Annotated in this window: 55 protein-coding genes and 2 pseudogenes (2 of these 57 only partly in view); 29 read left to right on the top strand and 28 right to left on the bottom strand. The window is 68.6% G+C overall.

All coding sequences use genetic code 11. The features are described 5' to 3' along the window. From ACFVVK_RS12160 to ACFVVK_RS12135, 6 genes are all read left to right on the top strand, one after another. On the top strand, positions 1–311 hold the 3' end of the coding sequence (locus ACFVVK_RS12160) for a 2-hydroxycarboxylate transporter family protein (protein ID WP_390266804.1). The gene continues 1,123 nt to the left of window position 1, outside the view; 311 of the gene's 1,434 nt are visible here — the last part of the coding sequence; its start codon lies off the left edge, out of view; it ends in the stop codon at positions 309–311. Positions 312–385: 74 nt separating this feature from the next. Next, complete coding sequence (locus ACFVVK_RS12155; protein ID WP_390266801.1) at positions 386–949, top strand: gamma carbonic anhydrase family protein; 564 nt, start codon at positions 386–388, stop codon at positions 947–949. Positions 950–956: 7 nt separating this feature from the next. Further along, positions 957–2,645: a thiamine pyrophosphate-binding protein gene (locus tag ACFVVK_RS12150; protein WP_390266798.1), complete on the top strand. Its 1,689-nt coding sequence runs from the start codon at positions 957–959 to the stop codon at positions 2,643–2,645. 22 nt (positions 2,646–2,667) lie between these two features. Then, positions 2,668–3,321 carry an IclR family transcriptional regulator gene (locus ACFVVK_RS12145; RefSeq protein WP_390266795.1) on the top strand — a complete coding sequence of 218 codons (654 nt, stop codon included), beginning with the start codon at positions 2,668–2,670 and terminating at the stop codon, positions 3,319–3,321. A 114-nt stretch (positions 3,322–3,435) separates the two neighbouring features. Next, positions 3,436–4,461, top strand: a complete 1,026-nt coding sequence (locus ACFVVK_RS12140) for a universal stress protein (RefSeq protein ID WP_390266792.1) — start codon at positions 3,436–3,438, stop codon at positions 4,459–4,461. A 60-nt stretch (positions 4,462–4,521) separates the two neighbouring features. Next, complete coding sequence (locus ACFVVK_RS12135) at positions 4,522–5,529, top strand: zinc-dependent alcohol dehydrogenase family protein (protein ID WP_390266789.1); 1,008 nt, start codon at positions 4,522–4,524, stop codon at positions 5,527–5,529. A gap of 71 nt (positions 5,530–5,600) precedes the next feature. Here the strand turns inward: ACFVVK_RS12135 and ACFVVK_RS12130 are convergent, their stop codons facing one another. From ACFVVK_RS12130 to ACFVVK_RS12105, 6 genes are all read right to left on the bottom strand, one after another. After that, the gene (locus ACFVVK_RS12130) at positions 5,601–5,819 is read right to left on the bottom strand and encodes a three-helix bundle dimerization domain-containing protein (protein ID WP_390266787.1); all 219 of its coding nucleotides are present in this window, start codon (positions 5,817–5,819) and stop codon (positions 5,601–5,603) included. Between the two features lie 55 nt (positions 5,820–5,874). Continuing rightward, positions 5,875–6,669 carry a glycosyltransferase gene (locus tag ACFVVK_RS12125; RefSeq protein ID WP_390266784.1) on the bottom strand — a complete coding sequence of 265 codons (795 nt, stop codon included), beginning with the start codon at positions 6,667–6,669 and terminating at the stop codon, positions 5,875–5,877. 5 nt (positions 6,670–6,674) lie between these two features. Beyond that, positions 6,675–8,180: a PIG-L family deacetylase gene (locus ACFVVK_RS12120; RefSeq protein WP_390266781.1), complete on the bottom strand. Its 1,506-nt coding sequence runs from the start codon at positions 8,178–8,180 to the stop codon at positions 6,675–6,677. Next, positions 8,174–9,307, bottom strand: a complete 1,134-nt coding sequence (locus tag ACFVVK_RS12115; protein ID WP_390266778.1) for an acyl-CoA dehydrogenase family protein — start codon at positions 9,305–9,307, stop codon at positions 8,174–8,176. The genes ACFVVK_RS12120 and ACFVVK_RS12115 overlap by 7 nt, the downstream gene beginning before the upstream one ends. A 182-nt stretch (positions 9,308–9,489) precedes the next feature. Continuing rightward, positions 9,490–10,167 (bottom strand): O-methyltransferase, encoded by a 678-nt coding sequence (locus ACFVVK_RS12110; RefSeq protein WP_390266775.1) that lies wholly within the window; start codon positions 10,165–10,167, stop codon positions 9,490–9,492. Positions 10,168–10,221: 54 nt separating this feature from the next. Continuing rightward, positions 10,222–10,569 (bottom strand): MTH1187 family thiamine-binding protein, encoded by a 348-nt coding sequence (locus ACFVVK_RS12105; protein ID WP_390266772.1) that lies wholly within the window; start codon positions 10,567–10,569, stop codon positions 10,222–10,224. 175 nt (positions 10,570–10,744) lie between these two features. Between ACFVVK_RS12105 and ACFVVK_RS12100 the strand changes: the two genes are divergently transcribed. Continuing rightward, entirely contained in the window at positions 10,745–11,377 is a 633-nt protein-coding gene (locus ACFVVK_RS12100) for a TetR/AcrR family transcriptional regulator (RefSeq protein WP_390266769.1), read from the top strand. A gap of 65 nt (positions 11,378–11,442) precedes the next feature. Here ACFVVK_RS12100 and ACFVVK_RS12095 read toward each other — a convergent pair whose 3' ends face one another. The 5 genes from ACFVVK_RS12095 to ACFVVK_RS12075 all read right to left on the bottom strand — a co-directional run bounded on the left by ACFVVK_RS12095 (position 11,443) and on the right by ACFVVK_RS12075 (position 14,314). After that, a complete protein-coding gene (locus ACFVVK_RS12095) occupies positions 11,443–11,634 on the bottom strand; it encodes a hypothetical protein (RefSeq protein ID WP_390266766.1) in 192 nt (63 codons plus the stop codon). Positions 11,635–11,750: 116 nt separating this feature from the next. Continuing rightward, complete coding sequence (locus ACFVVK_RS12090; RefSeq protein ID WP_390266763.1) at positions 11,751–12,062, bottom strand: AzlD domain-containing protein; 312 nt, start codon at positions 12,060–12,062, stop codon at positions 11,751–11,753. Continuing rightward, on the bottom strand, positions 12,059–12,847 hold the full coding sequence (locus tag ACFVVK_RS12085) for an AzlC family ABC transporter permease (protein WP_390266760.1): 789 nt from the start codon (positions 12,845–12,847) through the stop codon (positions 12,059–12,061). The genes ACFVVK_RS12090 and ACFVVK_RS12085 overlap by 4 nt, the downstream gene beginning before the upstream one ends. Next, positions 12,844–13,290: a hypothetical protein gene (locus ACFVVK_RS12080; protein WP_390266757.1), complete on the bottom strand. Its 447-nt coding sequence runs from the start codon at positions 13,288–13,290 to the stop codon at positions 12,844–12,846. Before ACFVVK_RS12080 ends, ACFVVK_RS12085 begins: the two co-directional genes overlap by 4 nt. A 124-nt stretch (positions 13,291–13,414) precedes the next feature. After that, positions 13,415–14,314, bottom strand: a complete 900-nt coding sequence (locus tag ACFVVK_RS12075) for a glycerophosphodiester phosphodiesterase (protein ID WP_390266754.1) — start codon at positions 14,312–14,314, stop codon at positions 13,415–13,417. Positions 14,315–14,364: 50 nt separating this feature from the next. Between ACFVVK_RS12075 and ACFVVK_RS12070 the strand changes: the two genes are divergently transcribed. Continuing rightward, positions 14,365–15,702 carry a DUF445 domain-containing protein gene (locus ACFVVK_RS12070; protein WP_390266751.1) on the top strand — a complete coding sequence of 446 codons (1,338 nt, stop codon included), beginning with the start codon at positions 14,365–14,367 and terminating at the stop codon, positions 15,700–15,702. A 21-nt stretch (positions 15,703–15,723) separates the two neighbouring features. On the opposite strand, the gene ACFVVK_RS12065 is transcribed toward ACFVVK_RS12070, so the two are convergent. Both ACFVVK_RS12065 and ACFVVK_RS12060 read right to left on the bottom strand, forming a co-directional pair. Beyond that, a complete protein-coding gene (locus ACFVVK_RS12065) occupies positions 15,724–16,473 on the bottom strand; it encodes a LamB/YcsF family protein (RefSeq protein WP_390266749.1) in 750 nt (249 codons plus the stop codon). Continuing rightward, positions 16,464–17,294 (bottom strand): hypothetical protein, encoded by an 831-nt coding sequence (locus tag ACFVVK_RS12060; RefSeq protein ID WP_390266747.1) that lies wholly within the window; start codon positions 17,292–17,294, stop codon positions 16,464–16,466. The genes ACFVVK_RS12065 and ACFVVK_RS12060 overlap by 10 nt, the downstream gene beginning before the upstream one ends. Positions 17,295–17,423: 129 nt before the next feature. Here ACFVVK_RS12060 and ACFVVK_RS12055 point away from each other — a divergent pair. The 5 genes and pseudogenes from ACFVVK_RS12055 to ACFVVK_RS12035 all read left to right on the top strand — a co-directional run bounded on the left by ACFVVK_RS12055 (position 17,424) and on the right by ACFVVK_RS12035 (position 22,318). Next, positions 17,424–18,570: pseudogene (locus tag ACFVVK_RS12055) on the top strand (MFS transporter). 173 nt (positions 18,571–18,743) lie between these two features. Then, positions 18,744–19,691, top strand: a complete 948-nt coding sequence (locus ACFVVK_RS12050) for an ABC transporter ATP-binding protein (protein ID WP_390266745.1) — start codon at positions 18,744–18,746, stop codon at positions 19,689–19,691. A 1-nt stretch (position 19,692) separates the two neighbouring features. Beyond that, positions 19,693–20,550, top strand: coding sequence for an ABC transporter permease (locus ACFVVK_RS12045; RefSeq protein ID WP_390266743.1), 858 nt, complete (start codon positions 19,693–19,695; stop codon positions 20,548–20,550). A gap of 26 nt (positions 20,551–20,576) precedes the next feature. Next, positions 20,577–21,713: a sensor histidine kinase gene (locus ACFVVK_RS12040; RefSeq protein ID WP_390266741.1), complete on the top strand. Its 1,137-nt coding sequence runs from the start codon at positions 20,577–20,579 to the stop codon at positions 21,711–21,713. Then, positions 21,710–22,318, top strand: a complete 609-nt coding sequence (locus tag ACFVVK_RS12035; protein WP_390266739.1) for a response regulator — start codon at positions 21,710–21,712, stop codon at positions 22,316–22,318. The genes ACFVVK_RS12040 and ACFVVK_RS12035 overlap by 4 nt, the downstream gene beginning before the upstream one ends. 69 nt (positions 22,319–22,387) lie before the next feature. Here the strand turns inward: ACFVVK_RS12035 and ACFVVK_RS12030 are convergent, their stop codons facing one another. From ACFVVK_RS12030 to ACFVVK_RS12015, 4 genes are all read right to left on the bottom strand, one after another. After that, on the bottom strand, positions 22,388–24,718 hold the full coding sequence (locus ACFVVK_RS12030; protein WP_390266737.1) for a glycoside hydrolase family 65 protein: 2,331 nt from the start codon (positions 24,716–24,718) through the stop codon (positions 22,388–22,390). Positions 24,719–24,774: 56 nt separating this feature from the next. Beyond that, positions 24,775–25,518 carry an HAD family hydrolase gene (locus tag ACFVVK_RS12025; RefSeq protein WP_390266735.1) on the bottom strand — a complete coding sequence of 248 codons (744 nt, stop codon included), beginning with the start codon at positions 25,516–25,518 and terminating at the stop codon, positions 24,775–24,777. A gap of 186 nt (positions 25,519–25,704) precedes the next feature. Further along, a complete protein-coding gene (locus ACFVVK_RS12020; RefSeq protein WP_390266733.1) occupies positions 25,705–26,715 on the bottom strand; it encodes a LacI family DNA-binding transcriptional regulator in 1,011 nt (336 codons plus the stop codon). Positions 26,716–26,977: 262 nt separating this feature from the next. Next, positions 26,978–27,595, bottom strand: a complete 618-nt coding sequence (locus ACFVVK_RS12015) for an alpha/beta hydrolase (protein WP_390266731.1) — start codon at positions 27,593–27,595, stop codon at positions 26,978–26,980. 321 nt (positions 27,596–27,916) lie between these two features. On the opposite strand from ACFVVK_RS12015, the gene ACFVVK_RS12010 reads away from it, so the two are divergent. The 6 genes from ACFVVK_RS12010 (at position 27,917) to ACFVVK_RS11985 (ending at position 33,870) form a co-directional block, all read left to right on the top strand. Beyond that, the gene (locus ACFVVK_RS12010; RefSeq protein WP_390266729.1) at positions 27,917–28,174 is read left to right on the top strand and encodes a DUF6458 family protein; all 258 of its coding nucleotides are present in this window, start codon (positions 27,917–27,919) and stop codon (positions 28,172–28,174) included. Between the two features lie 825 nt (positions 28,175–28,999). Then, on the top strand, positions 29,000–29,812 hold the full coding sequence (locus ACFVVK_RS12005) for a DeoR/GlpR family DNA-binding transcription regulator (protein WP_390266727.1): 813 nt from the start codon (positions 29,000–29,002) through the stop codon (positions 29,810–29,812). Further along, positions 29,809–30,795, top strand: coding sequence for a 1-phosphofructokinase family hexose kinase (locus tag ACFVVK_RS12000; RefSeq protein ID WP_390266725.1), 987 nt, complete (start codon positions 29,809–29,811; stop codon positions 30,793–30,795). The genes ACFVVK_RS12005 and ACFVVK_RS12000 overlap by 4 nt, the downstream gene beginning before the upstream one ends. Before the next feature lie 2 nt (positions 30,796–30,797). Next, positions 30,798–32,876 (top strand): fructose-specific PTS transporter subunit EIIC, encoded by a 2,079-nt coding sequence (locus ACFVVK_RS11995; RefSeq protein ID WP_390266723.1) that lies wholly within the window; start codon positions 30,798–30,800, stop codon positions 32,874–32,876. A gap of 72 nt (positions 32,877–32,948) precedes the next feature. After that, entirely contained in the window at positions 32,949–33,230 is a 282-nt protein-coding gene (locus tag ACFVVK_RS11990) for an HPr family phosphocarrier protein (RefSeq protein ID WP_390266721.1), read from the top strand. Between the two features lie 352 nt (positions 33,231–33,582). Further along, complete coding sequence (locus tag ACFVVK_RS11985; protein WP_390266719.1) at positions 33,583–33,870, top strand: Rho termination factor N-terminal domain-containing protein; 288 nt, start codon at positions 33,583–33,585, stop codon at positions 33,868–33,870. A gap of 35 nt (positions 33,871–33,905) precedes the next feature. On the opposite strand, the gene ACFVVK_RS11980 is transcribed toward ACFVVK_RS11985, so the two are convergent. Beyond that, positions 33,906–34,994, bottom strand: a complete 1,089-nt coding sequence (locus ACFVVK_RS11980) for a Ku protein (RefSeq protein ID WP_390266717.1) — start codon at positions 34,992–34,994, stop codon at positions 33,906–33,908. 109 nt (positions 34,995–35,103) lie between these two features. Between ACFVVK_RS11980 and ACFVVK_RS11975 the strand changes: the two genes are divergently transcribed. Continuing rightward, complete coding sequence (locus tag ACFVVK_RS11975; protein ID WP_390266845.1) at positions 35,104–37,623, top strand: ATP-dependent DNA ligase; 2,520 nt, start codon at positions 35,104–35,106, stop codon at positions 37,621–37,623. A gap of 13 nt (positions 37,624–37,636) precedes the next feature. Here ACFVVK_RS11975 and ACFVVK_RS11970 read toward each other — a convergent pair whose 3' ends face one another. Next, a complete protein-coding gene (locus ACFVVK_RS11970; protein ID WP_390266715.1) occupies positions 37,637–37,891 on the bottom strand; it encodes a hypothetical protein in 255 nt (84 codons plus the stop codon). Positions 37,892–38,300: 409 nt separating this feature from the next. On the opposite strand from ACFVVK_RS11970, the gene ACFVVK_RS11965 reads away from it, so the two are divergent. After that, positions 38,301–39,902 carry an MFS transporter gene (locus ACFVVK_RS11965; protein WP_390266713.1) on the top strand — a complete coding sequence of 534 codons (1,602 nt, stop codon included), beginning with the start codon at positions 38,301–38,303 and terminating at the stop codon, positions 39,900–39,902. A gap of 168 nt (positions 39,903–40,070) precedes the next feature. Beyond that, the gene (locus ACFVVK_RS11960) at positions 40,071–40,499 is read left to right on the top strand and encodes a hypothetical protein (RefSeq protein WP_390266711.1); all 429 of its coding nucleotides are present in this window, start codon (positions 40,071–40,073) and stop codon (positions 40,497–40,499) included. Between the two features lie 101 nt (positions 40,500–40,600). Here ACFVVK_RS11960 and ACFVVK_RS11955 read toward each other — a convergent pair whose 3' ends face one another. The 8 genes from ACFVVK_RS11955 to ACFVVK_RS11920 all read right to left on the bottom strand — a co-directional run bounded on the left by ACFVVK_RS11955 (position 40,601) and on the right by ACFVVK_RS11920 (position 49,095). After that, complete coding sequence (locus ACFVVK_RS11955) at positions 40,601–41,395, bottom strand: SDR family NAD(P)-dependent oxidoreductase (protein ID WP_390266709.1); 795 nt, start codon at positions 41,393–41,395, stop codon at positions 40,601–40,603. A 25-nt stretch (positions 41,396–41,420) separates the two neighbouring features. Continuing rightward, positions 41,421–42,140 (bottom strand): hypothetical protein, encoded by a 720-nt coding sequence (locus tag ACFVVK_RS11950; protein ID WP_390266707.1) that lies wholly within the window; start codon positions 42,138–42,140, stop codon positions 41,421–41,423. Positions 42,141–42,275: 135 nt separating this feature from the next. After that, entirely contained in the window at positions 42,276–42,620 is a 345-nt protein-coding gene (locus ACFVVK_RS11945; RefSeq protein WP_390266705.1) for a GNAT family N-acetyltransferase, read from the bottom strand. Next, positions 42,617–43,957 carry an acyltransferase gene (locus ACFVVK_RS11940; RefSeq protein ID WP_390266703.1) on the bottom strand — a complete coding sequence of 447 codons (1,341 nt, stop codon included), beginning with the start codon at positions 43,955–43,957 and terminating at the stop codon, positions 42,617–42,619. The genes ACFVVK_RS11945 and ACFVVK_RS11940 overlap by 4 nt, the downstream gene beginning before the upstream one ends. Positions 43,958–44,098: 141 nt before the next feature. Next, on the bottom strand, positions 44,099–44,980 hold the full coding sequence (locus tag ACFVVK_RS11935) for a class II fructose-bisphosphate aldolase (RefSeq protein ID WP_390266701.1): 882 nt from the start codon (positions 44,978–44,980) through the stop codon (positions 44,099–44,101). Then, complete coding sequence (locus ACFVVK_RS11930) at positions 44,980–46,446, bottom strand: GntP family transporter (RefSeq protein WP_390266699.1); 1,467 nt, start codon at positions 46,444–46,446, stop codon at positions 44,980–44,982. Before ACFVVK_RS11930 ends, ACFVVK_RS11935 begins: the two co-directional genes overlap by 1 nt. A 118-nt stretch (positions 46,447–46,564) precedes the next feature. Further along, a complete protein-coding gene (locus tag ACFVVK_RS11925; protein ID WP_390266697.1) occupies positions 46,565–47,464 on the bottom strand; it encodes an NAD(P)-dependent oxidoreductase in 900 nt (299 codons plus the stop codon). Between the two features lie 134 nt (positions 47,465–47,598). Beyond that, the gene (locus ACFVVK_RS11920) at positions 47,599–49,095 is read right to left on the bottom strand and encodes a four-carbon acid sugar kinase family protein (RefSeq protein WP_390266695.1); all 1,497 of its coding nucleotides are present in this window, start codon (positions 49,093–49,095) and stop codon (positions 47,599–47,601) included. 217 nt (positions 49,096–49,312) lie between these two features. Here ACFVVK_RS11920 and ACFVVK_RS11915 point away from each other — a divergent pair, with 217 nt between their 5' ends. The 6 genes from ACFVVK_RS11915 to ACFVVK_RS11890 all read left to right on the top strand — a co-directional run bounded on the left by ACFVVK_RS11915 (position 49,313) and on the right by ACFVVK_RS11890 (position 53,369). Further along, positions 49,313–50,023, top strand: coding sequence for a FadR/GntR family transcriptional regulator (locus ACFVVK_RS11915; protein ID WP_390266693.1), 711 nt, complete (start codon positions 49,313–49,315; stop codon positions 50,021–50,023). Between the two features lie 232 nt (positions 50,024–50,255). After that, entirely contained in the window at positions 50,256–51,038 is a 783-nt protein-coding gene (locus tag ACFVVK_RS11910; RefSeq protein WP_390266691.1) for an SGNH/GDSL hydrolase family protein, read from the top strand. 52 nt (positions 51,039–51,090) lie between these two features. Continuing rightward, the gene (locus ACFVVK_RS11905; RefSeq protein ID WP_090954457.1) at positions 51,091–51,300 is read left to right on the top strand and encodes a dodecin; all 210 of its coding nucleotides are present in this window, start codon (positions 51,091–51,093) and stop codon (positions 51,298–51,300) included. A gap of 93 nt (positions 51,301–51,393) precedes the next feature. Next, on the top strand, positions 51,394–52,365 hold the full coding sequence (locus tag ACFVVK_RS11900; RefSeq protein WP_390266689.1) for an aldo/keto reductase: 972 nt from the start codon (positions 51,394–51,396) through the stop codon (positions 52,363–52,365). 221 nt (positions 52,366–52,586) lie between these two features. After that, complete coding sequence (locus tag ACFVVK_RS11895; RefSeq protein WP_390266687.1) at positions 52,587–52,850, top strand: GlsB/YeaQ/YmgE family stress response membrane protein; 264 nt, start codon at positions 52,587–52,589, stop codon at positions 52,848–52,850. Positions 52,851–53,012: 162 nt separating this feature from the next. Next, positions 53,013–53,369, top strand: coding sequence for a YtxH domain-containing protein (locus ACFVVK_RS11890; RefSeq protein ID WP_390266685.1), 357 nt, complete (start codon positions 53,013–53,015; stop codon positions 53,367–53,369). 46 nt (positions 53,370–53,415) lie between these two features. On the opposite strand, the gene ACFVVK_RS11885 is transcribed toward ACFVVK_RS11890, so the two are convergent. After that, positions 53,416–54,261, bottom strand: coding sequence for a putative protein N(5)-glutamine methyltransferase (locus ACFVVK_RS11885; protein ID WP_390266683.1), 846 nt, complete (start codon positions 54,259–54,261; stop codon positions 53,416–53,418). A 209-nt stretch (positions 54,262–54,470) separates the two neighbouring features. Between ACFVVK_RS11885 and ACFVVK_RS11880 the strand changes: the two are divergent. Further along, a pseudogene (locus tag ACFVVK_RS11880) lies at positions 54,471–55,423 on the top strand (lactonase family protein) (it continues 132 nt past the right edge of the window).

Raw genomic sequence — 55,423 nt, 5'->3', positions numbered from 1 at the left:
GCATCACCTACATCGACATGACACAGGTCTTCGCTTCCCTGAGCAATCCCCTGTTCATCCTGCTCACCATCTGCACCGTCATCATCGCAACGCTGACCTCCGGGTTCCTCGGATGGCTCGTGAAGTTCAACTTCGTGGAAGCATCCATCACGCCCGGCCTGGTCATGGCCGACACCGGAGGCAGCGGCGACGTCTCCGTCCTGAGCGCGGCCAACCGCATGCACCTCATGCCGTTCGCGGCCCTCACCAACCGCCTCGGCGGAGCGCTCGTCCTGTTCGTGACGTCACTGATCGTCCCGTTCCTTAGCTAACAACAGCAGGGAAGAACGGCGGTGCCCGCACAGCTGCGGGCACCGCCGTCGCAACCCACCAACGAAGGACCATCTTGAGCAACAACATCCTGGCCCTTGACGGCCGCACTCCATCCATAGCCGATGACGCCTGGGTGGCTCCCACGGCCACCGTCGTCGGACCAGCAACTGTTGGCGCCGGCACGGGCATCTTCTATGGGGCGGTCCTTCGGGCAGACATGGAAGACATCCTGATCGGCGAGGGCAGCAATATCCAGGACACCGCTGTTGTGCACGCGGACCCCGGCTACCCCGCGCGCATCGGCAGTGGCGTGAGCGTGGGACACGGGGCTGTGCTGCACGGCTGCACAGTGGGCGAAGGTGCACTCATCGGCATGAATGCGACAGTCCTAAACGGCGCCGTCATCGGGGCCGGTTCCCTGGTCGCGGCCAATGCACTGGTCCTCGAGGGCACCGAGGTGCCGCCGGGCTTCCTCGTGGCAGGGGTTCCCGCCAAGGTGCGCCGCCCGCTAACGCCGGAGGAAATAGAGCACTGCCGGCAGAACGCCGCCACCTACGTCGCACTCAGCCGAAAGCACCGCGACGCGGCATCGCGGGTCCTTTCCGTTTACCCCCTCCTTTCAACTCTAGGAACATGAGAACGCCATGACGACTACCAGCACCGAAATTCCGACAGGCGAGGCATCTGCGCTTCCGGACGAGGGCCACGTTTCCGCGATAGTCGCCGACGTTGTGGCAGAGCGGGCGGCCCATCTGTTCGGCCTGATGGGCAATGGCAACGTCCACCTGATCAGTAGGCTGACCCGCCGCGGGTTCCCCTTCACCTCCGCCCGCCACGAATCCGCCACCGTCGCGATGGCGGACGCGTACTACCGGGCAACCGGGGACGTGGCAGCCGCGACCACCACCTACGGTGCTGGCTTCACCAACGCCTACACCACACTCGCTGAGGCCCGCATGGCCCGTATCCCGCTGGTCCTGGTCGCAGGAGATGCACCCTCAAGCGGTCCGCGGCCGTTCGACATCGACCAAGCCAAGGCAAGCGAAGCAGCCGGCGTGGTCACCCTCGTGGCCGGACCAGACAACGCCGCCGCCGCCGCCCACCGCGCCTTCGACCTCGCGCTGCAAACCGTACAGCCCGTGGTGCTCGCCATTCCCTACGATCTGGCCACGGCGCCGCCCGCTGAGACGGAACCGCTCGAACCGTTGCCCGTGAAGGCGGCCTGGCACGCAAAACCTGGCGAACTGGACCGGGTAGCCGGCCTGCTCGCCGCAGCCCAGCGACCCCTGATCCTGGCCGGACGCGGCGTGCTGCTTGCCGATGCAACCGCTTCCCTGGGCGCCGTGGGCGACCGGCTCGGCGCCCTCTTCATGACCTCGGTCATGGCAGCCAACGCCTTCAACAGCCCCTGGGACCTGGGCATCGCCGGCGGCTTCACCCGCCGCCACCGCCTCGACGTTGCGCGGCAGGCGGACGTCGTCCTGGTGGTGGGGGCCAGCCAGAACATCTTCCAGACACGCTACGGAACCCTGTTCCCGGAAGGCACCACGATCATCCGGGTCGACAACGAACCGGACACCGGCCACCGAGCAGCTGCGGAGTACGTCCGGGCGGACATCCGCCCGTTCATCGAAGGCCTTCTCGAACGCCTCCCCCGCGCAGCATCGACGTGGCGTGACAACGTCCCCGAAGTGTCGAGCACGGACTTCCGTTCATCACATCCCAGCGAAGACCCCGTCGAATTCGGCCCCGACGGCCGCCTCAACCCGCGCGCCGTCGTCGCTGCCCTGGACCAGATCCTCCCGGCTGAACGTTCCGTGGTCATGGACGGCGGCCACTTCATTGGCTGGGCACCGATGTACCTTTCCGTCCCGGACCCGCACGCCATGATCCTCGTCGGCACCGCCTTCCAGTCCATCGGGATGGGCTTCGGGTCCGCCGCCGGAGTCTCTGTGGCCCGCCCCGAGCGCACCACGGTGCTGGTCAGCGGCGACGGCGGCGGGCTGATGGGCCTGGCCGATTTTGAGACATTCCTCCGGGCCACGCGCAAGGGCGTGGTGGTGGTCCTCAACGACTCCGCCTACGGCGCCGAACTGCACCAGTACGCCGTGAAGGGGCTGCACGACCAGGCGATGCTCATCGACGAAGTGGGCTTCGCCGCCGTCGGCCGCGCCCTTGGCGCCGACGGGACCAAGGCACACACCCTGGCCGACCTAAGGCAACTTCAGGACTGGCTCGCCACCCACGACGAGGGCGTCTTCGTGCTGGACGTGGCCATCTCGCAGAAGGTTGTGGCCGAATACATGACGGAGTCCGTGGCCGCCAAGGGCTAAGCGGGCATCATAGGCTGTCCACATGCCGTCTACTGACACCAACGGAAGCAACCGCACGCTCGAACGTGCCGCCGCCATCCTCGATGCCGTGGGCCGGTCCGCCGTTTCAGCAAGCGAGCTGTCACGGCGGACCGGCCTCTCGCTGTCGACGGCGCACCGCCTGGCCCTGCAAATGGCCGACTACGGGTTCCTCCGGCGTGCCGAAAGCGGAGCTTTCAGGCTGGGTGACCGGTTCGTCCGCTCCTCACTTGAGAACGCCGGTGCACCCGTCCTTCAGGAACTGCGGGACCGCACCAACGAAACGGCGCAGCTGTGGGTGCGGCGGGGTGATGAGCGCGTTTGCCTCGTGAGTGTCGACAGCCGTCACGAACTCCGCGCCACCCTGCCTCCCGGTTCCAGGCTTCCCCTGCCCCAGGGATCGAGCGGCCGTCTCCTTGCAGGTGACGAGGACGCCCTCGACGATCTGGCGTCAACCGGCTGGATCGAATCAGCCGGGGCCCGCACCCCTGGATTGGGTTCCGTCAGCGCACCTGTCCGCACCGACGAGGGAATCATCGCAGCCGTGTGCCTGGCCATGCCGCTGGCCCGGGTTTCGGACTCCCCCGGCGCAGACTTCGGAGCCTTGGTGGTGCAGGCAGCCGAGAGGATCGCCCAAGCAGTGGAAAAACCAAAGTAGGTCCACAGCCGACTAATCGCGGGACCAAAGTCCCTAGCGCACCGTTGGCCGCGGCGTTCTACTGGGGGCACCTGCGCGCTGGGGAGGGGCACGGCCGCTAATCCGGGAGGAAGCATGTCGGCACCCGCAGTGCAAGACCCCACAGTGCAGGGACGCGGCACGGTGGCAGTTGGCTATGACGGGTCCGAGACCGCCCGGCAGGCCGTCACCTGGGCGGTCACATACGCCGCGGAGGCCGGACTTAACCTCCGGGTGGTCCACGCGTGGGTGTGGCCCGTCTTCACCAAGAACCTGGGCCCGGTCAAAGGCGTGGCAGGCAGCGGGCTGCGGCACTCTGCCGAGACCATCCTGGCCGAGGGCGTCGAACTGGCACGCAGCGCCGCCGCGGCGGCGCCGGGTACTGGCGCGGCCGGTGTCGACCGTTCCGCCGGATTATCGTCCGGGGAGGCTGGGCCGCGGCCGGCCGCGGAAGACGGAGCGCCCCGGTTCCTTACCGGCGACAGCGGCCCAAGCGATATCGCAACACGCACTGCCGGGTCCGGCGTCCCGGGCAGACCCTCGGTGGAGGGCGTCATGGGAACCGGTCTTCCGGCGCCCGTGTTGCGCGAAGCCAGCCGAGACGCACGGCTGCTGGTGGTGGGAAGCCGCGGAATCGGAGCCGTACTGGGGCCGCTGGCCGGCTCGGTCTGCCTGGAACTCGCCGGCTCCGCGCCCTGCCCGCTGATGGCCGTGCGGCGCCCGCGCAGCCCGGGCAGGCCCGTGTTGGTAGGCGTTGATGCCTCCCCCCGGAGCCCGGCAACCCTGGCCGACGCCGTCCGGCTCGCCAAAGTCCTCCGCGCCCCGCTGCAGCTTGTCCATGTGGACCCATCGGGTCGGGCCACGGAAGAGCACGGCCGCCATGCCCCGCTCCACGGCCAGGAGCTGTTGGACCACGCCGTCAGCCAAGCCCGGATGTCCGCTCCAGACCTGGAAATCTCCGGCCTCCTGCGCAAGGGCCATGCCGCGTCCCGGGAGTTGCTCGCTGCCGCGGCCGAGGCCGACGCGTTGGTGCTCGGCACCCACAACCCTGCCGCGGGCCCCGGCAACACGGTGTCCGCCGTGCTGCACAAGGCACGCTGCAACATCCTGGTCAGCCGCTGAGCTGTCGCACGGAACCACAGCCGCATAAAACTACAGAGGACCGCAGAGAAGGAGGCCGCCGTGCGCGCCTGGCGGGTTGAGCAGCCGGGACCGATCTCCAGCGGGCCCCTCGTGCCGGCAGACTGCCCGGACCCCCACCCCGGGCACGGCGAGGTCCTGCTGCGGGTCCGGGTCTGCGGAGTCTGCCGCACTGACCTGCACCTGGCCGAGGGCGACCTCGAGCCGCGCAAACCCGGCACCATTCCGGGCCACGAGGCTGTGGGCGAAGTGATCGGATTGGGCCCGGCGGCCACCCGCTTCAGCATCGGCGAGCGCGTCGGCGTGGCTTGGCTGGGCGGCACCTGCGGAACCTGCCGGTTCTGCCTGCGCGGCCAGGAAAACCTTTGCCTGTCCCCGACGTTCACGGGCTGGGACCGCGACGGCGGCTACGCCGAGCTGATGACAGTGGCCGAGGACTTCGCGTACCGCCTCCCCCAGGCGTTCAGCGACGAGGAGGCGGCCCCGCTGCTCTGCTCGGGCATCATCGGATACCGGGCGCTGACCCGGGCCGAGCTACCCATCGGCGGACGGCTGGGCATCTACGGCTTCGGCGGCTCCGCCCACCTGGCCGCCCAGATCGCCCTCTACCGCGGAGCCCGCGTGTACGTCATGACACGGTCCGCGCAGGCACGCCGTCTGGCCCTGGAGCTGGGCGCCACATTTGCCGGCGCCGCCGAGGATCCGCCGCCTGATCCGCTCGATGCCGCCATCTTGTTCGCACCCGCCGGCAGCCTGGTCCCGGCGGCCCTGCGTGCCCTGGACCGGGGCGGCACGCTCGCCGTCGCCGGCATCCATCTGAGCGACATCCCTCCCCTGCACTACGCCACCGAGCTTTTCGAGGAGCGCCAGCTGCGCAGCGTTACCGCCAACACCAGGGCCGACGGCGAGGAGTTCTTCCGGATCGCCGCCGAGATCCCGCTCCGTCCCACTACTGTTGCCTACCCCTTCACGGCAGCGGACCGGGCCCTGCAGGACCTGGCGGAGGACCGCATCACGGGCGCGGCGGTGCTGCACGTGGACCAGCCCTGACGGGGCCGCCGTCGAACTCGCCGGAACCGTGCGGCACCGCCCGGAGGAGCTTCCGGCGGACTCGCCGCACCTCATTCGCTGGCGGCGCGCAGCCCGAACTCGGTCTGGAGCCGCACGCGGGCGCCCCGTTCGGCCAGGGTGGGGATGAACGTCTTGATCCGGCCTGCATTGAGGGCGTCGAATTCCTCGCCCACAACCCCCACAATGTGCCAACGCGGGACGTGCGGAAAGCGGGCCGCCAGGCGGTCAACCACGGGTTCGATGCTGGGTTCTTTCTCCGCACCAGTCATTCCTTCAGTGTGGAACGACCCGGTCCCGGCGTCAACGAATCAACGAATCAACGAATCAACCGGCGCTGGGCGGCGGCAGCGCCCGGCCCAGCGCCCGAAGGTAAGCCCCGAAGCCGTGTGGCGCCCGGGCGAGGGTCCGGCCGGACGTCATGACCCGGGTGCTGTCCGTCGCCGTGACCGTGAACGCGCGGCTGCGAAGGCCGTGGACCAAGGCGCGGTCCTCCTCGGACGTGATCCGCGCGAACCCTCCGGCGGCCAGGTAGGCGGAGGCCCGGACGCCGAAATTGGCGCCGTAGATATGCGGGTGGTCCTCATGGAACGGGTGGTGTTCCCGCCAGCGCCGGAGCAGTTCCGGATCCATTCCGGCCGGGTCCGGTTCCACGGATCCCAGCACGGCATCGGCTCCGGCCTCGGCAAACTCAAGCTGGCGCACCAACCAGTTTTCCGGGACCCGGGAATCGGCGTCGGTGTTGGCCAGCCAGGTCCGGCCGGCCCAGGGCGAGGGAGACCAACGCTGCCCCGGGCGGCGGGTTATCCCGATGCCCGCGGCCCGGACGCCGGCGGCACGGCTGGCGCCGGCACTGCGGTAGCCGACCGCCAGGACGCTGATGCGCGGGTCCGCGGCAGCGTAACCGGCCGCGATGGCGGCCGAGCCGTCCGTGCAGCTGTCCAGCACCACTGTCGCCCGAACGACGACGTCGGGCCGGACCCGGCGCAGGGCATCCGCGGACTGCTGCAGGGCCTGCAGCGCCGGCCCCAGGTGCTCTTCCTCGTTGTGCGCCGGCATCACGACGGCGACCCGTTCGATCCGGTGTCCGCGCGGCAGCGGCAGGGCGGCCAGTGCAGCCATCTACGTCACCGTCCCCGCGCCGGGGCGGGGGACGGTGCGGCGGACAGGGAGCCAGCATCGGGGGCAAGAAGCACTTCCAGGACAAAATCGTCCTCCCGGTAGAGCCCGGCTCCGGCCCAGCCCAGCTGGCGGCGGGCCGCGGCGTGGACGGCGTCGCCGTCGAGCTCCCATCCCGAGACCGGGTGCCGCCAGTGGCACAGCGCCAGGGTACCGCCGGGTAGGAGCGCGGCCTCGACCCGCTCCAACAGCCCGGCCAGCTCATCCGGGGACAGGTAATAGCCCACCTCGGAGATCACGATGAGGTCGAACTGCCCGTCCGGCCACTCATGCGGAACGGTGAGGTGGCTCGTGCGCGCCGCGGGAACCTGGGCAAGCCGGATGGTGGCCTGCGCCAGGGCGGCGCTGCTGGCGTCGACGGCGAGGAAGCTGTCGCACCGCTGCGCAAGCTCCAGGCTCAGGGTCCCAATCGAGCACCCGATTTCAAGGCCTGCTGCGTAGTGTTCGTCGGGCAGGGCCGCCAGGGTGAGCGCGCGCTTACGCTGCTCGTACCAGCTGGTGGTGTACTCCCAGGGGTCCTCGTCGCCGCGGTGGACGGCGTCAAAGATGCGTTCCGCGTCACCGGCCGTGTAGCGGCGGGATGCACCGTCGTCGGGGGCACCGCGGCGGGACCCGCCGTCGCCGCCGAGGCCGGCCGCGGGAACGGACGCGGCGGCAGCAGCGGCGGGGGAAGCCGCCGGATGCCAGGCGAAGGTCTCCCAGGACCGTTCGAAGTGGGCGAGGAAGGCCGGGGGCAGCAGCACCTCGTCGCCCGGCAGCTCCGAGAGCGGCTCTACCTGTGACGTGTGGGCAGCCATGGCCGCGGCTTTGGCCTGCCGGTCGGCCGGGCCCAGCGGAAAGCGCCGCCAGGAACGCCAGGCCGGATCGGTCGGCTCGGCCCACAGCCAGTACCAGATGGGGTACTCCAGCAGCCCGTATCCGCCCGCGGCGCTGACCTCGGCGGCGACGGAACCCAAGGCGTCGTGGTCCGTGTGGCCATCGTGCCGGTACGGGGCGACCACGACGATCTGCTCCGGAAGCAGCCCGCCTGCCGCGGCGACGACGCCGATTTCGGCCTGCAGCGCGTAGCGGAGCTGGTCGCGATTGTCCGCGAGTCCGCCGTCGGGCAGCCCAAGGTACTGCCACTTGCGCTCGTTAAGGAGGGATGCCAGGCCGCCGCCGAATTCCTCCAGCCGCTGCGCTGCTAGTCGTTCCGGCGTCGTGGTGAGGGACGCGGGGTGCGAAGCCTCGCCGGCTGTGCACAGCAGGACCCGGACGTCGGCCCCGAGGGCCTCCACGCGGGCCATGAGCCCGCCGGCCCCCAGCGTCTCGTCGTCGGGGTGGGCGGCCAGGATGATGAAGGTGCTGCCGGCGAGTTCAGTGGCATCCAGCGGAAGCTGCGGAAGTTCCCTCACCCCGCTTGCCGCCCACGCGTCCTCGCTGGTCCCGACATCGGTGTGGCTGAAACTCACCATGGGTCCTCTCCTTTCAGGGTCAGGGCGCCGAGCTGGGCGTCGTCGCGCATGGCGTGATGCTGGCCGATATACAGCGAGAGGTCCGCCATCCGCTTGCCATAGGCCTCATCAAAGGCGAGCGGACCGGGGCCGAGGTTCTGGCTTACCAGTCTCTGGATGCGTTCGACGGCGGCGGCGACGCTTCCCCGGACGCGCAGGGCCTCCTGCCAGGCGCCCTTGCCCGACAGCTCACCGGAGTCGATCCTCGCCGCTGTTGCGGCCAGGTAGGCGGTCAGGGCGGCCAGGGTGCGGTCAATTTCACCGAGCCGGGCCAGCGCGATCTGGTCCGGCTCGCGTCCGCCATCCGCGGCCTTCCGCAGCGAAGCGGTGAAGCTCCGGGCCACCGCGACGGCGCCGCCCAGCCAGCACGCGGCCACACCCATGCCGCCCCAGGCGAAGCCGGGACGTTCGTAATACCAGCCCGGACCGCCCAGCGGCACGGCCGGCACTGCCTCGAACTGGACGGTGCCGCTGGGGATTTCACGCAATCCCCTGCTGGTCCACCCGGGATCCGCGACGCTCACGCCCTGCGCATGGAGATCCACCGCGAACGCGGCGCGGCCGCCGCCTTCCATGTGCGCTGTAATGACCGCATGGTCCAGCCGGGAAGCCAGCGAACACCACGGCTTCGAACCGTGCAGCAGCCATTCACCGGCGGCTTCCCGGGCCTCGAGGCGCAGGCCGGGGGCCTCCGCCGCGAACACGCCCCACGCGCCTGAAAACTGGGCGCCGGCGACCTTGGCGGCGTCCGAATCCGCAGAGTCCCCGCCTTCCCCGTTGAGGGCGGCATGGAGGCCCGGCTTAAGGCCGGCCTGCGCGAGGATCGCGGCGGCGTCAAGGTGCGGTTCCAGCACACGTCCCGCGGCGACGTCGACGGCGGTGACGGAGGCGAGGATCTCCCACAGGTAGGCGGTCCGGCCCTCTCCCGGTTTCGGCGCCGTCACGCCGGCGCCCTTGGCCAGGTCCAGCAGCGCGGTCACATCGCCGACGCCAGCCTGCGCAGCGGACAACAGCGGACCGATCGTGTGCAGGTAGGCCGGAGCGGAGCTGATCCTGACAGGCCGCGGCGCTGCGGGGGTCCCGTTCATGGCGGAGGTCTGTTCCCTTCGGGCTGTGCGTCGTTGGACGTGTCCGCGGCCGGCAGCCGGCCCGCGAACAAGTAGATCTAAGCATACTTAGCTCTTGGGTACCGCTGGCCGGGTCCGCACGCCGGCGTCCATTGTTACCGCGCCGTCGGCTGCCTGCGCTGCCGTCTGCGGCGTTCCCCTGCCTACCGCACGAGCGCCAGGGCAAAGCCGTCCCAGCCCTTGGACCCCACGGTCTGGATGACGGTCCCGTCCAGCCTCGGGTCCTCGCCCATCATTTGCAGCGCGCTGACGATCCCCGGAGCGTTCTCCGGATCCATGGAGGCGTCCAGGACCGCCCCCTCCCATACCGCATTGTCCATCACGATCGTCGTGCCGGGCCGGCCCAGTCGGATGGCCCAGTCGAGATATTGCGGGTTGTTTTCCTTGTCGGCGTCGATGAACACAAAATCGAAGGGCGGACCCGGCTCCTTGTCGAGGGCGCCCAGGGTGTCCAGCGCCGCCCCCACCCGGATGTCCACCTTGCGGCCGAGCCCGGCGTCGTCGATGTTGGTGCGCGCCACGGCCGCATGTTTGGGGAGGAATTCGCAGGTGACCAGGCGGCCGTCGTCGGGCAGTCCCTGGGCCATCCAGATCGTGCTGAAGCCGGCCAACGTACCGATTTCCAGGACGCGGCGGGCGCCGGAGAGCTGGACCAGCAGTTTCAGCAGTTTGCCAGCGTTAGGCGCCACTTCGATAGGCGGCATGCCAGCGTCAAGGGCGGCGGTCACGGCGCGCTGGAGACCGGGGTCCGGGCGGACCACAACTTCTGAAAGGAAGTTTTCGACGGCGGCCCAGCCGGGGGTGGCCTGATGCTCGATCATGCCCCCAGTGTTCCAGCCGCCCGGCCCCAGCGGTAGACCGGATCCTGCCGGTTGTTATTCCGCGAGCCCGGGGCCGCCGGCCTCCTGCGCTCCGATGGCGTCTTCCAGGCGCTCCACCTTGCCGGTCAGCTCGCCGCTGTAACCGGGCCGGATGTCAGCCTTGAGGACCAGGGAGACGCGCGAACCGTAGCCCCCCACCGCGTCGGTGGCGCGTTTGACGACATCCATTACCTCGTCCCACTCCCCCTCGATTTCGGTGAACATGGAACTCGTCCGGTTGGGCAGACCGGACTCCCGCACGATCCGCACGGCGGCGGCGACGGCGTCGTGGACTGAAGCGTCGCCGGGTGCCTGGCCGTTGGCCGGGTCACCGGAGGGCGCTACGGAGAATGCGACGAGCATGAGGTGATTCCCTTCAGTGGTCCGGACAGCCGGGCGGAAATTCCGTGCCGTCGCGCATCAGTCTTTCACGCGATCTCCCGCCGCCGGGCGAGAGGATGCGCGACGCCGAGTGTCATATAAGGCACTACCGGCCGGTAACCGGTTCGTCCGCCCCGTGCGTTGCTACCCTAGGCAAATGAACCGGGCAGTAGACCGCAGGCCGCTCCGTGCCGACGCCGCACGCAACGTCGACAAAATCATCTCCGCGGCCCGGGAGTGCTTCCGCGAACACGGCCCCGAAGTGCCGTTGCAGACCATCGCCGTCACCGCGGGCGTGGGTCCGGCCACCCTGTTCCGCAACTTCGCCGACAAGGAAGAACTCGTCCTCGCGGCCCTGAACCGGCAGCTCCGGCTCCACGTTGATCCCACCATCGACGATGCCCTGGACGATCCCGACGCCGCTGCCGGGCTCTTCCGGGTCATCAACGCCATGATGCGGGTCGCCAGCGACGAAGCCAACCTCCTCGGGGCGGTCGCCGGCCGACGCGGGCTGCTGGCCGGGATCACCGGGGGCCTGATTGAATCCATCGCGGTGCTGCTGGGCCGGGGGCAGGGTCAGGGCACGCTGCGCAGCGATATTTCCATGACGGACATGATCCGCCTGCTGGCCATGCTGATCGGAGCGGTGGACACCATGGAGGCGGGCTCCGACGCATGGCAGCGTCCTGTGGCACTGGTCGAGGACGCGATCCGGACGGAGCGTCCGGTCCGGGCGCTGCCTCCCCAAGCGCCGCTGCCGGGCACCTCGTTCGACGCGGTTCTTGGCTAGGCGGCAGGTACCAGCCTTGGGACGGTTGCCTTAGACGGTTGCTTTAAAGGGCCCCACCGGGGGCACTAGCCTTCCGCCGGCCTTTCTTTCGCTGCGAGCAGGTGCTGCTGCAGCTTCTCCTCGGCTTCCCGCCGGCGGCGCGCCACATCGCGAAATCCCCTCGTGGACTCGGCCCCTGCCGAAGAAAACGACTCGTACTGCTTGCCGCGCTGGTCCTTGCGCGGCTCACCATCCTCCGGGTCGTTCCGATCGCTCATGGTCGAAATGGTCCCATGCGATCCGCGCGGCAAGTAGGGACTAAAGACCATTCCTGGCGCGCCTGCACCCGGGAGCGCCGGCCCGTCCGGCGGCCCAGATCCAACCCGGCTCCGGCTCAATCCCAGCCCAGGAGCCGCAGTCCGGCGGCCGCAGCGGCTCCGACGATCACTACTACCAAAAACGGTGCGCGGAACCACAGGGCGACGGCGGCCGCGGCCAGCGCGCCAAGCCGTGCGTCCAGCGCGAGGGACTGGCCCGAGGCAACGGCGTTGACCACCGTCAGGGATGCCAGGAGCCCTATCGTCATGGTCCCCGCAATTCGGGACATCCGCGGGTTGCGGAGCAGGCTGGCAGGCACCAGATACCCGAGCAGCTTCCAGGCGTAGGCCAGCAGGCAGGAGAGCAGGAGCCAGATCCAGAGGCTCATGCGGCGCCTCCGTCGCGGTCGGCGGGGAGGTCTCCCGCGCGGTCTGTGTGGCCTGCGTGGCCGTGGCGGTGCTCGTGCTGCTCAGCGTAGGGATCGACGTCGGGTTCGAGGCCCTCGTCGGTGCGGGCGTGGCTGAACCAGCCGATTCCGGCCGCGACGACGGCGGCGACGAGGATCGGCACTCCCGGCGGCACGAACGGCACGGCCAACACCGTGGCCAGCGCGCAGACGACCGCGATGGCCACCGGTTCCCTGCCTTTGAGCCGCGGCCAGAGCAGGCCCAAAAACGCAGCCACGGCGGCGCCGTCGAGCCCCCACTGTTTGGGGTCCCCGAGCGCGCCGCCCGCGAGCGCGCCGAGGGCCGTGAACAAGTTCCAGAGGACGAAGACGCCGATGCCGGCGGTCCAGAAGCCGCGCTTCTGCTCCTGCGGGTCAGTCTGCCCGGTGCTGGTGGCCGTCGACTCGTCGATGGTCAGCTGCGCAGCGGCGAATTTGCGCCACCCGCGCGGCTGCAGCAGCGCGTTGATCTGCATGCCGTAAATGCCGTTGCGCATGCCCAGCAGCGTCGCGGCACCCATGGCGGCGATGCCGGATCCGCCGCCGGCCACCACGCCGATGAAGGCGAACTGCGAGCCGCCGCTGAACAGCAGCAGGCTCAGGGCCATGGTCTGCCAGAAATCGAGCCCGGAGGTCACGGAGAGCGCGCCAAAGGAGATGCCGTAAAGGCCGGTGGCAACGCTGATTGACAGTCCGATCCGGACCGCAGGTGACTGCAGGATTTTCACGGCCGCAGGTTCCCCTTGGTCAGGGTCCAGGCCCACGCGATGAGGGGCGCCTGGAGCGGCAGGCGCAGCGCGTGAACCTGGCGCCCGCGCCGTGTGCCTTCCGGCCCGTAGGCTTTGCGCAGGGCATCCAGGTGGCCGGCGAGGAACACGGTGAACGTGGCCGTGATGCCGGTAGCGGCTGCGGCCCGGGTGGCCGGGATCAGGAGCCCGACGGCGGCGGCCGCTTCCAGGAGGCCGGTGGCCGCCACCCATTCCTCACGCGAGAGCACGGCCAGCGGGCCGTTGCGCCGCTCGCCGGAGTCGTTCCGGCAGAGGGCTTCAGGAACCACCTGGTGGAAGAATTCAGGCTCGCGGATGTGCTTGGCGGCGCTGGTGAGCAGCAGGGCACTCATCGCCGCCGCGGACAACGTGTGGAGGGTCCGGCCGGACCAGCGAAATGGCATGCAACCACTCAACCACAGCGGCCACGCCCGCTGTAATCCGCGCGTTGCTGTCCCCCGCCGAGCCGGCCGGTAGCGCAGTGCGCCGTGGGCGCCGCAGGAGCGCTGCATGAAGACCGCCGGGCGGCTACCGGGGACTCTGGCTGTGGGGCATGAGCTGGGCCAGGACCTGCGCCGGGCAATTCGTGGTGATCTCGTGGACCCCGAGCTCCCTGCACCGCTCGACGTCCGCTTCGGCGTCGACCGTCCACACCCGGAGCCGGCGCCCCGAGCCCAGCCAGCGCCGCACAGCTTGCGGGTGGGCGCGGACGTATCCAATGCCGGGACCGGCGATGCCGGCCTCAGCCGCATCCAGGATCCGTTCACCTTCGGACCGCGCGGCCCGCATGACATTGGCCAGGGCGCTTCCGGTCAGGGCGCCCAGGCGCAGTTCCTCGCGGATATCCGCGACCGTGACGTCGTCCACGAGCTGGCAGACGGCCTCCGCCGGCACGATCTGCAGCAGGTGCCTAACGGCGTCGGGGCTGAAACTCATGAAGGAAACCCTGATGTTCGCGAGCATCGACGTCGCCGGGTCCCAGCCCTCGTTCCGCAGGACGTCGAGGACACGGTCCTCGAGGCGGAGCTGGTACGGGCTGGGGTGTTTCAGCTCAATGGCCAGTCCAATCCTGCGCCCGGCCCCGCGCAGGATATCGAGCAGCTCCGGCAGGGTCAGAAACTGCTCGCTCCGGGCGCCGTAGGCTTCCGGGATCCGCGCTCCCTTCCAGGAGGAGAAGTCCAGCCGGCGGAGTTCTGCCAGGGTCCGGTCCGCGACCTGCCCGGTACCGTCCGAGGTGCGGTCCAACGTGGCGTCGTGCAGCAGCACCACATGCTGGTCCCGGGTCAGGTGGACGTCGCACTCCACACCGTCGGCGCCGTCGGCGATTGCCTGCAGGTAGGCGGCCCGTGTGTGCTCGGCGAAGGCCCTGCTGGAGCCGCGGTGAGCATAGACCTGGGGACGGGCTGCGGCGGACTCGTCAGTCGTCATGGTGCCACGTTAGCGGACGGCCGGTTCCCCGGCGGGTCTAGGCTGGGCTCATGCAGGTTAATACTCAGCCAAGCTCCCTGGCCGATGCCGCGGGACTCCCTGGCGGCGTTGAGCAGGAAGCCGCCGCCCGACGCCGGTCCGCGGCGGCCGGCGACGCCGAGAAGGCAGCGGCGCTGCGGCGGATGAAGCTCCTGGCCTTGTCGCTCCTGATCGTCATGGCCGTGATCTTCGTCGTCGCGTTCGCCTTCCAGAAGCAGTATCCGGGGCTCGAATACGTCCGCGCCGCAGCCGAGGGCGGCATGGTCGGTGCCCTGGCGGACTGGTTCGCCGTGACGGCCCTGTTCAAGTACCCCATGGGAATCAAGATCCCGCACACCGCGATTATCCCCCGCCGCAAGGACCAGATCGGCGCCTCGCTGGGGGAATTCGTGGAGACGAACTTCCTCTCCGAGCAGGTGGTCCAGGAGAAGCTGGCGTCCGCGGACATCGCCCGGAAGGCGGGCGCGTGGCTGTCCAGTCCCGGCGGCCCGGACCGCGTCGCCAAGGAGGGCGCGGCCGTCATCCGCGGCGCGTTCAAGGTCCTCAACGACGACGACGTCCAGGCCGTGATCGAGTCGATGGTCCGCAAGCACCTGCTCACCCCGCCGTGGGGACCGCCTGTCGGCCGGCTCGCCGAGCGGGTCTTCGACGACGGGCACCACCATGCACTGGTGGACCTGCTGGTGGACCGCGCGGTGGACTGGGTGCGGGACAACCAGGAGACCGTCAACAGGCTGGTCACCGACCGTTCCCCGACGTGGGTGCCGTCCTTCGTGGATGGGCTCGTGGGCGACAAGGTGTACGTGGAGATCCTGAAGTTCACCCGCGCCGTGCAGTCCGATCCGCAGCACCAGGTCCGCCGTTCGATCGACAAGTACCTCAAGGACCTTGCGCAGGACCTGCAGCACGATCCGGTCATGATCGCCCGGGCCGAGGGCATCAAGGCACAGGTGCTCGGCGACCCTGAAGTCCGGGAGCTCGCTTCCCGCACCTGGGACACCATCAAGACGGCGCTGCTCACCGCCGTCGATGATCCGCACAGCGAACTCACCGTCAAATTCAAGGCGGCTGTGCATGACTTCGGCACCCGGCTGGTGGTCGATCCCGAGCTCGCCGGCAAGGTGAACGCCTGGATCGGCGACGCCGCGAGCTATCTGGTCAAGACCTACCGCTCGGACATCGCCGGGGTCATCACGGACACGGTGTCGCGTTGGGATGCCGAGGAGACGTCCCAGAAGATCGAGCTGCAGGTGGGCAAGGACCTGCAGTTCATCCGGCTCAACGGCACCGTGGTGGGCGCCCTGGCCGGGCTGGCCATCTTCACGGTGGCGACCCTGCTGTTCGGCTGACCTTCCACGGGGGGCACAGGTTCAGGCGAAGCTCTCCAGCTCCACGCCGGCTGCCTCCAAGGCACCGCGGATCGCGGTGGCCGTGGCAATGGAGCCGGGCGTGTCGCCGTGGAGGCACAGCGAGTGCGGCTCGACCCGCAGCACGGTGCCGTCGACTGCTTCCACTTCTCCCTTCGTGGCGAGGCGGACTGCCCGCTCGGCGATCTGCCCGGCGTCGTGCAGCACGGCCCCGTCCTGCAGGCGCGGCACGAGGGTGCCGTCCGGCAGGTAGGCGCGGTCCGCGAAGGCTTCGGAGTAGACGGGAAGGCCGGCGTCCTTGGCGATGCCCAGCAGGGCCGAACCGTGGAAGCCCAGGACGGGGAGCCCGGGGTCGTAGGCCTGGATGGCGGCGATCACGGCGGACGCCTGTTCGGCGTCCCGCACGGTTCGGTTGTAGAGCGCCCCGTGCATCTTGACGTAGTCCACCGAGGCGCCCACGGCATGGGCGACGCCGTCGAGCGCGCCGAGCTGGTACAGCACCGCTCCGAAAAGATCATCGAAGGTCATGTCCATGGCACGGAGGCCGAAGCCGGCGAGGTCCGGATAGCCGATGTGCGCGCCGACCCGGACGTCGAGCTCATAGGCCGCCCGGCAGGTGTCCAGCATGGTTACCGGATCGCCGGCATGCAGCCCGCACGCCACGCTGGCGCTGGTGACAAGGGGGAACATGGCGGCGTCCTGGCCCATGGTCCAGGTTCCGAAGGACTCCCCCAGATCAGCATTCAGATCCAAGGCCGGCCGCCGTCCTTGCCCGGGATCCGCCGCGCGCCACGGTCCGGAGCTATGCCGTATTCGCCCAAGTCCTGCAGTTCGCCCGGGATCGTCTCAGGCAGGGACCCGAATGCTTCCTTGGCGTTCGCCACCACCGCACGGCCCATCAGCCGGTTGCCGACGCCGCCGACGACGGCACCGATGCCAAACGGCAGGGCACGACCCAGCAGCGCGGTGCCCTGTTTCTTGACCAAGGAGCGCAGGAACATCGTCTGGATCCGCTCGCGCACCGTGCCGAAACCGGCGAGGGGGACGCGGCGCGTGAAGGCAGTGGTCCACGCCTGGGTGGGGCTCTTGCCACGGCCGGCTGTTTGTCCGCTCAGCGAGCTGAGGAGCTGGGTGCCTTCCTCCCCGAGCATGATCGCCATGACGAGCGTGCTGGCCCGGTCCGGATCCACGAGCCGGACGCCGTGCAGTTCGGCAAGCGAGGTGGAGAACAGTGCGGTGGCTTCGAGGAAACCGACGGCCGCCGCCGCCGAAAGACCCAGGGCGGCCGCGGTTCCGACGCCCGGAAACGCAGCTGCTCCACCGACCACGGCCCCGCCGCCGGTGACGGCCAGCAGATAGTCCCGTTCCAGGATGGCGGCCAGCTCCGCGGCCGTGGCGTTCGGATGCCTGCCTTGGAGCCGGCGGATGTTGGCCAGCACTAGGGGCCGCTGCACTTCGACGGCGCGCAGGAGCATGTTGTGGAGGCCGGGCCGGGGACGGCCGGCGGCGTCAAACATCGCGCTGTGGGCTGTTTCCTGAGCTATTTTCATTGCTGGGTTGCTGCGCTTGGCCATGATCGCCTCTCGTCGGAACCGTGAAAGTAAGTTCACTTAACACTAGGGCACCGGCAGCGCGCGGGCACCGCAGGGCCCGCTCCGCCCCCGGGACGCGCCCGGTTCCGGACCGGTGGTTAGACTGGACGCATGCCCGCTCTGCGAGCCCTCCGCCCCTTCGCGCACCGGGAATACCGTGTGCTGATCATGGCGCTGGCAATCTCCATTTTCGGTTCCGGCATGTGGGCTGTGGCCATGGTCTACGAAGTGATCTACCTCGGCGGCGGACCCCTGGAGCTCTCGCTCGTGGCTGCCGCCGGCAGCGTCGGGCTCGTGGCGTTTCTCCTCGTCGGCGGGATCGCGGCCGACCGCCTGCCCCAGCGGCTCCTGATCATCGCGGTCGAGGGCACCAACCTCGCCGTCGTTGCCACCATCAGCGGACTGGCCATGGCGGGCTTGCTGCAGCTCTGGCATCTCGCGCTGGGCGCTTTTGTGCTCGGCGTCGGGGCCGCGTTCTTCTTCCCCGCCTACTCCGCCATCTTGCCGCGGATCCTGCCGGCCGAGGACCTGCTGGCGGCCAACGGCATGGAGGGAACCCTGCGGCCGATCCTGCAGCAGGCTGCCGGCCAGGTCGTCCCTGCGCCAGGACCTCCGAGAGGGCGTCAGTTACACCCTGCGCACGCCCTGGCTGCTGTGGACCCTGCTCTGGGCCTGCATTTCCGTGCTGTTCCTCATCGGCCCCATCGAGGTCCTCGTCCCGTTTGTGGTCCGTGACCAACTCGGCGGGGACTCGCGCATGTTCGGCTTCCTGCTCGCGATCATGGGCGCCGGCGGCGCGGCGGCCTCCCTGGCCACGGCCTCGTTTCCGCTCCCGCGCCGCTACCTCACCGTGATGATGGTGTCCTGGGGTGCAGGCAGCCTGCCGATCGCCGCCGTCGGGATCATGGACAGTTTCTGGGCCGTGGCGGCAGCCTTGTTCATCTTCGGCGCCACCGGCGGCGTGGGCATGGTGATCTGGGGGACCCTGCTGCAGCGCCGCGTGCCGCCTCACCTGCTCGGCCGCGTCTCCAGCCTGGACTTCTTCGTCTCGCTGGCCCTCATGCCGTTCTCCATGGCCCTCGCCGGACCCGTGGCCGAGGCGCTGCCGCTGTGGCTGATCTTCCTCGTGGCCGGGACCGTGTGCCCTGTGATGGCCGTCGTCGCGATGGCGGCCGCCCGGATGCCGGCCGATGAGCTGGCTCATCCCCTGGCCGGCAGTGCCGAAGAGCCGGCAAGCGGCGGACTGGTCAGCGGTTAGGGGCGGACAAGCGTCGCCCTCCACGGTGAACTGCCCGCACTGCACCCGCCTTCCTGCGATGACATTTGTCATCCCCGATCGGTGATGGATGTACGGGGGGTGCCCCGCGGTGCGCTGGCAGGATCAGGGGTAATCGGGGAAAGACCCGTCCACGAACCGAAAGAGCGCCTTCCATGACAGAAAACCTCCTGGTGCACCCGGTCTCGGGCCCACCGATCGGCACGCCGCCGGCTGTTGACGCTTCGGGGCTGCGGAAATCGTTCGGCGCTGTCCAGGCGGTGAATGGGATCGACCTGCACATCCGCCCCGGCGAGATCGTCGCATTCCTTGGGCCGAACGGGGCCGGCAAGACCACCACCATCGACATGCTGCTCGGGCTGGGCCAGCCTGACAGTGGCGACGTCCGCATCTACGGGTCCACGCCGCGGGCCGCGATCGCCCGCGGCCAGGTCTCCGCCGTGATGCAGACAGGCGGCCTGCTCAAGGACCTTACCGTCCGCGAGACCGTCCGGTTGACGGCTTCCCTTTTCGCTGACAGCCGTCCGGTTGACGAGGTGCTCGAGCGGGCGGGGATCCTGGAGATCGGCGACCGGCTTGTGGAGAAGTGCTCGGGGGGCCAGCAGCAACGCCTCCGTTTCGCCATGGCCCTGCTCTCCGACCCCGGGTTGCTGATCCTCGACGAGCCCACCACCGGGATGGATGTCGAGGGCCGCAGGGACTTCTGGGCCGCGATCCGCGCCGATGCGGCCCGGGGCCGCACCGTAATATTCGCCACCCACTACCTCGACGAGGCGGACGCCTACGCGGACCGGATCATCATGCTCCGGCGCGGACGGATCGTGGCGGACGGCACCGCTGCCGAGGTCAAGGCCCTCGCCGCGGGCCGCACACTGCAGGCCACCGCACCCGGGGTCGACCAGGCTGCGGTGTCTGCGATCGAGGGAGTGGATTCGGTCGAGATCCACGGAGACCGGCTGGTGGTCCGCTCCCGCGATTCCGACGCCGTCGCCCGCTACCTGCTGACCCGCACGGACGCCGCCGACCTCGAAATCACTTCCCACAATCTCGAGGACGCGTTCCTGGCGCTGACCTCGGATGACCCCACCGGAGAAGATCGCTGAGATGACCACTGAGAAAAATCCCGCCATGAGCCCCGTCACCGGACCCCGCCCCGTCACCGGACCCCGCCCGGTCGCCGTCGAGCGCCGTGTCCCGCCGTTGGGCGGCTTCAACCTCACGCTGCTCCAGACAGAGCTGCGACGCCGGCTGCGCAACAAGCGCACCGTGTTCTTCACCGTGGCCTTTCCCGTGATCATGTTCCTGCTGATCGGGGCGAAGTACGCCAACGAACCCCTTGACCCAGGCCAGCCGCTGGAAACCGGTGGAACCTCGGTCGCGGCCTATGCAATGATCTCTTTCGCCGTGTACGGAGCCATGCTCGCCTCCACCGCAGCCGGGGGCGCCGTCGCGCTGGAACGCGCACTGGGCTGGAGCCGGCAGCTGCGGCTCACCCCCCTGACGCCCGCCGCGAACATCGCCGTGAAGATTCTTGGGGGCCTGGTCCTGGGCCTGCTCGCAGTGCTTGCCACTTTTGCCGCCGGCGCCGCAACAGGGGTAGCTATGCCCTGGCAGGTGTGGATCCTGGCCGGGCTGGCGGCCTGGCTCGGATCGCTCGTGTTCACGGCCCTCGGCCTGCTGGTTGGCTACCTGGTGCCGTCCGAAAACGTCATGCAGTTTGTGGGCCCGGTGCTGGCCTTCCTGGCCTTCTTCGGCGGCATCTTCATGCCGCTGAGCGAGCTGCCGGACGTGTTGCAGGCGGTCGGCGTGTGGACCCCGACCTTTGGGATCGGCGAGATCGCCCGCGCCCCGCTGTCCGGCGAGGCGTTCAACTGGCTCGCCGTCGGCAACGTCCTGCTGTGGCTGGTCCTCTTCGGCGCCGGCGCCGCGCTTGCCTTCCGCCGCGACACCAAACGCGTTTAGCCCCGGCCCGCCCTTAGGGTAACGGTATGAGTTGCTCGAATCCGACCGGGACCGGGCCGGGACCCGGCGCGGGGACGGACTGGCGCTCCGCGCTGGCAGAACCCCGCGCCCGGCGCTGGTACATCGGCGCCGGCGTCGCGGCCCTCCTCTGGGGAACGGGCGCGTGGACGGCCCGGATGGTGGACGACACCCCGGTGCTGCTGAAGCTCGCCATCGGCGCCAACATGGTGGCCATGTTTGTCGCGTACACCGCGCTCCCGCCGCTGAGCTGGGGGCGGACGGTGCGGTTCAAGCTTGCCGCGTTCGGCGTCCTACTCGCCGTCGACCTCCTGCTGTTCCTGACCCTGGGCCCGGAGTCTTCATGGACCTGGACCTTTGTCGCGGTGGCGGCAGCGATGCAGGCGTACCCGGGCCCGATCGGCTACTACTTGATCGCCGGGCTCGGCGTTTCTGCCCTGCTGCTGCAGCTCGCCGCCGGGGAAGCCTTGGAGCAGTCCTTGGTGCAGCCGGCCATCATTCTGTCCGGCGGACTCATGATGCATGCCTTCGGCCGCCAGACCGAGACCGTCCGGCAGCTGCGCAACGCCCAGAACGAGCTGGCCGCACTTGCCGTTGCGGAGGAGCGGAACAGGGTGGCCCGGGACATGCACGACATCCTGGGCCACTCGCTCACCGTCATCGCCGTCAAGGCAGAACTCGCGGGCCGGCTGATCGCGATCGCTCCGGAGAAGGCCGCTGCGGAGGTCGCCCAGCTGGAGGATTTGGCCCGCGGCGCGCTGGCGGATGTCCGGGCCACAGTCAGCGGCTACCGGGGCGTAAATATCAGCTCCGAGCTGGCCAGTGCCCGCAGCGCGCTGGAGGCGGCGGGGATTGAGCCGCAACTGCCCGGGGCTGCGGACGAGGTTCCGGCAAAGTTCCGGGAGCTTTTCGGCTGGGTCCTGCGGGAGGCCGTGACCAACGTGGTGCGGCATTCAGGCGCGAGCCGGTGCACGGTCACCCTGGGCAGCAGCGCGATCCAGATCGACGACGACGGCCGGGGCCCGGCCGGGAATTCCGGCGGAGGGGGCCTGCGGGGGCTCAGGGAACGCACGGCTGCGCACGGGGCGACACTGAGCCTTGGCCCCTCCCCGATGGGCGGCTTCCGCGTGCGGGTGAGCGCATGATCCGGCTCCTGATCGCGGACGACCAGGCCCTGGTGCGCGGCGCCATTGCTGCGCTGCTCGGCCTGGAACCCGATATTGAGGTTGTGGCCGAGGTGGGCCGCGGCGACGAGGTGCTGGCCGCCGCGCTGGAGTCCCGCGCAGATGTGGCGCTGCTCGACGTCGACATGCCGGGGCTGGACGGCATTGCCGCGGCCGCCGAGGTGCGCGGCGCGGCGCCGGACTGCCGCGTGCTGATGGTCACGACCTTCGGCCGGCCCGGCTACCTCCGGCGGGCCCTGCAGGCCGGGGCCGGAGGCTTCGTGGTCAAGGACACCCCGGCCCGGCAGCTCGCCGACGCCGTCCGACGGATTCACCGCGGGCTGCGCGTCGTGGACCCGGCCCTTGCCGCGGAGACGCTGGCCAGCGGAGAGAGTCCCCTCACCGGGCGGGAGACCGACGTCCTCCGGGCAGCAGCCCACGGCGGGACGGTCGCCAACATAGCCCAGGCCACGTTCCTGAGCGAGGGTACCGTCCGCAACTACCTTTCCAGCGCGATGGGAAAGACGGGCGCCCGCACCCGCGCCGAGGCCGTCCGGGCGGCGGAAGACAACGGCTGGCTGCTCTAGGCCTGGTTGCCTCAACCACCCGCCCGCACCGCCCGGGGCCGAAGCAAAGCGCTCCTGGTGGGCCGAGCGTCAGATGGCGGCGCGCACCACCGGGATGGACGCCGTCGGCGGCCCGCTGGGGAAGACGGTGGGTTCGGGGGCCGCGAGGGGCGCCAGCGGCACACGGACCGGGTCGCCGCCCACGGCGAGCAGTTCCCCGCGCACGTCGACCTCCAGCGGGGCGCCCTCGCGGACGGCCAGGGTGATGGACTCCTGCGTCAGTTCGACCTGCAGGAGCCGGCCCTGGATCAACAGGCAGAACGCGAGTCCGTCCCATTCGGCCGGCAGTCGCGGGTCGAAGTAAGGCACGGCGCCCTGGTCCCGGAGGCCGGCGAAGCCGCTGACCAGGGAGCTCCACACGCCGCCGGTGGAGGCGATGTGCACGCCGTCGATCGTGTTGCCGTGGGTGTCGTCGAGGTCAATGAACAGGGCGTGCGTGAAGTGGTCCAGCGCGGCCTTGCCGTAGCCGACCTCGGCGGCCATGATGCCCTGGACGCAGGCGGACAAGGTGGAGTCGCCGGTGGTGATGGGATCGTAGAAGTCGAAGGCGCGGCGCTTTTCCTCGGCTGTGAAGTCCTGCCACTGCAGGAACATGGCCAGCACGGTGTCGGCCTGCTTCAGGACCTGGTGCCGGTAGATCACCAGCGGGTGGAAGTGCAGCAGCAGCGGGTACTTGCCCCGCGGCGTCGTCCAGTCCCAGGGTTCCAGGGTCATGAAGTCGTTGTCCTGGGAATGGACCTGGAGGTCCTCGTCGTACGGCAGCTGCATCCGGTTGGCGGCCTGCTCCCAGAATTCGCGTTCGGCGTCGCTGACCTCGGGGTGGTTCAGGGCGGCTGCGGCGCGGAGGTTAAAGCGGGCCATGACATTGGTGTAGAGGTTGTCGTTGACGACGGCGGTGTACTCGTCGGGGCCGGTGACGCCGTGGATGTGGAAGAGCCCGTCCTTGCCGAAGAAGCCCAGGGAAGCCCACATCCTGGCGGTTTCGATGAGCAGCTCCGCGCCGAGGGTTTCCTGGAATTCGGTGTCCCCGCTGGCCCAGATGTACCGGTTGGTGGCAAAGGCGATCGCGGCGGCGATGTGGAACTGGGCGGTGCCGGCGGCGTAGTAGGCGCTGGCCTCAAGGCCGTTGATGGTCCGCCAGGGAAACAGTGCACCGTCGACGCTGAGTTCCTTGGCCCGGATCTTGGCCTCGGGCAGGAGGTCGTGGCGGAATTCCAGGACCTGCCGGGCGTTGCCCGGGTTGGTGTAGGTCAGGTAGGGCAGCAGGTACACCTCCTGGTCCCAGAAGTAGTGGCCCTCATAGCCGGAGCCGGACACGCCCTTGGCCGGAATGCCGGCCACACCGGCGCAGGCGGTGGCCTGGGCGAGCTGGAAGAGGTTCCAGCGGATGCCCTGCTGCAGCGCGGGCTGTCCCGCCACCACGATGTCGCTGGTTTTCCAGTAGTCGCGGTAGTGCCCCTGGCTCTGGGCGAAGATCTCGCTGACCGGCCGGAGGGCGGCCTCGGCGTTGTCCGTCAGGTCCTCCGCGGCCTGGCCCACGGCGTAGCTCACGCTCTTCTCGAGCACGAACGGCGCCTCGGCGCTGACGGCGAGCACGTAGCGGACACTGCTGTCGTCCTGGTCCACCTGGGTGGCGAACGGCTGCACTTCGGCGGAGGTCCAGTGGTCCACGGCCATCCCGAGCCGCTGCTTGGATTCCGCCGCTTCCCAGGACAGGCGCAATGAACCGTCGGCGCCGTCGAGCCGCAAGGGCAGCAGCACGCGCCCGGCGTGCCGGCCGGCGCGGCGCGGATCGTGGGCGGAGTGGTCTTCCACCGGCTGGTCCTGGCGGTTGATGACGGAGGACGTGACGTCCGCGGAGATGTCGCGGTCCGCGGCCACTTCCAGGCTGATGCCAAGTCCGCCGCGGGATGCGTAGCCGACGGCACGGCGCTCGGTGGTGGTCACGGTGGCGCCGGACCGGCACTGCCACGTGATCCGGCATTCATAGACGCCGGTGGCGAAGTCCACGCTGCGCCGGTAGTCCAGGATGGTGGACTCGTCCAGGCTCAGCTGCTCGCCGTCGATGATGACGGTGAAGTTGTTGGCGTCGGGGACGTAGAGGATCCGCTGCCCGGTCCGGGCAAAACCGTACGCGTTCTCCGCGTGCTTGATGTCCCAGGTTTCGTGGAAGCCGTTGATGAAGGTGCCGGGGAGGTCGGCGTCGGCGGCGGCCCAGTGTGCGCCGCGGATGCCCAGGTGCCCGTTGCCCAGGCTGAACAGGGTCTCCAGGGTGCCGGCATTGCCGGGGAGGTGGACCGTCTCGACCAGCTGCCAGGGGTCGTTGGGAAACCGGGCGCGGTCCGAGGTGATGAGAGCCATGGTACAGGGGTTCCTTCGGGCGGGATTATGCGGTGCGGGTGGGCGGGGAGCGGCAGCTAGAGCAGTTCGGCGAGGTCGTTGACCACTACCGTGGCGCCGGCGTCGAGGAGCGTCTGACGGCCGGCGCCGCGGTCGACGCCGATCACCGAACGGAAGGTGCCCGCGCTGCCGGCCTGGACACCGGAGACGGCGTCCTCCACGACGACGCAGTCCTCGCTGGGCAGGTCCAGGAGCCGTGCGGCATATTCGTAGGTGGCCGGGCTGGGCTTGCCGGGCAACCCCTCAGCGACGGCGACCACGCCGTCGACCACCACCGGGAAGTAGTCGGACAGTCCGGCGGCCTTGAGCACCGCCGGGGCGTTCCGGGACGAGGAGACGACGGCGAGCTTGAGTCCGCGAGCCAGCGCGGCGTCGACGAACCGGACGGAGCCCTCGTACGGCTGGACCCCGCCGGACTCCACGATGTCGTTGAAGACTTTGTTCTTGCGGTTGCCGAGCCCGTGGACGGTGTCGTGTGCGGGGTCGTCGTCCGTGGGGCCCTCGGGCAGCACGATCCCGCGGGAGGCCAGGAAGTCCCGGACGCCGTCGAACCGCGGCTTGCCGTCGATGTGGTCGAAGTAGTCGCTCTCGCGGTACGGGGCGGCGTCCGGGACCGAGGCCAGGTAGCCGTCGAAGAGCTGCTGCCAGGCGTGCTCGTGCACCACCGCGGTAGGCGTCAGGACGCCGTCGAGGTCGAAGAGGATGGCGGACGCGCCGGAGAGCGCACCGGCGAGTCCGGAGGTGTCGGGAACTGCGGTCATGGTCAAGGTCCTTTCAGACGGTGGGCAGCCAATGCAGCGGCACGAAGTACGTATGAAGCTCGGGCGGTTCTGGTGCTTGGGTGGAGTGCCGGCGCACGTCTGCGGACGCCGGGTGAAGTGTGGCGCACGGCTGCGGACGCCAGGGCCGGGCGTGGTGCGTGCGGCCCGGGGAAGCGCCGCACGCCCTCAGCGGCGGCGGCGGGTGCTCTTGCGTTCTACGAGCTTCGTTTCCAGGATGTGCTGCGACGGGGGGTTCGGCAGTCCCGAGCGGTGAAGTCTTTCAATTAGCAGGTTCGCGGCGAAGGCGCCCTGATCCGCTACCGGCTGGGCGATTGTGGTCAGCCCCAGGAACCAGCTCATCTGATGATCGTCTATTCCTATGATGGACACGTTTTTCGGTGCTGACAAACCGAGATCCCTCAGGGCCATGAGCGCGCCGAAGGCCGTTTCGTCGCAGCCGGCGAAAACCGCGGACGGTACCCGGCGGTTTTCCACGAGTTCCGTCATGGCCGTGCGTCCGCCTTCAATGCTGGATCCGGCGTTGATCACGAGGTCCGGGTCGACCGTCAGTTCGTGCTCGGCCAGGGCGCGTTCGAAGCCCCTGCGCCGGTCGCCGGCGGTCACCAACGACGGCGCACCGGTTTCGCTGCCCGCGAGGATCGCGAGGTCCCAGTGGCCCAGCCCCAACAGGTGGTTCGTGGCAGTCCGGGCGGCTTCCTCGTTGTCGATGCCCACGTTGTCCCACGGGACATCGTGCATCCCGACGCTGGCCACCGCGAGGCCCGACTCGGCGAGGGCTGCCATCGCGGCCTCATCGAGGGCAATGTTGAGCAAAAGCACGCCGTCGACCCGGTGGGACAGCCCGGCAAGGTCGCCGAAGAGTTTCTGCTGCACGCTGGGCCGGTTCCGGAGGCTGATCAGCACGGTGTCGTACCCGCTGTCGGCGAAAACTTCCTCGGCCGCTTCCACGGCCTGGGCGAAGAACCAGGCGGTGGCGGTGGGGGCGATAATGGCCACGGATCCGGTGCTGCCGCCGGCGAGGCGGGAAGCGGCGGACGAGGCCTTGTAACCGAGCTTGGCGGCGGCATCGCCAACCCGGGCCTGGGCCTGTTCGGAGACGTTCGGCAGGTTCCGCAGCGCCCGGGAGACGGTGCAGATGGAGAGTCCGGAGAGCGCTGCGACATCTTGGATTGTCACGCGCGGAGTTTTAGCCTCGAGCACTGGGCCTAGCCCTTTCTTCCCCTGGAGTAGTAAGCCCACTGTTCATGGCCGAGGTCGATTGTAAGCGCTTACAATTTTTCCGCGCAAATGGAGGATTGCCGGGGTTCGGGCGGTCCCGGGGGTCCGGCGTCGACCGGTCCGCGCTCGGCCGGTTCACACCGCGGCCGGTTCACGCCGCGCGCGGGAGCCGCGGCCGCCGTCGGGGGCCGTCCGCCGTCGGGGCCGTGCCTTTTGGGGTCTAGCGCAGGACGTAGTGGCGCAGGAACGCGGCGACGTCCACCAACTCGGCCTTCGAGATCGTGTGGCCCATGCCCGGGTAGGTCCGGGCCGTCAGCTGCGTGTGCTGGTGTAGCCAGTCCGCGGTGTGTTCGGTGGCGGCGTCATTGATCACGACGTCTGCCTTGTCCCGGCCCCAAAAGAACGGTGGCCGCGCGTCAAACGATTCGCTCATGGCAAGGAGTTCGTTGTCGAGGACAAAGCCGGACAGCCCGACGACGGCACGGAACTGTTCCGGCCGGAGCCGCAGCAGCGTGCTGGCCATGGCCATCCCCTGGGAAAACCCGAGCAGGCTGACGCTGCTGTGCCGAGCCTTGACCGACTCGATCCAGGCGAAAACCGCGTTCGTGGCGGCGATGACGTCGGCAAAGTCGTGGGTCAGGAAGTAGTCCAGGACGAACCAGCCGTAGTAGCCTCCGAAGTCCTTGGGTCCACGCAGGGCGGCGCAGCTGAACTCGGCCGGCAGGGAACCGAACAATTTGGACATGCGGGACTCGTCAGTGCCGTAGCCGTGCAGCATCACCAGCAACGGCGTCCCGGCGCGTTCGTGTTCGGGTTTCGACCAGAGGACCGTTTCCATGGGCCCAGCCTATCCAGCACCGCCTTCCGCCCTGTCCCCCGACGTAGTTGCGCGGGCACTTTTCCGCGACCAGCGCTTCCGCCGCGGAAGCGTATCTCCCCCGGCCCCCTTGCCTGGCCCATGCGCCCCAAAACGGTGCGGGCGTGCTCCCCGGCGCGACTGTCCGAAGCGGGTGCACCGATTCGAAAACGCCGCGGACGTCGCAAAACGGTGGAAATTCCTCCTTGGCTGATTCATTGAAACAGCCAAGGAGGGGTTGTAGCGTGACACTGGTCAGCAGGCTTCGCATCATCATCCGCCCGAGGCACCAAGGAGCACGTTATGAGAATCGGTTCCGCAATCTTCCTCATCGCTATTGGCGCCATCCTCGCCTGGGCCGTCGCCCCGGGGCTGATCCCCAACGTAAACCAGGCAATGATTGGCTACATCCTCATGGTGGTCGGTGTCATAGGGCTCATTGCGTCGCTCGTCATGGCCTCCCCCGCCCGCTCGCGCCGCGTCAGCGAAAGCCGCACGGTAGTAGACCCGAACACCGGCGAGACCGTCACCCGCAATGAGAGCCGCGACGCAGGCATCTGAAAATTTGCCGCAGCCCACACGGCGCGGAAACCCCACGACCCGAAAGCCGGGCCGGACTTTGAAGTGCGACCGACGTCCGCCCGCAAAGCCGGACATACCCCCAAGATCCGGCCTCACGGATGAGCACGTCCCGCGCACCCCGCCGGACCACCGGACATGTCCCCTCCACCCCAAGATGCCACCCGAGGAATGGACATGTAGCGCACAGCCCGCGCCAAAGAATGGGCATATCCCTCTCAGCAGACAGCCAGAGGACATGGACCCTAACTGTCCACCCCTTGAGGCAACCGCTGGACATGCCCCCCCTAGCCCCGCCCGACGAATGGACATGTCGCGCGCACCGGAGACCCACCGGACATGTCTCCCGCTGCGCCGCCCGGCCGGTGGACATGTCCCCCGTGATCCGCCGACGAATGGACATGTCCAGCGCATGCCGTGCCAAAGAGTGGGCATGTCCCTCGCATTCGAGAACCACGGGACATGCTTCCCACCTGCCCACTCCTCGCCGCAACGGCTGGACATGTCCCGCTGGACCCCATCCGACGGCTGGACATGTCCCCCTGGATCCCGTCCGACGAATGGGCATGTCCCGTCAACTCGTTCGTCCAGCGCATGTCCCCGCATGGCCCCGTCGAATGGACATGTCCCCCCGACCAATCCAGCCCAGTCTGTGTTCATGTTGTTTTTCATTGACAAACCAACAAGAACAAAGATAAAGTCAAGCAATTCCATTTCATGTGATCGGAGTCACTGGAACGGCAGGAGCGTATCCGCAACAAAAAATCGAGAACAGCCAGGACCGACGCAGTACGCAATGGAGGGTAAGTGTTCGCCGAAGAGCGCCAGCAGCTGATCGTGGGGCTCATCTACGCCAGCGGCCGGGCCAGTGTCACGGACCTGGCCGAGCGCTTCAGCATCACCACCGAAACCGTCCGCCGCGACCTCGCCACCCTGGAGGCCGCCGGCAGCGTCCGCCGCGTCCACGGCGGCGCAGTTTCCCCGGACCGCGTCAGCACTACCGAGGAAAGCATCCTCGAACGGACCGTCCAGCGGCAGCCCGAAAAAGTCCGGATCGCGGAGGCCGCCCTGGCCCTGATTCCTATAGGCCTCGCCGGCAGCATCCTGATCGACGCCGGCTCCACCACCGAGGCCCTGGCCGAGCTCCTCGCCACCCGGGCCGCCGGAGCCGCCGCGACGGGCAGCACCCCGGCAGCCGACGCCGAACTCGTGGTCATCACCCACTCCCTGCCGATTGCCTCCAGGCTGTCCGGCCAGTCCGGCATCGCCCTGCATGTGCTCGGTGGAAAAGTCCGGGGGCTGACCCAGGCCGCGGTCGGCCAGTCCACGGTGGAGGCCGCACGCCGGATCCGCCCGGACATCGCCTTCATCGGCACCAACGGCATCCATGCAGCCTTCGGGCTGAGCACACCCGATCCTGAAGAAGCCGCTGTCAAGGCTGCCTTCGTCCACTCAGCGCGCCGCATTGTGGTGCTGGCTGATTCCTCCAAGCTGGACGCGGAGACGCTGGTCCAGTTCGCCTCGTTGAAAGATCTGGACACTGTGATCACAGACATGCAACCCAGCCGGGAACTTGCCACCGCCCTCGCGGACGCCGGAGTGGAGGTGGTGGTCGCGTGATTGTCACCCTCACCGCCAACCCCAGCCTGGACCGCACCGTAGCCCTGCCGGGCCCGCTCCTCCGCGGGGAGGTCCAGCGGGCCACCTCCGTCCGCCAGGAATCCGGCGGCAAGGGCGTCAATGTCTCCCGCGCCCTCGTGGCCTCGGGGCTGAAGACCATCGCCGTCCTCCCCGGCGCCGAGAGCGATCCCGTCCTCGCCGGGCTGCGGGCAACCGACGTGCCCTTCGCGGCCCTCCCGATCGGCGAGCCGCTGCGCAGCAACGTGGCCCTCACCGAGCCCGGCGGCGTCACCACCAAGGTCAACGAACCCGGACCGGCCCTCAGCCAGGAGCAGCAGGAGGCCCTGATCGGCCTGTTGCTGGACCAGGCCCGCGGGGCCGTCTGGGTTGTCCTGGCCGGCTCGCTCCCGCCCGGAGTTCCGGCCGACTTCTACACGACCGTCACCCGGCGGCTCCGTGCGCAGTTTGATGGCGAGGCCACACCCAGGGTCGCCGTCGATTCATCCGGCGAACCTCTCGCCGCAGCGGTCTCCGGCGACGCCTCGGGAAAGCCGGACCTCTTGAAACCCAACGCCGAGGAATTGGCGGAACTGGCTGCCGCAGCCGGGTCCGCCACGAACAAAACCGCTGAGGAGCTTGAAGCGGACCCGGAGGCTGCAGCAACTGCCGCCGCCGCCGTCGTGCGCTCCGGGGTGGGTGCTGTACTGGCCACCTTGGGTTCCAAGGGTGCCGTTCTTGTAACGGCCGACGGCGCGTGGCTTGCCACGCATCCGCCGGTCACCGCGGTCAGCACTGTCGGTGCCGGCGATTCCTCGCTGGCCGGATACCTGCTCGCCTCCAGCCAGGGCGCCGCCCCGGTTGATTGCCTCCGTCAGGCGGTGGCCCATGGTGCTGCCGCCGCTTCCCTGCCTGGCTCCACGGTCCCGGCAGTCGACCAAACCACCCCCGATGCCGTAACCATCACGGCCCTCCGGAAGGATTGACAGTGACACAGCTCATCACCACCGAACTGGTCGAGCTCGACCAGAATCTGGGCAGCTCGCCCGAGCACGTGATCCGGCACCTGGCAGGCAGAGTTGCAGCCAACGGACGTGCCACCGAGGTCGAGGGCCTCTTCGCCGACGCCTTCGCCCGGGAATCCAAGACCGCCACGGGCGTCCCGGGCGGCATTGCGATCCCGCACTGCCGCTCGACGGCGGTCACCGAACCCACCCTGGCGATGGCGCGGCTGTCCCAGCCGGTCGACTTCGGCGCCAAGGACGGACCCGCGGACCTGATCTTCTTCATTGCCGCTCCTGAAGGCGCGGACCAGGACCACCTGAAGCTGCTTTCGAAGCTGGCGCGGTCGCTGATCAAGAAGGACTTCACCGCCAGCCTGCGCGCGGCGACCACCCAGGCGGAGATCGTCGAGCTGGTCGAAGCCGCGCTGGCGGACAAGCCCGCACCCCAGGCCGAGGCCGCACCCGCCGCCGGGGCAACCGCCGTCCCCGTGACTGCCGCGGCCGCCAGCGCGGACACCGGAGACGGCGCGGCGAAGGGCAAGGGCCCCAAGCGCCTCGTCGCCGTCACCGCCTGCCCCACCGGCATCGCCCACACCTACATGGCAGCCGATTCACTGGTCGCCGCGGCCAAGGAAGCCGGCGTGGACCTGCAGGTGGAAACCCAGGGTTCCTCCGGGGCCAAAGCCCTTGACCCCGCTATCATCGCCGCCGCGGATGCCGTGATCTTCGCCGTCGACGTGGACGTGCGCGGCAAGGAGCGCTTTGCCGGCAAGCCCGTGATCAACGCTCCGGTCAAGCGCGGCATCGACGAACCGGACAAGATGGTCGCGGAAGCGATCGCCGCCGCGGACAACCCGCACGCCCACCGCGTGCCCCACTTCGGCGCCGAGGAGCAGGCCGAGCTGGCCGCCGAGGAAAAGAGCGAGCACCTTGGCACGAAACTGAAGAAGGCGCTGCTCACGGGCGTCAGCTACATGATTCCGTTCGTGGCAGGAGGCGGTCTGCTGATCGCCCTCGGCTTCCTGCTGGGCGGCTACAACATCACCACCTTTGCAGACAAGATCCTGGCGGACAACAACCTCTTGAACCTGCCCACCGTGTATCCGGAACTGGCATGGGGACCGCTGGGCGCTTACCTCGGTGCCGTGTTCTTCAAGATCGGTGCTTTGTCACTGGGCTTCCTCGTGCCCGCCCTGGCCGGCTACATCGCCTACGCCATCGCTGACCGGCCGGGCATCGCCCCGGGCTTCGTTTCCGGCGCCGTCGCCGTTTTCATGGGCGCAGGCTTCCTGGGCGGCATCGTGGGCGGCCTGATCGCCGGTTATGTGGCACACGCGATCGGCAGGCTCAACGTGGCCCGCTGGCTGCGCGGCCTGATGCCGGTGGTCATTATCCCGCTGGTGGCGTCCATTGCCGCTTCCGGCCTGCTCTTCGTTTTCCTGGGCCGCTATGTCGCCGCAGTCACCGTCGGGCTGAACAACTGGCTATCCAGCCTCACCGGTGCCAGTGCAATCGCCCTGGGCGTCATCCTGGGCCTGATGATGTGCTTCGACCTCGGCGGCCCGGTCAACAAGGTTGCCTACTCCTTCGCCGTCGCCGGCCTGGGAGCGGCCTCCCTCACCAACCAGGCGCCGTACCAGATCATGGCGGCCGTCATGGCCGCCGGCATGGTCCCGCCGCTGGCCATGGCGCTGGCCGCGACCGTACTGAACCGGCGGCTCTTCAGCCTGGCCGAGATTGAAAACGGCAAGGCCGCCTGGCTGCTGGGTGCCTCCTTCATCTCCGAAGGCGCCATCCCGTTCGCCGCCGCCGACCCGTTCCGCGTCATCCCCGCCTCCATGCTCGGCGGCGCCGTGACCGGTGCAATCTCGATGGCAGCGGGAGTGGGATCGAAGGCCCCGCACGGCGGAATCTTCGTCTTCTTCGCGATCGACAACTTCCTGATGTTCGTCGTCGCCATCGCGGCCGGTACCGTCGTGAGCGCTTTCGCCGTGATCGGGCTCAAGCGCTGGGCAGTCAAGAAGCCGGTTGATACGGTGGAGACCGTTCCCGTAGCCGCCTGAGTCCACCAGGACGTATCTTCAAACCACCCATTCCCAGCCACCAAACACCCCAGCTGACTTCAAGGAGCAGAAATGACCGAACGTAACGCCACCATTGCCAGCCGCGTTGGCCTCCACGCCCGCCCGGCCGCCATCTTCGCCGAGGCTGCCGGCGAGTTCGACGACCTCGACATCACGATTGCCCGCCTGGGCGAGCCGGAGGACGAGGCCATGGACGCCGCCAGCATCCTGTCGCTGATGAGCCTGGGCGCTTCTCACGGTGAAGTCGTGGTGTTGCGTGCCGAGGGCGAAGGCGCCGACGCCGCCCTGGACCGCCTCGTGCAGATCCTTGAGACGGACCACGACGCCGAATAGCAGCACCGAAAACACCGCGGGCCCGGACGCACCCCTTGGGGATGCGGCCGGGCCTGCGGCGTTTCCCGGCCTGACAGCCTCGGCCCGGAACAGCAGCAAAAGCTCGGGGACCGGGCCGCGCGTCTGCTGAGCGGGTGAATGCTTGTCACGGCTCAGGGGCGCCGATAGGTTGGAATCCCCGGCCCCACCGGTTGAGTGGTGATACGCAAGCGTCCCGAGCCAAAGGAGACAAGCCCGTGGCAAGTGTGCAGGAAAGCATCGACTTCGGCGTGCAGGTGGCCATTGCGGTCGGTGGTGCCTTCGCCGAAGACGCGATCGCCAAGGCGTCCGGCGAGCGGGGGCCGAAGTAGCCATGCCGACAAAGAAGGGTGAGCCCCGCGGCTCCGAGAGCCCCAGTATCAAGGACCCCGAACTCTACGAGAAGCTCGTCGAGGACGGCGCATCGAAACAAAAAGCTGCCCGGATTTCCAACGCCGCCGCTAAGCGCGGCCGTTCGGCGGTCGGCCGCAAGGGCGGCCACGCCGGCGACTATGAGGCTTGGACGGTTCCGGAACTCAGGGCGCGGGCCAAGGAAATCGGCCTCAAGGGTTATTCGGCGAAGAAGAAGAGCGAACTCATCTCCGCCCTGCGGAATTCCTGATCACCGTGGTCGACGGCGCTGGCCGGCGTCCCGCCTCACGCACCCTTCCGGGCCGGTTTCGCGGCAGGGGTCCTGGCGGCCGGGGATTTGGCCGCCGCCGTCTTGGCGGCAGTGGTCTTGGCAGCCGGGGCCTTCCTGGCAGTCGTCTTGGCCGCAGTGGTCTTGGCCGCAGTCGTCTTGGCGGCGGAGGTCTTCGCAGTGGACGTCTTGGCAGCGGCTGTGGACCTGGCGGCGCCGGACTTGGCCGCAGGGGCCTTGGACGCGGCCGCCTTCGCGGGAGCTTTGGCCGGCGCCTTGGCAGTTGCCGGAGCGGCCTCCTCGTCCGGCTCGGCGTCTGCTCCGCCCCGCTTCTTCGCGATGCTGCGTTTGAGGGCCTCCATGAGGTCGATGACCTCGCCTTCGCCCGCCTCGGCCTGAACGCCGAAAGTCTCCTCGGTGTCCAGCGACTCGCCCTTCTCCAGCTTCGCGTCGATGAGCTGGCGCAGCTGCTCCTGGTATTCGTCCGTGAATTGGTCCGGCTCAAAATCGGAAGCCATCGAATCCACCAGGGCCGCGGACATTTCGCGTTCCTGGGCGGAGATGCGGATCGAGGTGTCGAGGGCCGGGAAGCTGGCTTCGCGCACCTCGTCGGCCCACAGCAGCGACTGCAGCACCAAGACCTCGTCGCGGATCCGCAACGCGCCGAGCCGGGTCTTGTCCCGCAGCGCGAACTGGACGATCGCCACCCGCTCCGTGTCCTCCAGGGCGCGGCGCAAGAGCACGTACGCCTTCGGCGACTTGGAGTCCGGTTCAAGGTAATAGCTCTTCTCGAACATCATCGGATCGAGCTGGTCGACCGGTACGAACTGCACCACCTCGATTTCGTGGCTGTTCTCCGCCGGAATCGATTTGAGCTCATCACGGGTCAGGACCACCGTGCGGCCGTCGTCCTCATACGCCTTGTCGATGTCCTCGTAGTCAACGATCTTGCTGCAGACCTCGCAGCGGCGCTGGTAGCGGATCCGCCCGCCGTCCTCGTTGTGGACCTGGTGCAGGCTGATGTCGTGGTCCTCCGTGGCGCTGTAGACCTTGACCGGCACGTTGACCAGCCCGAACGCTATGGCACCTTTCCAGATGGCTCTCATGGATCAAGTGAACATCACAGTTGCACGGAGGTGAAGGGTTTTGCCCAAGGGTAAGGAACGTGTCCGCGTTGACGGACGCGAACTGGTGCTCACGAATCTGGAAAAAATCATGTATCCGGAGACGGGCACCACCAAGGCCGACATCCTCGCCTACTATGCCGCGGTGGCACCGGTGCTCATTCCGGCCGCCCGGAACCGGCCGGCCACCCGGAAGCGCTGGGTCCACGGCGTCGGGACCGCCGACGCCCCCGGAGAAATGTTCTTCCAGAAAAATCTCGACCATTCGGCCCCGGGATGGGTGCCCCGCGCCTCCATCACGCACAAAGAACGGACCATCCAGTACCCCCTGGTCAATGACCCCGCCACACTCACGTGGCTTGCCCAGATCGCCGCCCTGGAAATCCACGTCCCGCAGTGGCGGGTCGACTCGCACGGGAATGCGCTGCCGCCGGACCGGCTGGTCCTGGACCTGGACCCTGGGGAGGGCGCAGGGCTGGCGGAGTGCGTAGAGGTCGCCCAGCTGGCCCGCGCCATCCTGCAGGACGTGGGCCTGGACCCCGTGCCCGTGACGAGCGGCAGCAAGGGCATCCACCTCTATGCCGCCCTCGACGGGTCCCAGAGTTCGGACCAGGTCTCCGACTTCGCGCACGAACTGGCGCGCGCCCTGGAAGCCGACCACCCGGATCTTGCTGTCAGCGACATGAAAAAGACGCTCCGCACCGGCAAGGTGCTCGTGGACTGGAGCCAGAACAACGCCGCCAAAACCACCATCGTGCCGTATTCGCTGCGCGGCCGTCTCCACCCGACGGTGGCCGCGCCACGGACCTGGCGAGAGCTCGGTTCCGCTTCCCTGCAGCATCTGGACTACCGCGAAGTGATGAAACGCGTGGCAGCCGGCAAAGACCCGTTCGCGCCCATCTCCGGGAGCACGAGTACCGGCGGACACGCGGCGGATCACGGGTCCGGCCACAAGGAAGAAAGAAGCGCCAGCGTCCGGCCCGGCGGTTCCCGCGCTGAAAGTTCCCGGGAGGAGCCCGGCGACGGGGGCGACGCCGATCCCCGCCTGGATCTGTACCGCACCAAAAGGGACAAGGCAGTTACCCCCGAGCCGTTCACCGCGGAACGCCATCTGGCCGCGAAGGACAGCGGGACCCTGCGGGAAACGTTTGTGATCCAGGAACATCACGCCAGCCGGCTGCACTACGACTTCCGGCTGGAGCGCGACGGCGTTCTGGTCTCCTGGGCGCTGCCCAAGGGCGTCCCCACGACGCGCACCAAAAACCACCTCGCGGTCCAGACCGAGGACCACCCGATGGACTATGCCGACTTCGAAGGCACCATTCCCAAGGGCCAGTACGGCGCCGGCACGGTCACGATCTGGGACCGTGGCCACTACGAATGCGAGAAATGGATCGCCGGCAAGGAAGTGATCGCCACCCTGACCGGCCAAGAGGACGGCGGCCTCGGCGGTACGCGCAGGTTCGCTTTGATCCACACCGGCCAAGGCAACGACCAGTGGCTCATCCACCTGATGGACCCGCAGGGCTCGCGGAAAGGGCACGCGGAGGCGGGCCGCGCCGCTGAGACGGCGGACAGTGACACGGCGGACGCGGAGGCAGTCGGCACGGCGAAGTCCCCCTCCCCCGGGGACGACTCCGAATTCAGCCCCATGCTCGCCAGCTCAGGAACACTGGCGGACCTGCCGGACAAAGACTGGCAGTACGAACTCAAATGGGACGGCGTCAGGGCACTGGTGGTGGGCGGCGCCACCAGAATCCGGCTGATCAGCCGCAACGGCAACGACATGTCCGCGAGCTACCCCGAACTGACGGACCGTTCCTGCTGGCCCGAACAGGACTTCGTGGCCGACGGCGAGATCATCGCCGTCGGCCACGGCGGCCGGTCCGATTTCGGGCTGCTGCAGGGCCGGATGAAACTCACCAAGCCCGCCGACGTCGAGAAAGCCCAGGCGTCGATCCCGGTGAAACTGATGCTCTTCGACCTGCTCTCCGACGCCGGCGAGGACCTGCGCGGCCTGCGGCTCAGCGAGCGCCGGAGCAGGCTCGATGCCTTCTTCCGCCCCTCAGCCTGCCCGGTGGAACTCTCCGATGTCATCGACGGCGATGCCGCCCACATCCTTGAGAGTGCCGCGGAGCTTGGGCTGGAAGGCATCATGGCCAAGCGCACGGACGGCCGGTACGTCGGGCAGCGCAGCCGGTCATGGCTCAAGCTCAAGGTGGAGCGGACCCAGGAGGTGGTGGTGGGCGGCTGGCGGCCCGGAAAAGGCGGCCGCCAAGGCTCGGTGGGCTCGCTGCTGCTGGGCATCCCGGACGGCGCGAAGCTCCGGTACGTGGGCCGGGTGGGCAGCGGCTTCAGCACCCGTGAACTCGAAGAGCTCAGGCAACAGCTGGACGCCCTGCCGAGGAAGACCTCCCCGTTCCAGGACGTGCCGCATGCCGACGCGGCCGACGCCCACTGGGTAAGCGCCAAACTCGTCGGCGAGGTCACTTTCGGCGAATGGACCGGCAGCGGGAAACTCAGGCACCCCGTGTGGCGCGGCTGGCGCCTGGATAAGGCGCCGTCCGACGTCGTCGTCGAACCTGCCGCCGGTCCTGCCACGGCCCCCTAGAGGCCGCAGGCCGCTAATCGTGGTGTGGCATCTGCGGACGGCTCTGCCGGTGCGTCGCCGCCGCCGCCACCTGCTGCCCCTGCCGCCCGCGGGCTGTGTCGCGGTCCTTGGGATGACGGTGTTTGCCGCTGCCGTCCGGCCATTGCTGCCCCTGGGCCGCGGACGGGAGAACCCGGCCCAGCTCCGGACCGGGCGCTTCAGCCATGGACTGCGCCAGATGGCTCGCGACCTCGGGCTGGACTTCTCCTCCGAACTGATGCTCCGCCATGATCTTCCTTTCCGCTGCAAACCGCCGCTGTAAAAGAGCGCCGCACAGGAGCGCTGCAAATGAGAGCTGTGAAACGAAGTGTCCATCCATCCTAGGACTGCTGGGATGAGATGTCTGTAGTGGGCCGCCGGCGGACCTTCAGGAGGCCGGATCCTCCCCAAAAGTGTGTGCTGTCCGGGGTTCCTGCGGAAAATTTTGGCCGCACCACCGCTGGTGGCGCCGATTCCCAGTAACCGCGCGGCAGGACACGGCAAAAGTATCCGCCGGATCAGCGCCAAAACGCACCGAAAATCCCGGATAATACGGCACGAAAATCGGAAACTCCAGAGAGATCCCGTAAAATTGAAGGCCTGCCCGGAGCGGGGCAGCCACAAGTCGCAAGCAAATGACCTCCCCAGGAGTGGCCCAAATGCCCACGGACCGAAGCACGACCGACTCTTCAGCAGGCGTTTTGCACGCCAGCGGAACCAACCAAAGCGCACCCAAGGGTGCAAGAAAACCAAAGCTACGCCGTCGTCGACTCCGTGAGTCCGACGTGAACGTCGTCGACCAGCCCATGCTCAAAAAAGCCGTCAGCGGCACCATTGTTGGCAACACCATGGAATGGTACGACGTCGGCGTGTTCGGCTACCTGATCACCACCATGGGACCGGTGTTCCTGCCGGAGGCGGACAAGTCCGTCCAGACCCTGTTCCTCTTGGGAACCTTCGCCGCCACCTTCATCGCCCGCCCCCTCGGCGGCGTCGTGTTCGGCTGGCTCGGCGACAAGGTGGGCCGGCAGAAGGTTCTCGCCGCTACCCTGATGATCATGGCGGCCAGCACCTTCGCAGTCGGTCTCCTGCCCGGTTATGCCCAGATCGGCATCTGGGCCGCGGTGCTGCTGGTCCTCCTCAAACTCGTCCAGGGCTTCTCCACCGGCGGCGAATACGCCGGCGCGACGACCTTCGTCAGCGAGTACGCCCCGGACAAACGGCGCGGATTCTTCGCCAGCTTCCTGGACATGGGCAGCTACCTCGGCTTCGCCCTTGGCGCCGCCCTCGTCTCGGTGCTGCAGCTGACCCTCGGCCAGGACACCATGGAGCAGTGGGGCTGGCGCCTCCCGTTCCTCATCGCCGGCCCGCTTGGCCTGGTTGCCATCTACTTCCGGAACAAGATCGAGGAGTCGCCGCAGTTCCAGGCCACTCTGGATGCCCAAGAAAACCTCACCAAGGACGCCGCCGCCGCGGACGCAGCAGCCTCCAAGGGCCCGGTGGGCATCGTGAAGGCCTACTGGCGCTCCATCATTGTCGCGATGATCCTGGTCGCGGCGGCCAACACGGCCGGCTACGCGCTGACCTCCTACATGCCGACATACCTGACCGAGTCCAAGGGCTTCGACGAACTGCACGGCACCTTGCTGACCATCCCCGTGCTGGTCATCATGAGCCTCTGCATCCCGCTGACCGGCAAGCTCTCTGACCGGATCGGCCGCCGCCCCGTGCTGTGGATCGGCGCCATCAGCACCGTCGTCCTGGCCACCCCCGCGTTCCTGCTGATCGGCATCGGCGAAATCTGGTCCACGCTGGCCGGCCTTTCCCTGGTGGCCTTCCCCGTGACGTTCTACGTCGCCAATCTGGCCTCGGCCCTGCCGGCACAGTTCCCGACCGCCAGCCGCTACGGCGCCATGGGCATCGCCTACAACTTCTCGGTGGCCATCTTCGGCGGCACCGCGCCGTTCATCGTTGCCGCCCTCATCAATGCCACCGGCAACGACATGATGCCGGCCTACTACCTGATGGCCACCTCGGCGATCGGCGCGGTAGCGATCTACTTCCTCAAGGAATCCGCCCAGATGCCGCTGCCTGGCTCGATGCCGAGCGTGGACACCCAAGCCGAGGCCCGCGAGCTGGTCGCCACCCAGGATGAGAACCCGTTGATCGACCTCGAGCACATGGACATGCCCCTGGTTCCGCAGGCAGCAGATCCCGCGACAGGGCGCGGCCCGGCCGGGACAGTCCCCGCCGGCGCCTAAGCAACAGCCGCTAGGAGTCGCCAGACTTCGTAACACAGCCCCGCCCTTTTGAGGCCTGTTCCGTATGCTTACCCCTCGGGGAAGTCCGCGGAGCAGGCCTCAGGCGTGTCCGGACCCCTGCCAGAAACCCCAGAAACGTAAATTCCAGACAAGCGGAGCAGCCTTGTGATGGGCGTAGGCGTCGGCGTCTTCCTCGCCGCCCATCACGTCGATTCATGGGTGCTGGTGGGTGTGGAAGCCCTGTTTGCCGGCGCGGGGTCGCTGTTCGCGGACAGCACCACCCTGAGACCCGCCGGCCCGTTTTTCGGGATCCTCGCCCTCGGCGCGTGCGCGTCCGTCCCAGCCGCCGCGCCCTGGCCCGCCGCCGTTCTCATCGCCGCCGGATCTGCCGCGTGCTCGATCATGGTCGGCTTTGGCGGCTGGTTCCGGGGAGGCACGTGGCGGCGCGGCTGGCGGCGCGAGGTCGCGGCGCTGCGCGGGGCACGCCGGCGGGCGGCGCGCCTTCACGCCCTCCGCTACATGTCCGCCGTCGGTGCCGCCGGGAGCGTCGGGGTGCTCAGCGGCAGCGGCCACCAACCGACCCGCACCTCCTCATAGCCGAACGGGCCGTCGAAACGCTGGTGGGCGCCGGCGTCGGGATCCTGGTGGTGGTGCTGGTCAGGCGCAGGCGCACGGCCGCCCGGACGTAGGCTTCGCGGCTAAGTGCCCGCCTGCTTTGCGCGCCTCGGCGGCCCGGCCACGAGCCGCGCAGGAAGCACCCGGGTCACCGAGGTCAGGACCTTGTAGCGCCGGCTGGGGATCGAGACGGCCTTGCCCTTGGCGTTGTCCGCCAGTCCCTCGCTGACCACCTGCCGGGCGTCCAGCCACATCCAGCGCGGCGCCACCGTCTTGTCCATGCCCATCCGGTCGTGGAATTCGGTATGGGTGAATCCCGGGCACACGGCAGTGACCTGCACGCCGCGCGCCTTGTACAGCATGTTGGCCGAGCGCGAGAAACTCAGCAGCCACGCCTTCGCGGCCGAGTACGTCCCGCGCGGCAGGAACGCCGCCACGCTGGCCACGTTGATGATCCTGCCGGACTGGCGCGCGAGCATGCCCTGCAGGGCGGCATGGGTGAGCTCCATGGCGGCCTCCACGTGCAGCTTCAGGTGCTTTTTCTCGTCCGCTATGTCGTTGTCCTCGAAGGACTTCAACAGGCCGATCCCCGCGTTGTTGACCAGGATTTCCACCGGTCGAGCGGGATCGGTGAGGCGGGCGACGACGGCGGCGACCCCGGCGTCGTCGGTCAGGTCCGCGGCGATCGTCTCCGCCGCGCCGCCGTAGCGGTTCTCCAGTTCCGCCGCATGCGCGGCGAGGCGCCCGGCGTCGCGGGCGACGAGGACCACCCGGTGGCCCTGTTCGGCCAGCTGGCGGGCGAATTCGGCGCCAATGCCGGCTGTGGCGCCCGTGATCAGAGCGGTGGTACCCGGCGTCGAGGCTGCGTGGGGGTTCATACCGACAGCGTAGCCGCGGCCGGGCTCAGGCCACCGCCGTGTCCGGCGACAATTCGTCTTCCTCCGGACCGTCCCCGCCCGTCAGGTGGCGGTTCTGGAGCTCCTCGGCGGCCAGTTCGTACCAGGTGTGCGCCCCAAAAGAAGGGGTGCTGGTGTCCAGGTGCCGGTACAGGGCGTCGGCGAGCTGGCACAGCGCAGTGTCAGAGAGGGCCCGGACCGTGGCCGCCGGATCCAGCGCGCCCTCGAAGTACTCCGAGAGGGCCAGCCCGTTGATGCTGTCAAGGTCAGGGACGCCGGCTTCCGCCACCAGCGCGCTATCGGCAGCAACCGGGCCGAAGCCCACTGCGGAGTCCGGCGCCACGTCAAGTCCGGGGAGGACTTCACCCTCGGCGGCAACATGCAGAACTTCACCGTCGGCGCCTACGTGCAGAAGGCAGATTGGCAGGACGGCTGGCTCGTCCAGCACCAGGCGGAACGGCGCGGCCAGTGCGGCATCCCCGGCGTCAGCGATCGGCAGGGGTTTGGAGTCCACGAGCCGGCGGAGGTCTAGGAGCACTTCGGGGTCCAGGTGGGAGGCGCCGTGGAGGTCGATCACTACCTCCGCCCCCGCCTCGAGGCGGCAGGCGCGGCGCACGATATGCATGAGGGTCGCTGAATCAGACTGGGTCACGCAGCCGGTGATTTCGAGGGTGACATGTGCGGGATCAACATCCATCCGGACAAGCACGCGAAGTTTGTGGTTCATGGTTCTCCAAAAGGGGGGCCTGTCCAAGAGCCAGCTGCATAACTCTGCTCAAACCTTACGAGGTTGTCGACCGGCTCACAAGCTGGTCGCGGATGCCCGCGCGTACCGGCAGTGCCGGCCCGCCGGCGGAGGGGCTTAGGCGCCCTCCGGCACCTGGTCCGGCCAGTCCACGTACTGGTGGTACGTCTCATGGCGGCGCAGGTAACGGTGCATGAAAGGACAGTTCGGAATGATCCGTTTGCCCGATGCCACGACATCGTCAAGGGCAAAGTGCGCCAGCACCTTGCCAAGCCCCTGGCCCTGGAACTGCGGGGCTGTGTCCGTGTGGATGAAGTCGATGTGGCCCGGCCTGTCGATGAAGCGCACCTGGACGGCGAGCTTGCCGCCGACATGGAGCTCATAGCGGTGCAGCTCGTCGTTCCGCGTGGTGGCGACGTCCGGGCTGAAGGTGTCTTCCGTGGCTGCCGAGTTCTCCGTCATGGTTCGACATTGGCACTTAATGGCGGGTGTGGCAATGGCGGTTCTGATCCGCCGGACCGGGCTGTCCGCGGCGCGTGACGGACCGGAATCCGCGCCAACAAAGCGACGGCGAGCGCGAAGCACGCAGCGCCCCCGCCCAGCAGACCGAGGGTGAGTCCGTTGAACACCGCGTCGACCGCCGGGACAAAGACGGCGACGGCGGCCAGCAGCACGGCGGCCGCCGGGCGCCCCGCCGGAGGATCATACGACGTCGTCCGCTCCTCCAGCCTGCCGAACAGCGCCACAACCGGCAGCAGCAGGGCGACCACGCACATCAGCACAAGGGGCCGCCCCCACCACCAGGCCGCGGTTCCCCCGGCGGGCTGGGGGAAGTTGGTCAGCAGCAGCATCCCGGACATCGCCGCGAGCAGGGGCAGGTGCCACAGATACACAGTCATGGACCGCCGTCCGGCCACGCCCACGAACCGCCGTACCCAGGCCACGGATGCGATCCGGCACAGCGCCGGGCGGAACAGCTGGAGGGCAGCGGCCTGCGAGATGCCCAGAAGCAGCAAGGGCAAGTTGGGCGGGTTGAGGTTCACCAGCATGTTTCCGGAGTACAGCCCGAGCAGGACTAGCAGACCCAGCAGCGCGTTGCTGGCGGCCATCACGCCCAGCAATGCCGGACGCCCCGGTTTCAGCTGCCGGCCGTCCGCCACGATGAACCCGAGCTGCTGCACGGCACACCAGACGAACACCATGTTCAGGTAGGCCAGCGGCGGCAGCACGCCCCGCAGGCAATCGACCGTCACCACGAGGGCGGTGAGCCCGGCCAGGGTCAGCCACGGCGCGCGGTCGTGCAGGACCGCCAGCCAGGGCAGGTTGAGTTGCGCGGCCAGGTACGCGGCGAGGAACCACAGCGGCATCCCGGCGCCGCTGGTGAGCAACTGGATGACCTGGGGGTCAACGCCTGCGAGCAGGGCCACCGACAGGCCGGTGAACATGACGGCCAGCAGGACGGCGGCCGGACGGATCAGGCGCAGCAGCCGGCCCTGCATGAAGTACAGGGCCGTGCCGCCCCTGGCACGCAGCCGCCGCCAGGACTGCAGGCCTGTGATCCCGCCGGCCACAAAGAACAGCGGCATGATCTGCAGGACCCACACAACCGGCTCAAACCAGCGCTGGTCGCCCAAGGTGTTTTCGGACGTGACGGTGCCGTCGGGATGGAGCACCGGGCTCACCATCATGGTGTGCCCCACTACCACCAACGCCAGGCAGAAGAACCGGGCAAGGTCGATCACCGGGTCGCGGTCCGGCACGGGAGGTGGCCCGCCGGCTGCCCGCTGCTGTGGAACCATGGCGCCCCCTAGGAAGCCTGGCTGTGATGCCTCCATTGTCGGCCCGGCGACGCCCGTCGGCCAGAGCAGGAGGACCCGGGTCCTCCTGAGTTAGAAGGGCCCGGGTCCGTGTGTGGTGCCTTTGGCTGTCGCTAGCCGTCCCTAGCGGGAAAGCGTCGCCAGGGCGCTGGCCGCGAAGGTCCTCGCGGAGGTATCCCAGAGGCCCAGCAGCGCCTGGAGGTTCTCGCCGTCGGCCCGGTGGGCGGCGGTCTGTTCCTCTAGGACCGTCAAAACGCCGGTCCGCAGCTCGGTATTGAAGTTAACCTTGCCCACGTTCATGGAAGCGGCCTTGACCAGTTCTTCAGCCGGGATGCCAGAGGCCCCGTGCAGGACCAGCGGGATCCGGGTCCGCACGGCGATGTCCTGCAGCACATCCCAGCGCAGCCGGGGCTCCCCCTTGTACTTTCCGTGGACGTTGCCCACGGCCACGGCGAGCAGCTGCGCACCCGTGCGGGCCACAAAGTCCTCCACCTGGGCGGAGTCGGTCAGGCCGGCCGGTTCGTTCGTGTTGCCTGCGACGTCGCCAGCGGCGTCGGTCCCGAAGGCCCGGTCCTCGTCGCCGGCAAGTCCGCCGAGTTCGGCTTCAATAACGACGTCGGCGCTCCCCTGCGCGGCGAGGGCAGCGCGGGCGTCGCGGACCAGGGCGATGTTGTCCTCGTAGGGCAGTGCGGATCCGTCCACCAGCACCGAGTCTGCCCCGGCGCTGACGGCTTCGCCGATCACCCGCAGGTCGGCGGCGTGGTCCAGCTGCACCGCGACCGGGACGGCGGCGGCGTCGGCGAGTCCGCGGAGCGCGGCGATCAGCCGCAGCCCGTTGGGTGTGGCCGCCGTCTTCGGCGCGACGAGCAGGATGGCGCCGCGGCCCGCCGCCTCGGCGGCCGCCACGACCGCCAGCGCGGTGGTGAAGTCGTAGCAGGTGAAGGCGGGCACGGCGGCGCCCTGCTGCAGGGCGGAGGTGACCAGGGTGTCGAGTCGGGTCCGCATCAGGCGCTCAGTCCCCCTACCAGCATCCAGGCCACAAACGTCAGGGCGAAGCCTGCCAGGCCCAGCACGGTGGTGAGCACGGTCCAGGTCCGGAGGCCATCGGCGACGGTCAGGCCGTAGTAACGCACCACCACCCAGAAGCCGGCGTCGGTCACGTGCGAAAGGCCGAGGGCGCCGAAGCCGATGGCGATCGTGATCACAGCAATCTGCGCCGGCGAGTATCCGCCGCCGGCCACGGCCGAGGAGAGCAGGCCGGCCGTGGTGACGATCGCGACGGTGGCGGAGCCCTGCGCGGCGCGGAGGGCCAGCGAGATGATGAAGCCCAGCAGCAGCAACGGCACGCCCAGGGTGTCAAGGGACTCGGAAAGGGCCTTGCCGATTCCGCTCACCTGCAGGACGCTGCCAAATACGCCGCCTGCTGCAACGACCATGAGGATGGAGGCAATCGGCGGGAGTGCGCCTTCGAAGATCTCGCCGGTTTCCACGAGCGACCACTGCCGGCGGACGGCCAGCAGGAAGAAGGAGAGCGCGACGGCGACGAGGAGGGCGAACACGGGGTTGCCGACGAAGGCAGCGACGCCGTACCAGAAGTCGTTCTTGTCGATGACCAGGGTGCCGATTGTGCCAAGGAGGATCAGTGCGATCGGGGTGGCGATGAGGAAGATGATCATTCCAGGCCGGGGCGGCGCGACGGCTTTGCTGCCCGGGCCCTCGTGACCGACGCGGACCAGGGTGCCGGAGCCGAACTCGTCCACCTGCTTCTTGACGGACGGCAGCAGCTCGTAGGTCTTGCGGTTCATGATGGACGCAACCCAGTAGGACAGGAAACCGAGGGGCACGCAGATCGTCAGCGAGATCAGGGCGATCAGTCCGATGTCAGCACCCAGCACGCCGGCGCCGGCAACGATCCCCGGGTGCGGGGGCACGGCCACATGGATGGCCAGCATGATGCCGGCCATGGGCAGGCCGAATTTCACCGGATGGACCTTGGCGATCTTGGCGAAGGCGTAAACGATCGGCACCAGGACGATCACGCCGACTTCGAAGAACACCGGAACCGCGACGAGGAAGCCGACGGCAGTGAGGGCCACGGCCACCCGCCGGGCGCCGAGCTTGGCGGTGAAGTGGTCGGCGAGGGACTGCACGCCGCCGGAGACCTCGATCATCCGGCCGAGGATGGCGCCGAGGGCGATCAGGAGGGCCACCTTGCCCATGGTGCTTCCCACCCCGTTGGCCACAACGGTGAAAACGTCCTTGAGCGGGATCTGCGCGGCCACGGCCACCAGGATGCTGACGGTCAGCAGGGCGACGAAGGCCTGGATCTTGAAGCGGATGATCATCAGCAGCAGCAGGGCCACGCCGGCAGCCGCGATGGTCAGCAGCAGCGGAGTTCCCAGCTCCACGGCGGGCTTGATGACGGGCGCGTCGGCGGCGCGCGCCATCAGGGAATTGAGCAGGGGGGTCATTACGGGCTGTCTCCTCAGACGGGATAGCTCTCAGACCGGGAAGGTCTCAGGCAGGAAGGTGTGAAGGTGGTCCGACGACGGCGGAGGGCCGCCGTCGTCGGCACGCGGAATTTCTGTCTTAGGCGGTGCGCTTGGCGGGGGCGACGACCTTGATGACGGCGGAGTCGTCGGCGGCGGCCAGGCCCTGGGCCTGGCCCAAGAGGTACAGCTGCTCGGCGGCCGCAGCAACGGGGGCGGCGAGGCCGGCCGCGCGGGTGGCCTTGCCAACAATGCCCATGTCCTTGACGAAGATGTCCAGGCGGCTGAGCACCTCGGCGCCGTCCTCGGTGTAGGCCTCGAGGATGCGCGGGCCGCGGTTGGAGAGCATGAACGAACCTGCGGCACCGGCTTCGAGAGCGGCCAGGGTCTTCTCCTGGTCCAGGCCCAGGGCGTCGGCCAGGGCCAGGGCCTCGGCGGCGGCGGCGATGTGAACGCCGCACAGGAGCTGGTTGACGGTCTTGAGAGCCTGGCCGTCGCCGGGCTTGTCGCCCACCACGGTCAGGGTGGAGGCCAGCAGTTCCAAGGCGGGGCGGGCCTTTTCCTGCGCCTCCGGAGAAGCGCCCACAACGATCAGCAGATCGCCTTCGCCGGCACGCTTAGGGCCGCCGGACAGCGGCGCGTCCACGAGCTCGACGCCGTATTCGGCCAGACGCTGGACGGTGGCCGGGATGGCTTCGGTGCCCACGGTGCTGCCCAGGATGACGACGGCGCCGGGCTCCAGCACGGAGGCCACGCCATTCTCGCCGAAGAGGACATCGCCCAGCTGCTCGCCGTTGCGCACCGCCAGCAGCAGGGCGTCGGCGCCCTTGGAGGCTTCCCGGGCGGAGCCGAACGTGCGGATGCCGGCCGCTTCAGCCAGCTTCAGGCGCGGCTCGGCGATGTCGAAGCCGTGGACGGTGAGCTGGCTTGCCAGGCGGGTGGCCATGGGCAGGCCCATGGCGCCGAGGCCCAGGACGGTGACGGTGTAGTTGCTGGTCATGGTGTTCTCCATCGAATGAGGTGTCGGGTGGCTTGAGGGCAGGCGTGAAGCTTGGGTAGGTGGGCCCACGCCGGCGGGGACTTGCGAAGGCTGGGAGCCGGCGGGGACTTGCGAAGGCTGGGAGCCGGTGGGAATTAGAAAGTGTTGCTGAGCTTGCGCGTGACATCTGCAAGGGACTGGTCATCGCCCACGTTGCCGGCGAAAACGATGTACGGGATGCCCTTGGCCGGGCCGTCCACGGGTTCCCAGAGGCTGACGATGCCCGGCAGCATGGGGCCGCGGACAATCGCGTGCCGGATTTCCAGGCCGTGCGCGGCGACGTCCGAGGACGTGATGCCGCCCTTGGCGATCACGAAGCGGGGCGGGAAGGTCTTGAGGGTGCGGTTCACCACTGCGACGACGGCGGCGGAGACCGTGCGGGCGATCTTCAGGCTGGCCGCGGCGTCGTCCGTCTTGATCAGCAGCCGGCTCGTGTGGACGATCACGTCACCACCGCGAAGGGCCGCGACAACCGCATCAACGGTCTCATCGAGGTATCCCGCTGCGTTGTCGCCGAGAAGTTTCTCGACGTCGATCTCCACGATCCGTGCCGCGCTGTGCTGCTCGGTGAGGGCGTTGAGCTGACGGGTGGTGACGCCAACGTGTGAGCCGACCACGATGAGGCCGCCGGCCTCCGAGGGGGTGTTGCCGGCGTAGGCCTCTTCGCCGGTCAGTTCGCTGCGGATTTCCTGGCCGATCCGGGCGCGGACGAACGGCGGCCCGACGCGGTAGAGCAGCTTTTTGCCGCGGCGCTCTGCTTCCTCCAGCCCCAGTGACAGGGCACGGAGATCGTTTTCGGTGACGATATCGGCCACGATCGGGGTGGAGTTCGTGGCTGCGTCGATGGCGTCGGCGATGGCCTTGGCGGAGATCTGCGGATCGGCGGAGGCGCGGATTATGTTCAGGTCCAGCACGATCACCGAGTCCGCGGGGAACCGGCCCTGCGACTTCTCTTCCACGTACTTGGCCATCTCCGAATTGGCGAAGCCGAAGCTGGCGTCGCGGGCGAATTCGGTGTCGGCCACCGGCGTGAGCTTCCCGGCGTTCTCGCCCGTGCCGCGGGTGAAGTGCACGCCGCCGATCGTCACGCGTCCGGCGTCGGGGAACGCGGGAACAATCACGACCCCGTCCGTCGCCTCGCCGTTGACGGCGGTGACTGTGGCGGCAATGACGTCCGGCTCGAGCGGGAAATGGCCACGGAGAGTGGAATCGCTTCGGCTGACGAAGCTGAGCCGCAGTCCTCCCTCAGCCGTTCCGGCGGCTGATGCGGCGGCGAGGGCGTTCCGGACGATTTCCTCGTTGCGGGCCGCCGCCTCTGCCGGGTCCAGGCTGCGGGTGTTGGTCAGCACGTAGACGGCGCGGGGGTGCTGTCCGTCGGCTTCGAGGGCGAAGGCCCAGGCGAAGTCCGGCACTTCCCAGCGGGTCAACACGGGCAGGTTCGCCACGGACTGCGTGCCGGTGGGGTCGTCGTCGAGCACTACCAGGACGCGCGGGGATGCCTCGGACGAGGCCGCCACGCTGTCTGCCACGAGCCGGGCGGGGATCTGTACTTCCGCCGGGAAGGCGGCCAGCACGTCTGCTTCGAGGGGCACTATTCACTCCATTGTGTGGGATCTATCGGTGGAAAGCCGCGGTTCTGTGGGGAGCCGCCGCAACGGTCTAAATGTAAGATGTCAGACATCTTATATTCGGTGCTAGTGTGTCATATGGCACAAGGACGCGCAAGTAGACTTGGCCCTCAGGGAGCGCGCCGGCAGGCGCCGCCTCTGGCAGGACATCAGTCAAAGCGGAGTCGCTGGACGGGGAGAATTGGCTAGGAAATCGCTGGTCGGCGTTGTGGCCGACGAACTGCTGGACCGGATCATTGCGGGCGAATTCCCGCCCGGCGCGAGCGTCCCCGGCGAACTGGAGCTCAGTTCCCGGCACGAAGTCAGCCGGATGACCGTGCGCGAGGCCATGAAGACCCTCGAAGCCCAGCGGATCCTGAGCGTGGAACGGGGCCGCGGCACGTTCGTGAACCCGGTGACCCGATGGGGTTCCCTTGACGCCGTACTGCGGGCGGCCTCGGAAGGAACCAACGACGCCTCGGCCGCCATTCAGCTCATTGAGCTGCGCCGGATGCTGGAGAGCGGCGCCTGCGAATTGGCCGCCGGACGGATGCCAGATCCGGACCTCCAGGTGCTGCGCGGGCACGTGGAACGGATGCGACTGGCGCACGACCGCAACGATCTGGCGGCCTTCGTCGAGGCAGACCTCGCCTTCCACGACGTCATTCTGCAGGCCTCGGAGAACGTCTTCGTCGCCGCGTTGTTCGAGCCGCTGCACCGTGTCCTGGAGAAGCGGCGAACGGAGACGTCCAAAGTGCCCGACATCCAGGAGCATGCCATCGGGCACCACCAGAACATCGTGGACGCCTTGGCCTCACGCGACCCGCACCGCGCCCGCGACGCCATGGATGCGCACATGCAGCAGACCCTTGAGGACCTGAAGACCTACGTCCTGGCCCAAGGTACTGCCTGACGCGGGTGCGCTCGGGGATCCGCCGCCGCGGTTCACTAGGGGCATAAGTACCTAGCGCGGCATGCATTATCGGCGTATTTCTGTTCATGTGAACGCCGCCAGGTTCCTTGAACCGGACGCCGACCATACCGGCGCCAAACTCCCCGCCGCGGGGCTGTGGCAACCCGGGGATCGGAGTTCCGCGCGAGGGCCTGCAGACAGGCGTTCAGCTCCCTGGAACCGCTACGTCGCCATGGGGGATTCCTTTACGGCGGGCGTCGGAGACCCGGAGCCGCTGAGCCCGGGCGGCATGCGAGGATGGGCGGACCGCGTTGCCGAGGAACTTGGCGAGGGCCGCGGCGATTTCGGCTACGCAAACCTGGCCATCAGCGGCCTGGTCATGCGCGACATCCTCGAACAGCAACTCGGACCGGCCCTGAACCTGAAGCCGGACCTCGTCACCCTCTCCGCAGGCGGGAACGACCTCCTGTTCCACCGCGGCGATCCCGACCGGCTCGTCGCCACCCTCGACGACGCCGTGGCGGCGCTCTCGGCTACCGGGGCGACCGTGGTCCTGTTCACCGGGCCGGACTGGGGCGAGACCGCCGTGCTCGGGCACGTCCGGGGAAAGGTCGCGGTTTTTAACGAAAACATCCGCGTCATCGCCGCCCGGCACCACAGCGTCATCGCCGACTTGTGGGCACTGCGGCAACTGACCGATCCGCGGATGTGGGATCCGGACCGTCTCCACTTCTCGCCGCTGGGACACCACACTATTGCGGCCATGGTCCTGGACACGCTTAACGTGCCGCACCGCCTGCGGCCACTCGAGCCCCGTCCCATGCCGCCCGGAAACTGGCGCGAAGCCCGGGCCGGAGACCTCGCGTGGATGGCCCATTACATGCTGCCCTGGATGGTGAGCCGGATCAGGCCCCGGGCCGACACCCTGCCCCGGCAGGCCAAGCGCCCGCTGCCCGGCCCGCCGCCCGGGACCCGGGGTCCAGCACCTCTAGTCCGGCCGGGTTCCGTCGGCTAGTCTGCAGGAACGGCCCGCAGCCGGGCATCGATGGCGATCACGAGGAGCGAAGTTGTCTAATCACACTTACAGCATTTCTGAAATTGTCGGAACCTCGAACGAGGGCGTCGATGCGGCCGTCCGGAACGGCGTTGCCGAGGCCGCCAAGACCCTCCGGAACCTTGACTGGTTCGAGGTCAAGGAAATCCGCGGCCACCTTGAAAACGGGCAGGTCGCCGACTGGCAGGTCACCATCAAGCTCGGCTTCCGCCTGGAGCGCTGATACCGGCCTCCGGAGCGACGCACGCCGATCCGCCGCCGGAGGGAACCCACGACACGTCAGGACGGAGGAGGTCAGGGCGGAGAGGAGCGCTTCATGCGCTACACGCATCTGGGCCGCTCCGGCCTCACCGTCTCACGCCTGTGTTTGGGCACCATGAACTTTGGTCCGCAGACCGGGCAGGCGGAGGCCTTCGAAATCCTGGACACCGCACAGGCTGCAGGAATCAACTTCGTTGACACCGCCAATGTCTACGGCGGTTCGAGCCACCGCGGGTGGACCGAGGAAATACTCGGCAACTGGTTCGCCCAGGGCGGCGAGCGTCGGGAGCGCACGGTGCTCGCCACCAAGCTGTTCGGCACCATGACGGACAGGCCCAACGAGTCCAAACTCTCGGCCCTGCACATCCGCCGGGCACTCGACGGCAGCCTGAAGCGGCTGCAGACGGACTACATCGATCTCTACCAGTTCCATCACGTGGACCGAAACACGCCGTGGGAGGAGATCTGGCAGGCCATCGAAGTGGCCCTCCAGCAAGGCAAAATACTGTACACCGGCAGCAGCAACTTCGCCGGCTGGCACATTGCCCGCGCCCAGGAATCGGCCGCCCGCCGCAACTACAACGGGCTGGTCAGCGAACAGTCGATCTACAATCTGCTGACCCGGAACGTGGAATTGGAAGTTGTTCCTGCCGCGCAGAAGTATGGGCTGGGGCTCCTTCCGTGGTCGCCGCTACATGGCGGACTGCTGGGCGGGGTGTTGAAGAAGGAGGATGCCGGCGTCCGCCGCACCGCCGGGCGCGCGCTCGAGGCACTCAAGGCGCACCAAAAGCAGATCCGGCGGTTCGAGGATTTCACCGATGAACTTGGCCAGGAACCTGGCGACGTGGCACTGGCGTGGCTGCTCCACCAGCCTGCAGTCACCGCTCCGATCATCGGCCCGCGCACCCTGGAGCAGCTCCAGGCCGCCATCAAGGCCCACAAATTAAGGCTCGACGCCGATGCGCTCAAGCGTCTCGACGAGATTTTCCCTGGCCACCGAACCGCGCCCGAAGACTACGCCTGGTAGTCCGCGGCTGATCACTCATGCCGACGCCGTGTCGACCGCATGAATCCCGGTGAAATGAGCGTGAAATGGCCCGGGAAATTCGCCGACTTTAGCCGCGCGCCCAGGAAACCTGCGGAGAGCCGGGTGGAACTTTGATACTAAGCATGATTAGTATTGGGGCAGAAGGATGAAGCGCACCCGGGATCCGGGTGCCTCCTCAATGAAGAAGAAGGAACGATAAAATGGGCTTTTTCGCATTTCTGATTCTGGGCCTCATCGCTGGAGCAATTGCTAAGGCAATCCTGCCGGGACGTCAGGGCGGTGGCATTTTGATCACCCTGATTCTGGGCGTCGTCGGCGCCCTCCTGGGTGGGTTCATTGGCAATGCGCTGTTCCACGTGGGCATCAACGAGTTCTTCTCGCTGTCGACCTGGCTGCTGGCCATCGGCGGTGCGATCATCGTCCTGCTCGTTTACGGCATGATCTCCCGGCGCTCGGTTCGCTAACGCGGAGCGAGACCGGAAGCCGGTCCCGGGTTTTCCCGGGGCCGGCTTTTTCGCACAATTCCCGCGGGCCGCGGCGGCATCAAGACCGTATATTCCGGGCCGCGCGCTCATTCTCAAGAACGTCTATTATTCACTTACGTCTTCAAGGAACAGGAGCACAGAATGAAGGGCAAACTTCTTCTCGGCGTCGGGCTGGCCGCGGGCTACGTCCTGGGCTCACGGTCCGGCCGCGCAGCCTATGAAAAGCTCAAGGCCCGCAGCACGGAACTCTGGCAGAGCAAGCCTGTCCAGGACAAGGTCGCGGCGGCAGCCGGCGCGGTCAAGGACAAGGCACCCGAGGTCTCCGAGCAGCTCACCGAAGCCGCCCGCCGGGCAGGGACCGTGATCAGTTCCGCCGTTCACCGCGACGCCAGCCAGCCAAACGCCACCGGCGGATCCGCGGCGGAAAAAACGCCGCCAGCCGTTCCCGACCCGGCCAGCCCTGCCACTCATATCGATCCGGATATCCGCCCTTACTAGGCCGGAGGCGCCGGCCGCTTGGCCTGGGCGGCCGGCGTCGCCGCCCCTAGTCTGGAGAGACCAGCCGGCCGGCCACCACCGTGGCGCCCAGCTTTTCCGACCGCAACACCCGGGCCGTCAGTCCGTGGCACCGAAGAATCGCGGCTGTCTCTGCAGCCTGCCGACGGCTGGTTTCGATCAGCATGTGGCCGCCGGGCGCCAGCCATTGCGGCGCACCGGCGGCTATCCGGCGCTGCAGGTCCAGCCCGTCGGGGCCGCCGTCGAGGCAGGCCCGGGGCTCATGCACGCGTGCCTCCTGCGGCATGGTGCCGATCTGCGCCGACGGAACGTAGGGGGCGTTGACGGCCAACACCCGGACGCTGCCTCGGAGTTCCGGCGGCAGCGGATCATAGAGATCGCCTTCGTGGGCGGCCCCGCCCAAGGGCACAATGTTGCGGCGCGCACAGCGCACGGCTGCGGGGTCGACGTCGGCGCCGTGGAGTTCGACGGGTCCGCAGCGCACGGCAAGCGCCGCCCCGACGGCACCGGACCCGCAGCAAAGATCGACGACGACAGGTGCGGGACGGCGAGCCCCGCCCGCCTCCTGGCGCCACGCGTCCAGGAGCGCAGCCGCCTGCCGGACGAGGAATTCGGTTCGTCGCCGCGGCACGAAGACTCCGGCAGCGACGGCGATGCGGAGTCCAAAGAATTCCGCCCAGCCCAGAATGTGTTCAAGGGGCAGGCCGGCAACCCTCCGGCCGGCCATGGCCTCGAGATCCTCGGGTGTCCTGGCCGCGTCCATCAGCAGGCGGGCTTCGTCTTCGGCGAAAACGCAACCGGCTGCCCTAAGCCTGGCCGTGAGGGTCTCGTGCGCGGCATGCTGGTGCGGGGAATGCTGGCGGAGTACTGGCATGGGAGCGCCTTCCGTTCTGTTCCCAGACGTCCCCAAGTGGGCTAGCCCCGGCTGGCGGGCCGGCAGCGCAGGGAGGGCACCTGTTCTGGACTGACGTGAACGGGACCCACCTCCTCGTGCTGCAGCTGCTCGGACTCCCCATGCTACCCAAGGCAGGCGCAGGCGGCGCCTGGTGGAGGTAAACGAGCCGTGGCTGGCAGGATGTCATCATGGCATCCTTCCCTGGACACGACCTCATCTGGACCGGCTCCTACACGGCGGACTCCGGCGGCAGCGCGACGGGAATCGGCGCAATCACGGCGACGGCAGAGGGCGCCCTGCGGTGGCTCGGTGACGCGGCGGCGGCAGACTCCCCGTCCTTCCTGGCCGTCCACCCCTCACTTCCGGTGGTGTACGCCGTGGCCGAGCAGGCCGGGACGGTGCGGGCCTACCGCCATTCGGTCGGGTTTGGCCTCGAGCCCGCCGGTCGGGCATGGTCGGCCGGGGAGGCGCCCTGCCATGTCGCCGGGAACCTTCCGGCCGCTTCCTCGTAGTCTGCTGCTGGGGCGACGGCCAAGTGCTGTTCTACGAGCTCGACGGCGACGGCGGCATCCTGGACCGGGCAGCCGCGGCCCCCTCCCGCGACCCCCACGGTGATGCGCCCGGCGCGGAACGCCGGCCCAGCCGCGCCCATGCCGCGCTCATGCTGGCCGACGGCCGGGTGATGACCACCGACCTCGGCCACGACCTGCTGCGGATCTGGACTGTCCGCCGCGGACCGGCGCCGGGGCTGGGGCTGGCTCTCGACCATGAGGTCGTCCTGCCTCAGGGCAGCGGCCCCCGACACCTGGTCCAGCACCCGGGCGGGAACGTCTTTGTGGTGACCGAGTATTCCGTGGAGGTGGCGGTGGCCCGGAAGTCGGCGGACTCCGGGGACTTCGAGGTCGTTTTCGTCGGACCGGCCACTGCGGGCGGGGCGCTGCGGGGAGATTCGGCGGCCGAAATCGCCCTGGCAGCCGACGCTCGGCACGCCTACGTTGGCGTCCGTGGCACGAACCGGGTCACTGCGCTGGAGGTGGCGGCCGACGGCGCGGCGCTGCGCCCGCTGGCCGACGTTCCCAGCGGCGGCGACTGGCCCAGGCACCACCTGGTCCGGGCCGGATGGCTCCACGTGGCCCACGAA

The sequence above is a fragment of the Arthrobacter sp. NPDC058192 genome (assembly GCF_042883665.1).
In the GTDB taxonomy this organism is placed as follows: Bacteria; Actinomycetota; Actinomycetes; order Actinomycetales; family Micrococcaceae; genus Arthrobacter.
The sequence above is the reverse complement of the archived record's forward strand: the minus strand, read 5'-3'. Positions and strand labels throughout refer to the sequence as shown.

Bases quoted from the DNA above. Each gene is read 5' to 3' on its own strand.
- ACFVVK_RS12035 (WP_390266739.1), top strand. From the start codon at position 21,710: ATGATCCGGCTCCTGATCGCGGACGACCAGGCCCTGGTGCGCGGCGCC.
- ACFVVK_RS11885 (WP_390266683.1), bottom strand. From the start codon at position 54,261: ATGCCAGTACTCCGCCAGCATTCCCCGCACCAGCATGCCGCGCACGAG.
- ACFVVK_RS11890 (WP_390266685.1), top strand. From the start codon at position 53,013: ATGAAGGGCAAACTTCTTCTCGGCGTCGGGCTGGCCGCGGGCTACGTC.
- ACFVVK_RS11940 (WP_390266703.1), bottom strand. From the start codon at position 43,957: ATGGTTCCACAGCAGCGGGCAGCCGGCGGGCCACCTCCCGTGCCGGAC.
- ACFVVK_RS12110 (WP_390266775.1), bottom strand. From the start codon at position 10,167: ATGATCGAGCATCAGGCCACCCCCGGCTGGGCCGCCGTCGAAAACTTC.
- ACFVVK_RS12075 (WP_390266754.1), bottom strand. From the start codon at position 14,314: ATGACGACTGACGAGTCCGCCGCAGCCCGTCCCCAGGTCTATGCTCAC.
- ACFVVK_RS11910 (WP_390266691.1), top strand. From the start codon at position 50,256: ATGGGGGATTCCTTTACGGCGGGCGTCGGAGACCCGGAGCCGCTGAGC.
- ACFVVK_RS12125 (WP_390266784.1), bottom strand. From the start codon at position 6,669: ATGGCTGCACTGGCCGCCCTGCCGCTGCCGCGCGGACACCGGATCGAA.
- ACFVVK_RS11950 (WP_390266707.1), bottom strand. From the start codon at position 42,140: ATGAACCACAAACTTCGCGTGCTTGTCCGGATGGATGTTGATCCCGCA.
- ACFVVK_RS11945 (WP_390266705.1), bottom strand. From the start codon at position 42,620: ATGACGGAGAACTCGGCAGCCACGGAAGACACCTTCAGCCCGGACGTC.
- ACFVVK_RS12090 (WP_390266763.1), bottom strand. From the start codon at position 12,062: ATGAGCCTCTGGATCTGGCTCCTGCTCTCCTGCCTGCTGGCCTACGCC.
- ACFVVK_RS11965 (WP_390266713.1), top strand. From the start codon at position 38,301: ATGCCCACGGACCGAAGCACGACCGACTCTTCAGCAGGCGTTTTGCAC.
- ACFVVK_RS12140 (WP_390266792.1), top strand. From the start codon at position 3,436: ATGTCGGCACCCGCAGTGCAAGACCCCACAGTGCAGGGACGCGGCACG.
- ACFVVK_RS11990 (WP_390266721.1), top strand. From the start codon at position 32,949: ATGACCGAACGTAACGCCACCATTGCCAGCCGCGTTGGCCTCCACGCC.
- ACFVVK_RS11900 (WP_390266689.1), top strand. From the start codon at position 51,394: ATGCGCTACACGCATCTGGGCCGCTCCGGCCTCACCGTCTCACGCCTG.
- ACFVVK_RS12015 (WP_390266731.1), bottom strand. From the start codon at position 27,595: ATGGAAACGGTCCTCTGGTCGAAACCCGAACACGAACGCGCCGGGACG.
- ACFVVK_RS12060 (WP_390266747.1), bottom strand. From the start codon at position 17,294: ATGGCCAAGCGCAGCAACCCAGCAATGAAAATAGCTCAGGAAACAGCC.
- ACFVVK_RS12045 (WP_390266743.1), top strand. From the start codon at position 19,693: ATGACCACTGAGAAAAATCCCGCCATGAGCCCCGTCACCGGACCCCGC.
- ACFVVK_RS11925 (WP_390266697.1), bottom strand. From the start codon at position 47,464: ATGACCAGCAACTACACCGTCACCGTCCTGGGCCTCGGCGCCATGGGC.
- ACFVVK_RS12080 (WP_390266757.1), bottom strand. From the start codon at position 13,290: ATGCCATTTCGCTGGTCCGGCCGGACCCTCCACACGTTGTCCGCGGCG.
- ACFVVK_RS12115 (WP_390266778.1), bottom strand. From the start codon at position 9,307: ATGAACGGGACCCCCGCAGCGCCGCGGCCTGTCAGGATCAGCTCCGCT.
- ACFVVK_RS12145 (WP_390266795.1), top strand. From the start codon at position 2,668: ATGCCGTCTACTGACACCAACGGAAGCAACCGCACGCTCGAACGTGCC.
- ACFVVK_RS11955 (WP_390266709.1), bottom strand. From the start codon at position 41,395: ATGAACCCCCACGCAGCCTCGACGCCGGGTACCACCGCTCTGATCACG.
- ACFVVK_RS12100 (WP_390266769.1), top strand. From the start codon at position 10,745: ATGAACCGGGCAGTAGACCGCAGGCCGCTCCGTGCCGACGCCGCACGC.
- ACFVVK_RS12120 (WP_390266781.1), bottom strand. From the start codon at position 8,180: ATGGTGAGTTTCAGCCACACCGATGTCGGGACCAGCGAGGACGCGTGG.
- ACFVVK_RS11980 (WP_390266717.1), bottom strand. From the start codon at position 34,994: ATGAGAGCCATCTGGAAAGGTGCCATAGCGTTCGGGCTGGTCAACGTG.
- ACFVVK_RS11975 (WP_390266845.1), top strand. From the start codon at position 35,104: ATGTATCCGGAGACGGGCACCACCAAGGCCGACATCCTCGCCTACTAT.
- ACFVVK_RS12070 (WP_390266751.1), top strand. From the start codon at position 14,365: ATGCAGGTTAATACTCAGCCAAGCTCCCTGGCCGATGCCGCGGGACTC.
- ACFVVK_RS12025 (WP_390266735.1), bottom strand. From the start codon at position 25,518: ATGACCGCAGTTCCCGACACCTCCGGACTCGCCGGTGCGCTCTCCGGC.
- ACFVVK_RS12050 (WP_390266745.1), top strand. From the start codon at position 18,744: ATGACAGAAAACCTCCTGGTGCACCCGGTCTCGGGCCCACCGATCGGC.
- ACFVVK_RS12150 (WP_390266798.1), top strand. From the start codon at position 957: ATGACGACTACCAGCACCGAAATTCCGACAGGCGAGGCATCTGCGCTT.
- ACFVVK_RS11930 (WP_390266699.1), bottom strand. From the start codon at position 46,446: ATGACCCCCCTGCTCAATTCCCTGATGGCGCGCGCCGCCGACGCGCCC.
- ACFVVK_RS12095 (WP_390266766.1), bottom strand. From the start codon at position 11,634: ATGAGCGATCGGAACGACCCGGAGGATGGTGAGCCGCGCAAGGACCAG.
- ACFVVK_RS11960 (WP_390266711.1), top strand. From the start codon at position 40,071: ATGGGCGTAGGCGTCGGCGTCTTCCTCGCCGCCCATCACGTCGATTCA.
- ACFVVK_RS12030 (WP_390266737.1), bottom strand. From the start codon at position 24,718: ATGGCTCTCATCACCTCGGACCGCGCCCGGTTTCCCAACGACCCCTGG.
- ACFVVK_RS11970 (WP_390266715.1), bottom strand. From the start codon at position 37,891: ATGGCGGAGCATCAGTTCGGAGGAGAAGTCCAGCCCGAGGTCGCGAGC.
- ACFVVK_RS12105 (WP_390266772.1), bottom strand. From the start codon at position 10,569: ATGCTCGTCGCATTCTCCGTAGCGCCCTCCGGTGACCCGGCCAACGGC.
- ACFVVK_RS11985 (WP_390266719.1), top strand. From the start codon at position 33,583: ATGCCGACAAAGAAGGGTGAGCCCCGCGGCTCCGAGAGCCCCAGTATC.
- ACFVVK_RS11895 (WP_390266687.1), top strand. From the start codon at position 52,587: ATGGGCTTTTTCGCATTTCTGATTCTGGGCCTCATCGCTGGAGCAATT.
- ACFVVK_RS12040 (WP_390266741.1), top strand. From the start codon at position 20,577: ATGAGTTGCTCGAATCCGACCGGGACCGGGCCGGGACCCGGCGCGGGG.
- ACFVVK_RS12130 (WP_390266787.1), bottom strand. From the start codon at position 5,819: ATGACTGGTGCGGAGAAAGAACCCAGCATCGAACCCGTGGTTGACCGC.
- ACFVVK_RS11935 (WP_390266701.1), bottom strand. From the start codon at position 44,980: ATGCGGACCCGACTCGACACCCTGGTCACCTCCGCCCTGCAGCAGGGC.
- ACFVVK_RS12010 (WP_390266729.1), top strand. From the start codon at position 27,917: ATGAGAATCGGTTCCGCAATCTTCCTCATCGCTATTGGCGCCATCCTC.